This window comes from Myxococcus sp. CA023 (assembly GCF_010998615.1).
Lineage (GTDB): Bacteria > Myxococcota > Myxococcia > Myxococcales > Myxococcaceae > Myxococcus.
In genome coordinates this window covers 1-54,334 of record NZ_JAAEAH010000024.1, presented here as the reverse complement: position 1 = coordinate 54,334, position 54,334 = coordinate 1, and the positions used below count along the sequence as shown (strand labels likewise).

General features: G+C 69.1%; 58 protein-coding genes (1 of these 58 cut by a window edge). 27 read left to right on the top strand and 31 right to left on the bottom strand.

Annotated features, from left to right (window positions below; all coding sequences use genetic code 11):
* Positions 1–486 carry the 3' portion of an endonuclease V gene (locus F8M74_RS12915; protein WP_140800352.1) on the top strand. It extends 9 nt beyond the left edge of the window, so the window shows 486 of its 495 coding nt (coding positions 10–495); its start codon lies beyond the left edge, outside the window; it ends in the stop codon at positions 484–486.
* 118 nt (positions 487–604) lie between these two features.
* On the top strand, positions 605–1,552 hold the full coding sequence (locus tag F8M74_RS12910; protein WP_141255653.1) for a hypothetical protein: 948 nt from the start codon (positions 605–607) through the stop codon (positions 1,550–1,552).
* 26 nt (positions 1,553–1,578) lie between these two features.
* On the opposite strand, the gene F8M74_RS38455 is transcribed toward F8M74_RS12910, so the two are convergent.
* Positions 1,579–1,707, bottom strand: a complete 129-nt coding sequence (locus tag F8M74_RS38455; protein WP_255470639.1) for a hypothetical protein — start codon at positions 1,705–1,707, stop codon at positions 1,579–1,581.
* A 390-nt stretch (positions 1,708–2,097) separates the two neighbouring features.
* Between F8M74_RS38455 and F8M74_RS12900 the strand changes: the two genes are divergently transcribed.
* Positions 2,098–2,574 carry a DUF2203 domain-containing protein gene (locus F8M74_RS12900; RefSeq protein WP_141255652.1) on the top strand — a complete coding sequence of 159 codons (477 nt, stop codon included), beginning with the start codon at positions 2,098–2,100 and terminating at the stop codon, positions 2,572–2,574.
* On the opposite strand, the gene F8M74_RS12895 is transcribed toward F8M74_RS12900, so the two are convergent.
* A complete protein-coding gene (locus tag F8M74_RS12895) occupies positions 2,567–3,196 on the bottom strand; it encodes a hypothetical protein (RefSeq protein ID WP_228559445.1) in 630 nt (209 codons plus the stop codon). The two genes, F8M74_RS12900 and F8M74_RS12895, sit on opposite strands and share 8 nt — an antisense overlap.
* Before the next feature lie 213 nt (positions 3,197–3,409).
* Here F8M74_RS12895 and F8M74_RS12890 point away from each other — a divergent pair, with 213 nt between their 5' ends.
* Positions 3,410–4,330, top strand: a complete 921-nt coding sequence (locus F8M74_RS12890) for an NmrA/HSCARG family protein (RefSeq protein ID WP_141255650.1) — start codon at positions 3,410–3,412, stop codon at positions 4,328–4,330.
* Positions 4,331–4,361: 31 nt separating this feature from the next.
* Here the strand turns inward: F8M74_RS12890 and F8M74_RS12885 are convergent, their stop codons facing one another.
* Positions 4,362–4,655, bottom strand: a complete 294-nt coding sequence (locus F8M74_RS12885; RefSeq protein ID WP_228559447.1) for a YgaP-like transmembrane domain — start codon at positions 4,653–4,655, stop codon at positions 4,362–4,364.
* Positions 4,656–4,935: 280 nt separating this feature from the next.
* On the opposite strand from F8M74_RS12885, the gene F8M74_RS12880 reads away from it, so the two are divergent.
* Positions 4,936–5,100: a hypothetical protein gene (locus F8M74_RS12880; RefSeq protein WP_228559449.1), complete on the top strand. Its 165-nt coding sequence runs from the start codon at positions 4,936–4,938 to the stop codon at positions 5,098–5,100.
* 4 nt (positions 5,101–5,104) lie between these two features.
* On the opposite strand, the gene F8M74_RS12875 is transcribed toward F8M74_RS12880, so the two are convergent.
* Together F8M74_RS12875 and F8M74_RS12870 are read right to left on the bottom strand one after the other, a co-directional pair.
* On the bottom strand, positions 5,105–6,493 hold the full coding sequence (locus F8M74_RS12875; protein ID WP_216619667.1) for an MFS transporter: 1,389 nt from the start codon (positions 6,491–6,493) through the stop codon (positions 5,105–5,107).
* Positions 6,490–7,452 carry an ornithine cyclodeaminase family protein gene (locus tag F8M74_RS12870; protein WP_141255649.1) on the bottom strand — a complete coding sequence of 321 codons (963 nt, stop codon included), beginning with the start codon at positions 7,450–7,452 and terminating at the stop codon, positions 6,490–6,492. Before F8M74_RS12870 ends, F8M74_RS12875 begins: the two co-directional genes overlap by 4 nt.
* 231 nt (positions 7,453–7,683) lie before the next feature.
* Here F8M74_RS12870 and F8M74_RS12865 point away from each other — a divergent pair, with 231 nt between their 5' ends.
* The 3 genes from F8M74_RS12865 (at position 7,684) to F8M74_RS12855 (ending at position 11,655) form a co-directional block, all read left to right on the top strand.
* On the top strand, positions 7,684–9,729 hold the full coding sequence (locus F8M74_RS12865; RefSeq protein ID WP_141255648.1) for an ATP-binding protein: 2,046 nt from the start codon (positions 7,684–7,686) through the stop codon (positions 9,727–9,729).
* Between the two features lie 95 nt (positions 9,730–9,824).
* Positions 9,825–10,481 (top strand): peptide-methionine (S)-S-oxide reductase MsrA, encoded by a 657-nt coding sequence (msrA, locus tag F8M74_RS12860; protein WP_141255647.1) that lies wholly within the window; start codon positions 9,825–9,827, stop codon positions 10,479–10,481.
* Between the two features lie 370 nt (positions 10,482–10,851).
* The gene (locus F8M74_RS12855; RefSeq protein WP_141255646.1) at positions 10,852–11,655 is read left to right on the top strand and encodes a lectin ESA-2; all 804 of its coding nucleotides are present in this window, start codon (positions 10,852–10,854) and stop codon (positions 11,653–11,655) included.
* A 60-nt stretch (positions 11,656–11,715) separates the two neighbouring features.
* Here F8M74_RS12855 and F8M74_RS12850 read toward each other — a convergent pair whose 3' ends face one another.
* Positions 11,716–12,438: a YebC/PmpR family DNA-binding transcriptional regulator gene (locus F8M74_RS12850; protein ID WP_141255645.1), complete on the bottom strand. Its 723-nt coding sequence runs from the start codon at positions 12,436–12,438 to the stop codon at positions 11,716–11,718.
* A gap of 424 nt (positions 12,439–12,862) precedes the next feature.
* On the opposite strand from F8M74_RS12850, the gene F8M74_RS12845 reads away from it, so the two are divergent.
* Positions 12,863–13,318 carry an HNH endonuclease gene (locus tag F8M74_RS12845; RefSeq protein ID WP_163884416.1) on the top strand — a complete coding sequence of 152 codons (456 nt, stop codon included), beginning with the start codon at positions 12,863–12,865 and terminating at the stop codon, positions 13,316–13,318.
* Positions 13,315–13,764 carry a DUF4265 domain-containing protein gene (locus F8M74_RS12840; protein ID WP_141255643.1) on the top strand — a complete coding sequence of 150 codons (450 nt, stop codon included), beginning with the start codon at positions 13,315–13,317 and terminating at the stop codon, positions 13,762–13,764. Before F8M74_RS12845 ends, F8M74_RS12840 begins: the two co-directional genes overlap by 4 nt.
* Here F8M74_RS12840 and F8M74_RS12835 read toward each other — a convergent pair.
* Entirely contained in the window at positions 13,761–14,144 is a 384-nt protein-coding gene (locus F8M74_RS12835; RefSeq protein ID WP_141255642.1) for a DUF962 domain-containing protein, read from the bottom strand. The two genes, F8M74_RS12840 and F8M74_RS12835, sit on opposite strands and share 4 nt — an antisense overlap.
* Positions 14,145–14,344: 200 nt before the next feature.
* Between F8M74_RS12835 and F8M74_RS12830 the strand changes: the two genes are divergently transcribed.
* Positions 14,345–15,472 carry a hypothetical protein gene (locus tag F8M74_RS12830; RefSeq protein WP_194858736.1) on the top strand — a complete coding sequence of 376 codons (1,128 nt, stop codon included), beginning with the start codon at positions 14,345–14,347 and terminating at the stop codon, positions 15,470–15,472.
* Positions 15,473–15,475: 3 nt separating this feature from the next.
* Here F8M74_RS12830 and F8M74_RS12825 read toward each other — a convergent pair whose 3' ends face one another.
* Positions 15,476–15,829, bottom strand: coding sequence for a helix-turn-helix domain-containing protein (locus F8M74_RS12825; RefSeq protein WP_141257064.1), 354 nt, complete (start codon positions 15,827–15,829; stop codon positions 15,476–15,478).
* A 171-nt stretch (positions 15,830–16,000) separates the two neighbouring features.
* Between F8M74_RS12825 and F8M74_RS12820 the strand changes: the two genes are divergently transcribed.
* Positions 16,001–16,603, top strand: a complete 603-nt coding sequence (locus F8M74_RS12820; RefSeq protein WP_141257063.1) for a malonic semialdehyde reductase — start codon at positions 16,001–16,003, stop codon at positions 16,601–16,603.
* Positions 16,604–16,624: 21 nt separating this feature from the next.
* Here the strand turns inward: F8M74_RS12820 and F8M74_RS12815 are convergent, their stop codons facing one another.
* Together F8M74_RS12815 and F8M74_RS12810 are read right to left on the bottom strand one after the other, a co-directional pair.
* Positions 16,625–17,395: a methyltransferase domain-containing protein gene (locus tag F8M74_RS12815; RefSeq protein WP_171410095.1), complete on the bottom strand. Its 771-nt coding sequence runs from the start codon at positions 17,393–17,395 to the stop codon at positions 16,625–16,627.
* 32 nt (positions 17,396–17,427) lie between these two features.
* A complete protein-coding gene (locus F8M74_RS12810; protein ID WP_140869255.1) occupies positions 17,428–17,892 on the bottom strand; it encodes a thioesterase family protein in 465 nt (154 codons plus the stop codon).
* Between the two features lie 185 nt (positions 17,893–18,077).
* Here F8M74_RS12810 and F8M74_RS12805 point away from each other — a divergent pair, with 185 nt between their 5' ends.
* On the top strand, positions 18,078–19,913 hold the full coding sequence (locus F8M74_RS12805) for a metallophosphoesterase (protein ID WP_141257060.1): 1,836 nt from the start codon (positions 18,078–18,080) through the stop codon (positions 19,911–19,913).
* An 81-nt stretch (positions 19,914–19,994) separates the two neighbouring features.
* Positions 19,995–20,711, top strand: a complete 717-nt coding sequence (locus tag F8M74_RS12800; RefSeq protein WP_141257059.1) for a hypothetical protein — start codon at positions 19,995–19,997, stop codon at positions 20,709–20,711.
* 8 nt (positions 20,712–20,719) lie between these two features.
* Here F8M74_RS12800 and F8M74_RS12795 read toward each other — a convergent pair whose 3' ends face one another.
* Positions 20,720–22,156 (bottom strand): PLP-dependent aminotransferase family protein, encoded by a 1,437-nt coding sequence (locus F8M74_RS12795; RefSeq protein WP_228559452.1) that lies wholly within the window; start codon positions 22,154–22,156, stop codon positions 20,720–20,722.
* Between the two features lie 196 nt (positions 22,157–22,352).
* On the opposite strand from F8M74_RS12795, the gene F8M74_RS12790 reads away from it, so the two are divergent.
* Together F8M74_RS12790 and F8M74_RS12785 are read left to right on the top strand one after the other, a co-directional pair.
* Complete coding sequence (locus F8M74_RS12790; RefSeq protein WP_216619666.1) at positions 22,353–22,694, top strand: DUF2917 domain-containing protein; 342 nt, start codon at positions 22,353–22,355, stop codon at positions 22,692–22,694.
* 134 nt (positions 22,695–22,828) lie between these two features.
* Positions 22,829–23,506, top strand: coding sequence for a hypothetical protein (locus F8M74_RS12785; RefSeq protein WP_228559456.1), 678 nt, complete (start codon positions 22,829–22,831; stop codon positions 23,504–23,506).
* Between the two features lie 290 nt (positions 23,507–23,796).
* On the opposite strand, the gene F8M74_RS12780 is transcribed toward F8M74_RS12785, so the two are convergent.
* Positions 23,797–24,786: a PD40 domain-containing protein gene (locus F8M74_RS12780; RefSeq protein ID WP_141257055.1), complete on the bottom strand. Its 990-nt coding sequence runs from the start codon at positions 24,784–24,786 to the stop codon at positions 23,797–23,799.
* A 57-nt stretch (positions 24,787–24,843) separates the two neighbouring features.
* Between F8M74_RS12780 and F8M74_RS12775 the strand changes: the two genes are divergently transcribed.
* Positions 24,844–25,719 (top strand): AraC family transcriptional regulator, encoded by an 876-nt coding sequence (locus F8M74_RS12775; protein ID WP_171410094.1) that lies wholly within the window; start codon positions 24,844–24,846, stop codon positions 25,717–25,719.
* 197 nt (positions 25,720–25,916) lie between these two features.
* Positions 25,917–26,633: a class I SAM-dependent methyltransferase gene (locus F8M74_RS12770; RefSeq protein WP_171410093.1), complete on the top strand. Its 717-nt coding sequence runs from the start codon at positions 25,917–25,919 to the stop codon at positions 26,631–26,633.
* 102 nt (positions 26,634–26,735) lie between these two features.
* Here the strand turns inward: F8M74_RS12770 and F8M74_RS12765 are convergent, their stop codons facing one another.
* The 9 genes from F8M74_RS12765 to F8M74_RS12725 all read right to left on the bottom strand — a co-directional run bounded on the left by F8M74_RS12765 (position 26,736) and on the right by F8M74_RS12725 (position 34,947).
* A complete protein-coding gene (locus F8M74_RS12765) occupies positions 26,736–27,338 on the bottom strand; it encodes a hypothetical protein (protein WP_141257053.1) in 603 nt (200 codons plus the stop codon).
* Between the two features lie 85 nt (positions 27,339–27,423).
* A complete protein-coding gene (locus F8M74_RS12760; RefSeq protein ID WP_141257052.1) occupies positions 27,424–30,489 on the bottom strand; it encodes a serine/threonine-protein kinase in 3,066 nt (1,021 codons plus the stop codon).
* On the bottom strand, positions 30,486–31,391 hold the full coding sequence (locus tag F8M74_RS12755) for a transcriptional regulator (RefSeq protein WP_228559458.1): 906 nt from the start codon (positions 31,389–31,391) through the stop codon (positions 30,486–30,488). The genes F8M74_RS12760 and F8M74_RS12755 overlap by 4 nt, the downstream gene beginning before the upstream one ends.
* Positions 31,392–31,523: 132 nt before the next feature.
* Positions 31,524–32,519: a type I methionyl aminopeptidase gene (gene map / locus F8M74_RS12750; protein WP_141257051.1), complete on the bottom strand. Its 996-nt coding sequence runs from the start codon at positions 32,517–32,519 to the stop codon at positions 31,524–31,526.
* Positions 32,516–32,737 (bottom strand): hypothetical protein, encoded by a 222-nt coding sequence (locus F8M74_RS12745; protein ID WP_171410092.1) that lies wholly within the window; start codon positions 32,735–32,737, stop codon positions 32,516–32,518. Before F8M74_RS12745 ends, map begins: the two co-directional genes overlap by 4 nt.
* A 120-nt stretch (positions 32,738–32,857) precedes the next feature.
* Positions 32,858–33,121, bottom strand: a complete 264-nt coding sequence (locus F8M74_RS12740; RefSeq protein ID WP_141257050.1) for a TraR/DksA C4-type zinc finger protein — start codon at positions 33,119–33,121, stop codon at positions 32,858–32,860.
* Positions 33,122–33,285: 164 nt separating this feature from the next.
* On the bottom strand, positions 33,286–33,933 hold the full coding sequence (locus F8M74_RS12735) for an START domain-containing protein (protein ID WP_228559460.1): 648 nt from the start codon (positions 33,931–33,933) through the stop codon (positions 33,286–33,288).
* A gap of 157 nt (positions 33,934–34,090) precedes the next feature.
* Positions 34,091–34,330, bottom strand: coding sequence for a hypothetical protein (locus F8M74_RS12730; protein ID WP_141257048.1), 240 nt, complete (start codon positions 34,328–34,330; stop codon positions 34,091–34,093).
* On the bottom strand, positions 34,327–34,947 hold the full coding sequence (locus tag F8M74_RS12725) for a hypothetical protein (protein ID WP_141257047.1): 621 nt from the start codon (positions 34,945–34,947) through the stop codon (positions 34,327–34,329). The genes F8M74_RS12730 and F8M74_RS12725 overlap by 4 nt, the downstream gene beginning before the upstream one ends.
* A gap of 131 nt (positions 34,948–35,078) precedes the next feature.
* Here F8M74_RS12725 and F8M74_RS12720 point away from each other — a divergent pair, with 131 nt between their 5' ends.
* The 3 genes from F8M74_RS12720 to F8M74_RS12710 all read left to right on the top strand — a co-directional run bounded on the left by F8M74_RS12720 (position 35,079) and on the right by F8M74_RS12710 (position 37,882).
* A complete protein-coding gene (locus F8M74_RS12720) occupies positions 35,079–35,630 on the top strand; it encodes a glutathione peroxidase (RefSeq protein WP_141257046.1) in 552 nt (183 codons plus the stop codon).
* 95 nt (positions 35,631–35,725) lie between these two features.
* Positions 35,726–37,234: an HAD-IG family 5'-nucleotidase gene (locus tag F8M74_RS12715; RefSeq protein WP_141257045.1), complete on the top strand. Its 1,509-nt coding sequence runs from the start codon at positions 35,726–35,728 to the stop codon at positions 37,232–37,234.
* Between the two features lie 150 nt (positions 37,235–37,384).
* Entirely contained in the window at positions 37,385–37,882 is a 498-nt protein-coding gene (locus tag F8M74_RS12710; RefSeq protein ID WP_141257044.1) for a hypothetical protein, read from the top strand.
* Between the two features lie 61 nt (positions 37,883–37,943).
* Here F8M74_RS12710 and fghA read toward each other — a convergent pair whose 3' ends face one another.
* The 5 genes from fghA to F8M74_RS12685 all read right to left on the bottom strand — a co-directional run bounded on the left by fghA (position 37,944) and on the right by F8M74_RS12685 (position 42,625).
* Positions 37,944–38,795: an S-formylglutathione hydrolase gene (gene fghA, locus F8M74_RS12705; RefSeq protein WP_141257043.1), complete on the bottom strand. Its 852-nt coding sequence runs from the start codon at positions 38,793–38,795 to the stop codon at positions 37,944–37,946.
* A 2-nt stretch (positions 38,796–38,797) separates the two neighbouring features.
* Positions 38,798–39,907, bottom strand: a complete 1,110-nt coding sequence (locus tag F8M74_RS12700; protein WP_140869303.1) for an S-(hydroxymethyl)glutathione dehydrogenase/class III alcohol dehydrogenase — start codon at positions 39,905–39,907, stop codon at positions 38,798–38,800.
* A 43-nt stretch (positions 39,908–39,950) separates the two neighbouring features.
* Positions 39,951–40,226: a formaldehyde-responsive transcriptional repressor FrmR gene (gene frmR, locus F8M74_RS12695; RefSeq protein ID WP_141257042.1), complete on the bottom strand. Its 276-nt coding sequence runs from the start codon at positions 40,224–40,226 to the stop codon at positions 39,951–39,953.
* A 201-nt stretch (positions 40,227–40,427) separates the two neighbouring features.
* Positions 40,428–41,957, bottom strand: coding sequence for a hypothetical protein (locus F8M74_RS12690; protein ID WP_228565728.1), 1,530 nt, complete (start codon positions 41,955–41,957; stop codon positions 40,428–40,430).
* A gap of 158 nt (positions 41,958–42,115) precedes the next feature.
* On the bottom strand, positions 42,116–42,625 hold the full coding sequence (locus tag F8M74_RS12685; RefSeq protein WP_141257041.1) for a hypothetical protein: 510 nt from the start codon (positions 42,623–42,625) through the stop codon (positions 42,116–42,118).
* A gap of 635 nt (positions 42,626–43,260) precedes the next feature.
* On the opposite strand from F8M74_RS12685, the gene F8M74_RS12680 reads away from it, so the two are divergent.
* The gene (locus tag F8M74_RS12680) at positions 43,261–43,488 is read left to right on the top strand and encodes a hypothetical protein (RefSeq protein ID WP_141257040.1); all 228 of its coding nucleotides are present in this window, start codon (positions 43,261–43,263) and stop codon (positions 43,486–43,488) included.
* A gap of 60 nt (positions 43,489–43,548) precedes the next feature.
* Here F8M74_RS12680 and F8M74_RS12675 read toward each other — a convergent pair whose 3' ends face one another.
* Positions 43,549–44,208 carry a hypothetical protein gene (locus F8M74_RS12675; RefSeq protein ID WP_228560931.1) on the bottom strand — a complete coding sequence of 220 codons (660 nt, stop codon included), beginning with the start codon at positions 44,206–44,208 and terminating at the stop codon, positions 43,549–43,551.
* A 163-nt stretch (positions 44,209–44,371) separates the two neighbouring features.
* Between F8M74_RS12675 and F8M74_RS12670 the strand changes: the two genes are divergently transcribed.
* Positions 44,372–44,773 carry a hypothetical protein gene (locus F8M74_RS12670; protein ID WP_141257038.1) on the top strand — a complete coding sequence of 134 codons (402 nt, stop codon included), beginning with the start codon at positions 44,372–44,374 and terminating at the stop codon, positions 44,771–44,773.
* Between the two features lie 420 nt (positions 44,774–45,193).
* Here the strand turns inward: F8M74_RS12670 and F8M74_RS12665 are convergent, their stop codons facing one another.
* From F8M74_RS12665 to F8M74_RS12650, 4 genes are all read right to left on the bottom strand, one after another.
* A complete protein-coding gene (locus tag F8M74_RS12665; RefSeq protein WP_228560933.1) occupies positions 45,194–45,748 on the bottom strand; it encodes a hypothetical protein in 555 nt (184 codons plus the stop codon).
* A 23-nt stretch (positions 45,749–45,771) separates the two neighbouring features.
* Entirely contained in the window at positions 45,772–46,149 is a 378-nt protein-coding gene (locus tag F8M74_RS12660) for a hypothetical protein (protein ID WP_141257037.1), read from the bottom strand.
* 3 nt (positions 46,150–46,152) lie between these two features.
* Entirely contained in the window at positions 46,153–47,049 is an 897-nt protein-coding gene (locus tag F8M74_RS12655; protein WP_141257036.1) for a hypothetical protein, read from the bottom strand.
* A gap of 121 nt (positions 47,050–47,170) precedes the next feature.
* Positions 47,171–47,992, bottom strand: a complete 822-nt coding sequence (locus tag F8M74_RS12650; protein ID WP_141279447.1) for a protein-glutamate O-methyltransferase CheR — start codon at positions 47,990–47,992, stop codon at positions 47,171–47,173.
* A gap of 133 nt (positions 47,993–48,125) precedes the next feature.
* Here F8M74_RS12650 and F8M74_RS12645 point away from each other — a divergent pair, with 133 nt between their 5' ends.
* From F8M74_RS12645 to F8M74_RS12630, 4 genes are all read left to right on the top strand, one after another.
* On the top strand, positions 48,126–50,183 hold the full coding sequence (locus F8M74_RS12645) for a M3 family metallopeptidase (RefSeq protein WP_163884412.1): 2,058 nt from the start codon (positions 48,126–48,128) through the stop codon (positions 50,181–50,183).
* Positions 50,184–50,588: 405 nt separating this feature from the next.
* On the top strand, positions 50,589–52,130 hold the full coding sequence (locus tag F8M74_RS12640) for a DUF1592 domain-containing protein (RefSeq protein WP_228560941.1): 1,542 nt from the start codon (positions 50,589–50,591) through the stop codon (positions 52,128–52,130).
* Positions 52,127–53,467, top strand: coding sequence for a DUF1552 domain-containing protein (locus F8M74_RS12635; protein ID WP_140795964.1), 1,341 nt, complete (start codon positions 52,127–52,129; stop codon positions 53,465–53,467). Before F8M74_RS12640 ends, F8M74_RS12635 begins: the two co-directional genes overlap by 4 nt.
* 78 nt (positions 53,468–53,545) lie before the next feature.
* On the top strand, positions 53,546–54,220 hold the full coding sequence (locus F8M74_RS12630; RefSeq protein ID WP_141258995.1) for a CAP domain-containing protein: 675 nt from the start codon (positions 53,546–53,548) through the stop codon (positions 54,218–54,220).
* Positions 54,221–54,334: the final 114 nt, after the last annotated feature.

Below are 54,334 nucleotides of genomic sequence, written 5' to 3'. Positions count from 1 at the left end.
TGCGTGGACGTGGACTACCGCCCCGAACTCACCGTGGCTGCGTGCGTGCTGTTCCGAAATTGGGCGGATGCGAACGAGGCCTCGCACCTGGTGGAGCATGGGCCCGCCGCCGAGCCCTACGAGCCCGGGCAGTTCTACCGCCGTGAGCTGCCGCACCTACTCCGGGTGCTGGCGCGGGTGGAGGTGCCACTGGAGGCCATCATCGTGGATGGCTATGTGTGGCTCGGCGAGGACCGGCCCGGCCTGGGGGCGCACCTGTACGAAGCGCTCAACCGAGAGGTGCCCGTCATTGGCGTGGCGAAGACGGCCTATGTCACCACGGGGCCCTCTGTGCCCGTGCTGAGGGGGAAGAGCCTGCGGCCGCTGTTCGTCGGAGCGGCGGGCATGGACGCGGCCACGGCGGCGGAGCACATCCGGCGAATGCATGGGGCATCTCGCACGCCCACGATGCTGAACCGGGTGGACCGGCTCTGCCGCATGTCCTGAGCGGGGCGGCGGCGAAGCTAAACCCCCGACATTTTCGAACAGCGACCTCCGCCTCTCCGCCCGGGGAGCGACCATCCTCCTGGAATCCTCGCGCCGGGAGGCTTACCTTTGGCGGTGGATGCCCTCGCCCCCGACCTCACAGCTGGGCTTGTTCGACACGGCGGCGCCCGAGCGCGCGGACGTGGAGACGGAGTCGCGCGCCAGCACCAGCGTGCAGCGCAGGCTTCCGGCGCGTGAGGAAGCGCGGCCACTGGCGGCGGAGCGGCCTGTAAGCACTGGCGTGGAGGACCGGCGTCCCGTGCATGAGCGTGAGGAAGCGTTGCCACTGGCGACGGAGCAGCGCGCGAGCAGCGTGCCGGAAAGCCGACTCCCCGCGCGCGAGGAAGCCCTGCCGCTGGCGGCGGACCTGGCACGGCGGTTGTCTTCGATTCTTGGCTTGCCGGTTCACCTACGGCTCACGGACAACCGAGCCACTCTGGTGAGCTTCCGCCGGGGTGAGGAGGGGCTGCGGCTGCGCATCCACCACCTCTTCCTGGAAGCGCCGGACGCGGTGGTGCAGGCCATGGCGGCGTATGCGGGCCGAGCGGATGCGCAGGCAGGCGAGGTGCTGGAGTCCTACGCGCACGAGCGCAACGAGCGGGTCCGCCGGGAGCGGCGGCCGGGGAAGCCGCTGCGCACTCGGGGCCGCTGCTTCGACTTGCAAGCCGTCTTCGCCCGGCTCAACGCGAGTTGGTTCGATGGCCGGGTGCAAGTGGACGTGGGGTGGGCGCGCAAGCCGGCCGGCACGAAGCGGCGCAGCATCCACGTGGGCGGCTACGACGCGCGGTTGAGGGAGATTCGAATCCATCCAGCGCTGGACCGGCCGCATGTGCCCGCGTTCGTGGTGGACTACCTCGTCTTCCACGCGATGTTGCACGCGGACCTCGACGACGGCACGAGCAACGAGGGGCGCTGTGCGCCCGAGCACACGCCGGCCTTCCGCGAGCGCGAAGCCCTGTTCCCGTTGCGTGACACAGCCCAGCGCTGGCTGGGCGACAATCACGCATCCCTGCTGCGCGGCCGATAGCGAGGAGGCGGCTCGCGCGGGCCACGCTACTTCTGCACGGAGAGGATGAGCCACGTGGTCGTATCCACCGCGTAGACGATGGGAACGTCCGACAGGGGCGGTCCTTCCATGTCGCGGCAGGCGTCCGGCCGGGCTGAGAAGCTGACGAAGACCACGGCATTCGCCCCAGGAACAGTTGTCACGTCGTAAGACTGGCGCTGGGAGGCACAAACCTCCGTGGGAGTAGCGCCTCGACGCGGCTGTGCGCCCAGCGGGAGAAAGTCTTCCATGGCGAACGCGACGGCAGCGGCAATCGCTCCTGGCAAGACGTGCTGCCCATCGGTGGGAAGCACAACGGGAAATCGGTAGCGAGCCGCTTCTTCGGGCGGCGCCTTCGCGGGCCGAGGCGTCCGCGACAACACACAGCCCGAAAGCAACATCAGGCAGAGCGGAACGAATAGCCAACATCCAATCTGCGACCCTACGAACCTTGACCGCATTCCCATACACATATGACACCCATAGATAGCGCCAGTTTGTCCACGCGTGACACAACCCAGCGCTGAATGGGCGACACGCTGACGTCCCCCGCGCGCCGGGACAGTAGCGGGCGCATGCCCTATCGATGCATGCTCGGGGGAATGCGTTACTTCAGCGTGGAAGAAGCCAATCGGCTGGTGCCGCTGTTGACGCGCACCTTCGAGCGGGTCCGCCCGTGGGTGGAGCGTGCCCAGCAGCTCGCGGATGAGCTGGGCGCCGCGCCCAGCCCCAACGACCCGAGCCTGGCCTCCCTGCGCGACGAGCGCGACACCCTCCTCGAGCGCATCCGCGGCGAGCTCCTCCAACTCCAGGAGATGGGCCTGGAAATCAAGGGCGCGGACGGCCTCGTGGACTTCCGCGCGCACCGGAGCGGCGAGCAGGTCTACCTGTGCTGGCGCTTCGGAGACCCCGCCGTCTCCCACTGGCACGCCCTGCTCGACGGCTTCTCGGGACGGCGCCCCATCGAAAGCCCGGACGACTTCGCCCCCACGTACCTCAGCTAGCCGCCCCGCCGCCGAAGCTCTTCTGCAACAGCGACATCTTGTTCCGCGCCGACAACAACTGCTGACGCAGTGAGTCCGCCTGCCGGGCCACGTCGAGGAACGCCTGTTCCTCCGCGGCCTGTGCCAGAGAATGGGCCTCGTCCGCGACCAGGGACATTCGCTCCTGAAGCGCCTGGAAGGTCCCCGCCAGCGCGGCGTTCTCCTCCGGCGTCTTCGCCGCCTGCCGCTGCTGCGCGAACTGCTGCATCTGCACGTTCAGCTCGCCCGCGTTCTGTCCCAGGGCGCCGTAGCGCACGAGCAGGTCCTTGAAGACCTCGGTGCGCCGCTGGAGCTCCTGCGCACGCAGGTGGATGGCCTCAGCTTGCGCCTGCTGCCGATCTCTCACCTTCGAGATGGCCCCCACCAGCGCTGTCACCCGCCCCCGGAGCTGCTCATCCAGGTCCGCCAGCCCCTGCAGCATCGCCGACGCGCGCTCCAGGTGCTTCTCGGATTGAAGTGGCGCCTTCTCGAGCTGCTCGGCCTGGGACTCGAAGCGCGCCAACTCCGCGCCGAGTTCCCGGGCGGCCGCCACCAGCTCGGAGTCCTGAAGCTTGTCACGCTTGCTCATCGTGGGCAGGACCATGACATTTCCAAAAAGAAGGCGCCGCCCCCAAGCAGGCACCGAGCGCCCCAAAGCGTCTTCGGAACGACGCGGTAGCGCGGCAGACGCCCAGGCCGCCTGCTGGCCCGGCCGCCCGGCAACCCCTGTCCGTGAGGCTCGATGCCCCCACGGTGTGCTCGCCAGCGGCGTCCGTCATCCCCAACTTCCGAACATCTGACGTCACGAGGTGCACACATGCCCATGGGTTTCTCACGCTCCGTGCTCGTTACCGGCGCCACTGGCCAGCAGGGGGGTGCCGTCGCGCGGAAGCTCTTGCAGCGCGGCCACCGCGTCACCGCCTTCATCCACCACCCGGACTCCCCCACCGCCCGCGAGCTCGAGTCGCTCGGCGCCGAGCTGGTCGTCGGGGACTACGACGACCTGGACTCCATCGCCCAAGCGGCCCAGGACATGGACACCATGTTCGCCACCGCCACGCCCTTTGGCCCGGGCGGCGTGCAGGCGGAGGTCCGCCACGGGAAGAACCTGGCGGATGCGGCCCGGCTCGCGCGCGTACAGCACTACGTCTACTCGTCGGTGGCCGGAGCGGACCGCCTGACGGGCATCCCCCACTTCGACAGCAAGCACCGCATCGAGATGCACGTGCGCAGCAGCGGCCTGCCCTACACCATCCTCGGGCCCACCTTCTTCATGGAGAACTTCACCAGCGGCATGTTCGAAGAGGGGTTGAAGGCGGGCGTGCTCGCCATGGGCCTGTCGCCCACGCGCGGCCTGCAGATGGTGGCCCTGGAGAACCTCGCTGCCTTCTCCGTCCGCGTCATGGAGGAGCCGGAGCGCTTCGAGGAACAACGCATCGAGGTGGCCTCCGACGAGGTGACGGGCCAGCAGGCCGCCGGGCTGCTGTCCATGGTGAGCGGCCACCGCATCCACTACGAGCAGCTTCCGCTGGACTACATCCGCGAGCGCAGCGAGGACCTGGCCGCCATGTACGAGTGGCTGGACCGCAAGGGCTACCAGGCGGACGTCCTCACGCTGCGGCACCGCTTCCCGGAGGTCCGTTGGCACACCTTCGAGGACTGGGCGCGCGGACAGGACTGGAGCGCCCTGACTTCTCCCGCGTGGCCCCATGCCGCCGCGGAGCCCGTCTCCCCATGAGCCCCCAAGGCCCGACGCCGCGGGCCTTTGCTCAGTGAAGCGTCGGCGAGACGTCCCGCATGGACGCGCGAGGGAAGCCCTCCAACAACGACGCCTCGTCGGACACACCCAGCTCGCGCCGCAGCGTCGGGCCGTCCATGGGCAGACCGAAGAGCGCCGCCGTGGGCACCCAGTCCAGGGCCGCGGCCACCAGGGGACCCAGGCCCACGAGCGCCACCGCCGCGCCTCGCGACGTCCCTGCCGCCAGTCCGCCCACCACCATCCCAGCGCCCGTCACGATGCGGAGCCACCGCCCCGGCCGCGACGCCAAGAAACCAACGACCATATGCACCTCCCAGGGGCGAAGATGGCCACATCCTGGCGGGCGGCCACCCGGGCCAGAGCCCCGCACGGGTGGAACGCCGGGCAGCCAGGCAGGCACCCACGGGCGCCCTGACCGGGCGCCTGCTCGCCGTGCGTCTCACGCGGGCTTCACCGGTGCGGCGCCCCGCCTGTCCGCTGCCGGCTTGCGGGGTGAAAGCCAGCTTTCGCGCACGGGGCTCCACGGACCGCCCTGGGGGAGGCAACCATGTTCAGTCGTTCGGAAATCCGGACGCATCGTCGAGATGACGGGGGATGAACTCATCGTGGAGAAGGGCCTCATCCGCCGGCAGGACTTCGCGGTGTCCCTGGCGGACGTGCGTGAAGTCGTGGGCGGAGAAGTCGTGCTCAACCACGGGCGGGACAGCCTCTTCTCCGCGCCCCGGGAAATCCCGCCCACGAAGCACTGACGGCTCAGACGCCGCGGCTCGCGTCCGGCGCGCCCTCCGGGGCAGCGGCGGCCTCCGGTGCACCGTCGCCGCGCCATCCGGCACGCGCCTCCGCCTCGCGGGCCGCGCGTCGCCCCGCGGCCACGTCCACGCGGGACAGCACCGCCGCGCCCGACACGAAGAAGAAGAGCAGGGACAGCACCGCCTGCCGGCTGGAGCCCGTCAGCTCCACCGTGGCCGCGAACACCAGCGGGCCCGCCACCGCGGTGACCTTCTCGAAGACGCTGAAGAGGCCGAAGAACTCCGCCGCCCTGTCCCGGGGCACCATCTGCGCGAAGAGCGAACGGCTCAAGGCCTGACTGCCGCCCTGCACCATGCCCACCAGCAACGCGAGCGCGAAGAAGTGCACCGGCGTGCGCATGAAGTAGCCCAGGAACGTCACCCCCACGTACACCGACAGGGCGAACATCAGCGCGCGCTTCACCCCCACCCGCCCCGCGGCCCGGCCGAACAGCACCGCGCACGGCACACCCACCACCTGCGTCATCAGCAACGCACCAATCAGCGCGCCCCGGCCAATGCCCAACTCCGTCCCGTACAGCGTGGACAAGCGGATGATGGTGCCGATGCCGTCGCTGTAGAGCAGATAGGCCACCAGCAGCAGGAAGGCCTGACGGTGCTGGCGCAGCCCGCCCAGCGTGCCCGCCAGTTGCGTGAAGATGCCGCGCAGGGACAGCGGGGGACGTTGGATGGACACGTCCGGTTTCGGCTCGGGGATGCGCCGGAAGAGGGGCACCGAGAAGAGGGCCCACCACACCGCCACGGAGGCGAAGGCCACGCGCGAGGCGGCCCCCGCGTCCGCCAGTCCGAACCACTGGGGCTTCATCAGCAGCACCAGTTGCGCGGCCAGCAGCAGACCGCCGCCCAGGTAGCCCAGCGCGTAGCCCGCGGTGGACACACGGTCCAGTTCGTCGTCCCGGGCGATGTGCCGCAAGAGCGCGTCCGCGAAGACGATGCTGCCCGTCACGCCCACGTTGCCCAGACCGAAGAGCAGCAGGCCCCATTCCCAGTCACCCGGGCCCACCGTGGCCAGCGCCAGCGTGGACACCATGCCCAGGCCCGCGAAGATGCCCAGCATGTGCTTGATGCGTCCGGCCCGGTCGCTCAGCGCCCCCAGGACCGGTGACAGCACCGCCACCACGCTCAGCGCCACCGCGGTGGCGGTGGCGAAGCGGCTGGTGGCGACCTCTCGCGGCAGTCCCTGCGCCGCCACGGAGGCGTAGTAGAGCGGGAACACCACCGTGACGACGGTGGTGATGAAGGCTGAGTTCGCCCAGTCGTACATCGCCCACGCGCGCAGCGTAGGCCGCGTCAGGCCGATGCGCGACAGGAGCCCCAGCACCCTGTGCCTCATGCGTCGAAGTCCACCCCGCTCACGGCGTCGTCGCCCTGGGCCGACTGGTAGACGTGCCAGGCCGCCGCCAGGTCCTGGAAGGGCAGTCCCACCGCCGCGAAGACGGTGACGTCCTCCTCGGACGTGCGCCCGGACTTCAGGCCGGCCAGCACCTCGCCCAGATCCGCGTGGATGGACTCCTCACCCAGCCCCACCGCGCCCGCGGCGCCGGTGGACACCGCCAGGCCCCGGTGGTCGACGACGAACCGGGACTGACGGAGCAGCTCCGCGGACAGCTCGGCCTTGCCCGGCTCGTCCGCGCCCAGCGCGATGATGTGCGTGCCCGGCCGCACCATGCCGGGGTGCAGGAAGGGGTGACGGCTCCACGTCGCCGTCACGATGATGTCCGCGTCGGAGACGGCCTCCTCCATGGACTCCGCCATCCGCACCGGCAGGTTCAACTCCTGGTACATGCGCGTGGCGAAGGCGAGCGAGCGCTCCGGCGCCGTGTCGAACACCCGCACATGCGTCAGCGAGCGCACCAGCCGCAACGACTTGAGCTGCAACACCGCCTGCCGGCCCGCGCCGATGAGCGCCACCCGGCTCGCGTCCGGCCGCGCCAGCACGTCCGCCGACAGCGCGCCCACCACGCCCGTGCGCACCGCCGTCAGGTGGCCGGCGTCCATCACCGCCATCACCTCGCCGGTAGCAACGTCGTGCAGGTGCACCACGCCTCGAATCGCCGGCGACTGGCCGGGGAACTTCGCGTGCACCTTCACGGAGTAGGCGGGGATGGAGGGCAGGCTGCCGGGGAACAGCACCAGGGCGGTGCCCTCGGCATGGAGGGGGGCCCGGGCGCGCTGCGGTGCCACGGTGCGTGCCAGGGCGTCGGTGCGGAAGGCCTCTCGCATGTCCTCCAGCAAGAGAGGAGCCTGCAGGTTGCGGGAGACGTCGGAGCGGGTCAGCAGGAGCGTGCGCATCTTGCAGACACCCTAACCGAGCCCGTGCGGGCCCACAGCTCCACAGCGCACGGACACGGTGGCAAGCGCCCGAAGTTGGACGTCCGAGCGGACAGTGCGCCGCCGTGCCGCCCGGGGTGGCGTCCACCGGGCCCCCATCCAGCGACGGTGGGACGAGGCACGCAGGCGCCATCGTCCCCAGAATGGAAGTGAACGGCGGAGTGGGCGGCCCAGGGCCTCGGGAGGCCGGTGATGCTGGAGACAGAGTCACGCACAGCGGGCGACAAGGAGGCCTCCGGGGCTCGGACGCTCAAGACGGCGGAGTTCCTGCGCGCCCACCAGGCGGAGGTGCTGGAGGACTGGCAGCGGGCCATGCGAACGTTTCACGTGGGGCACGTGGCGCAGCCTTCGTGGCTGCTGGACCACATGCCCCAGTTGCTCAACATGCTCGCGGACCTCATCGACCACGGCCCGGACGAAATCCTCACCACGGTGCCGGACGAGCACGCGATGTCCCGGCTGGACGCCGGCTTCGACCTGGGCCAGGTGGCGTCCGAGTACGCGCTCCTGCGCAAGTGCATCCTCCACAGGATGGAAGCCGAAGCGGCCTACCCCGCGCCGGGCGAGTTGGAGCGGATGGAGGACTCGCTGGACCGGATTGTCACCCGGACGGTGACGTCCTTCTCCCAGGGGCGGCAGCGCATCCTCCAGGCACTGGACCGGATGACGCAGGCCACGCTGGACAGCCCTTCCATGGCCAGCCTCCCCTCGCGACTGCTCACCGTCCTGGTGGAGTCCGCGCTCTCGGTCGACTCGGCGGCGTTGGTGCTGGTGGAAGGCGACGCGCTGGTGGTGCGCGCCGCGGTGGGCCTGGGCGCGGACGAGGCGCTCGGCGTGTCGCTGGAGCGGGAGGAAGGATTCGTGGGCGAGGTGCTCCGCCAGCGACAGCCCCTGACGCTGCGCTCAGCGTCCACGGACCCTCGCGTGGCGCTGCCCACGCTGAAGCAGGAAGGGTTGCGCGCCGTGTACGGCGTGCCCCTGCTGGATGGCGACCAACTCCTGGGCATGGCGTACATGAGCTCGCGCACCGCCTTCGTCTTCTCCGAGCCGGACACCCTCTTGTTCCGGACCATGGCGCAGCGAGCCACCGCTCACCTGGTGCAGGCCCGGCTCCGGACCCGCGAGCGCCAGGCCCACGCGGACGCCCAGCGCTCGCTGGCGCAACTGGACGCGCTGCTGGCCTCCACCCCGATGGGCATCGCCCTGCTGGACCGGGAGTTGCGCTTCGTGCGCATCAACCAGGCCATGGCGGACATCGATGGCCACTCGCCGGAAGCCCACCTGGGCCGCCGCTTCCAGGAGATGGCCCCCGTGACGGCCGTGGGCACGTTCGAGCCCATGTTCCGCCGCATGATTGAGACAGGTGAACCCGTGGACGCCGTCGAGTTCACCATCCCTGGAGATGCCCGGACCTTCCAGGCCAGCTTCCACCCGGTCCGCACGCCCGACCAAGGGGTGCTGGGCTTGAGCTGCACGGTGGTGGATGTCTCCCACCACAAGCGGGCCGAGGCCGTGCTCCAGCGGGCGGTGGACTTCCGGGAACAACTCATGGCGGTGTTGGGACACGACCTGCGCAACCCGCTCAACGCCATCAGCGCCTCGGCCTTCCAATTGACGCGGGCCGAGGACCTGGCGCCACCCGAGCGCCGCGCCGTGGACCGCATCCGCAAGGCCACCGCGCGCATGGGGCGCATGATTACGGACATCCTCGACTTCGCCCGCACCCGCCTGGGCGGGGGGCTTCCAGTGGCCCGCCAGCCCATGGACTTCGTGGAGGTATGCCAGGCGACGCTGGAAGAGCTCCGGGTCAGCGCCCCGGAGCGCTCGCTGGTGTTCGAGGCGAGCGGAGACACCCGAGGGAACTGGGACCCGGACCGCGTGTCACAGGTGCTGGGCAACCTGGTGGCCAACGCCCTCCAGCATGGCCAGGAAGACAGACCGGTGTGTGTCACGGTGCGCGGAGAGGCGAGTGAGGTGGTGCTGAAGGTCCACAACACCGGCGAGCCGATTGCGTCCGAGCTGATGCCGCGCCTGTTCGACCCGTTCAAGAACATGCCCGCAACCGCGCCACTACAGGACGCCGCGAGGAAGAAACGCAGCCTGGGCCTGGGGCTCTACATCGTCAGCCAGATTGTCGGCGCACACGGGGGGCACGTGGAGGTCCGCTCCAACCGGGACCAGGGCACCACCTTCACCGTCCACTGGCCCCGCACCGTCACGACGCACGGGGGCGCATGAAGCAGCGCGGCAGGCGGGACGGCCTGCCACCCTCTGCCTGCACGCCTGCCCCTTCTGGGGGTGAATCGCGCACGCCAGGCCGCTATGCCTGGGGCATGTTCTTCAATCCGACCAAGAAGCTGAGGATTCCGACCCCGGAGGAAGCACTGCCGGGCCGCTCGGACGTGATGCCCGTCCCGGAGAAGCACGAGGTGCTGGGCACGCCCATCAAGGGCGCCGTGCCGGAAGGCCTGGAGGAGGTCTACTTCGGCCTGGGATGTTTCTGGGGCGCGGAGCGGAAGTTCTACCAGACGCCTGGCGTGCACAGCACGGCGGTGGGATACGCCGGAGGCCTGACGCCCAACCCTACCTACCGCGAGGTGTGCAGCGGTCTCACCGGACACAACGAGGTCGTCCGCGTCGTCTTCGACCCGAAGAAGGTGTCCTTCGAGCAGCTCCTGCGCGTCTTCTGGGAGAGCCATGACCCGACGCAGGGCATGCGCCAGGGCAACGATGTGGGCACGCAGTACCGCTCCGGCATCTACTTCACCAACGAAGCCCAGCAGCGCGCCGCCGTGGCGAGCCGTGACGCGTACCAGAAGGCGCTGGCGGCCCGGGGCTTCGACGCCATCACCACCGAGTTACTCCCCGCTCCGCCCTTCTATTTCGCCGAGGACTACCACCAGCAGTACCTGGAGAAGAACCCGGGTGGCTACTGCGGACTGGGCGGCACCGGCGTGAGCTGCCCGGTGGGCGTGGGCGTCAACGCCTGAAGCCGGACGCCGACGGGCGCGGGCGCGTGTGGGGACTCCATGCGCCCGCCTTTCCGGCTCACCAAGGTGTCAAATGACACCCCGGTGTCTGCCGTGACATGGGCAGTGGCCACCCAGCCCTGCGAGGCATCGCCCAAGAGTCCTAGCAGCCAATACATACACAGCCCGCGCCCTACCCAACGCGTCTGCGTCTGCGCTGAACGCAAACAAAGACAAACACTCCAACCCCGCAAGCACCTCACAGAGGAGGAATTCCCTCTCGCGACGAATGGCACGCCATCTGCTCCGAGGCCGCGCGGAGCCGCCGACCCCCGTCCAGGCTCCAGCCCGCAGTTGCGTCAGTCCAACCTCGACTCAAAGGACGTCACGAATGGCTGCGTATCTCGTTCAGAATCAGTGGGGTGGTTCGCAAGCGACCTGGAACCCTGGTGGGCTCTGGCTCATCGGTGCCCGGGACAAGCAGAACGTGGTGGCCCTCGACATCAAGTCCGACGACGGCGGTAAGACTCTGAAGGGCACCATGACGTACAACGGCGAAGGCCCCATTGGCTTCCGCGGCACGCTGTCCAGCGCCAACAACTACACGGTGGAGAACCAGTGGGGTGGCACCTCCGCGCCCTGGCAGCCCGGCGGCATGTGGGTGCTCGGCGCCCGGGACAAGCAGAACATCGTGGCCGTCAGCATCAAGTCCAACGACGGAGGCAAGACACTCACCGGAACCACGACCTACAACGGAGAGGGCCCCATCGGATTCAAGAGCGAGGCGACTGACGGCGACAGCTACTCGGTGGAGAACCAGTGGGGCGGAAGCGCCGCGCCCTGGCATTCCGGCGGGGTCTGGGTGCTGGGCACTCGCGGCAAACAGAACGTCATCAACGTCGACGCGAAGTCCAACGACGGAGGCAAGACGCTCTCGGGCACCATGACGTACAACGGCGAGGGCCCCATTGGCTTCCGGGGCACGTTGACCTCGCCGGACACCTACACCGTGGAGAACCAGTGGGGCGGCAGCACCGCGCCCTGGAACCCGGGTGGCTTCTGGATGATTGGCGCCCGCAACGGCCAGAACGTCGTCGCCCTCAACGTCGCGTCCAGCGACGGCGGCAAGACGCTGGCCGGCACCATGGTCTACAACGGCGAGGGGCCCATCGGCTTCCGCGCCAGGCTCGGCTGACGCCCGCCTGAGACCACGGCTGGACCGGCCCTGATTCGAGGGCCGGCCCGGCCTCCTGCCTCACGCCAGGTTGTGGAACACGCGCTGGACGTCGTCGTCCTGCTCCAGCGCGTCCACGAGCTCCAGCACCTCGGTGGCCTTGTCCTCGGGCAGCTCGATGGGGTTCAGCGCCACGTACTCGGAGTCAGCCGAGACGGGCACCAGGCCCTTGGCCTCGATGGCGGCCTGGAGCTGGCCGAAATCGGCGAAGGCGGAACGGATGATGATCTGCTTCTCGCCCTTCTCCCCCACGCCCTCGCCCATCTCCTGGAGGCCGTGGTCGATGAGCTCCAGCTCCAGCGAGTCCTGGTCCAACCCCTCCGGGTTCAATCGGAACACGCCCATGCGCTGGAACATGAAGGCCACGCTGCCCGTGGTGCCCAGGTTCCCGCTGTGCTTGTTGAAGTGCATGCGCACGTTGGCCACGGTGCGCACGACGTTGTCCGTCGCCGTCTCCACCAGCAGCGCGATGCCATGAGGCGCGTAGCCTTCGTAGAGCACGATTTCGTAGTCGGTCGCCGACTGGCCGCTCGCGCGTTTGATGGCCGCGTCGACCTTGTCCTTCGGCATGTTCGCGGCGCGGGCGTTCTGGAGCACCCGGCGCAGCGTGGAGTTCGAATCGGGATTGGGCCCACCCGCCTTCACCGCGATGGCGATGTCCTTGCTGATCCGCGTGAACACCTTCGCCATCTTGTTCCAGCGGGCCATCATCGTGGCCTTGCGTGTCTCGAAAATGCGTCCCATGGCAGGGATGTATAGGTCGGCCACGTTCCGCGTGGCTACTCCCTGTAGCCCCCCGGGGCGCGGATGTTGACCAGGACAAGCCGCCCGGGCGCCGGCCTGCCCCCCCCCAGCGCCCCGCGCGTCACACCTTCGCGGGCTTCTCCAGGACGAGCCCGAAGTGCGTGTAACAGGTCGGGTGCAGGTCCATGATGTTCTCGAAGTGGAAGACGCGAGACTGAAGTCCCGCCGCATGCGCGGGCGCCAGGACGCGCTCCTTCAGGGTGACGGCGTCGTAGAAGCGGCCGTTCCGCGCTCCCCGGGGCGGGGCACTCCGGGGTCATCACCACCCACTCGCGCGAGTGGCCGCGAGAGACAGAGGCGGTGCGCGCAACTGCCTTGGGCCCATGCATTGAAACCAAAGCCTTGCACATGGGATTGTCTTTCAATGCACAATCTCTATCTACTCCTTCTCGCGATCGCCGTCGCCACTCCATCCACGATGGATGTCCCCACGGCCCCGTCGCCCTTTCAATCCGCTCCCCTCCTCGAGTCCGTCATTCCTGACGGGCAGACGGGGCTCGCGGGCAAGGAGAAAGACAAAGACAAGGACAAGAAGGACCGGTCCGGAAAGGCCTTCACGAAGCGGCAGAAAGAAGTCGTGAAGGAACGGAACGCCAAGGAGAATGACGGCAAGATCCGCTGTGTGAATTGCGACGTCGAGACGGTCCCTGGCAAGCGGCACCAGAAGGGCGTGACGCCTCCGTCGAACGAGGCCCATGTCGACCACAAGCGCGCCAAGTCGAAGGGCGGCGCAGGCGATGTGGACAATGGACAGGTTCTCTGCCGGAAGTGCAACCTCAAGAAGGGCAACAAGCACTCTTGCGACGGGAAGTCGAAATGAGCACCGCGAAGCGTGATGACCGGGTCAAGGTCATCTTCGAGCTGGAGAAGGACGAGGACGACTACCCCCCCGCGGACTCCGAGGGACTCTGGGCGCGTCCCCTGGGGAAGGGGTTGTTCCAGCTCGACAACGTCCCCTTCTTCGCGAAGGGCGTTGCCTGCGAAGACGTCGTCTCGGCCAAGGACGTGGATGGAGAGCTTCGGTTCCAGAAGGTCGTCCGTCCTTCGGGCCATGCCACCCTGCGCCTCATCGTCTACGACGAGGACGAGGTGCCCTCCGTCAAGGCGCTCCTGGAGAAGCACGGCTGCGCTGTCGAGCGGAGCCATGTCCCCGGGCTCATCTCCGTGGACGTTCCGCCCACGGTCCCTCTCGACTCCTTGAAGCCGCTCCTCGACGAAGGTGAAGACGAAGAGCGTTGGGGCTACGAGGAGGCGTGTCTGCCCTAGCGGGCCTGCTGCGTCGCGGGCACCGCGCGGGCCACTTCACCCGAGCCCACGCCGCCCTCCCGGGCACGCTCCAGGTGGGGGGCCAGCCGTCCAATGGCCATCAGCCCCGCCATGCGGAAGTCGGAGATGAACGACCAGAGCGGGTACTTGAACGACGCCGGCTTGTTCCGCTCGATGACGAAGTGGCTGAACCACGCGAAGCCGTAGGCGGCGACGAGCGCGGCCGGAACCAGCGCGCCGCGGCCCGTGGCGACGGCCGTCACGCCCAGTCCCAGTCCCAGGGAGGTGCCCGTGAAGTGAAGCCAGCGCGTGGACGGCAGCGCGTGCTCCCGCAGGTAGAACGGCCAGAACTCGGCATAGGTCTCGATGCGGTCGGACATGGTGGGAAGTTAGGGCCCCAGGGCGCCCTCCCGTCAACCCGGCTCGACGCAGAGCGTGTAGGCATGGACAGGCAAGGGTACTCCCCGCACACCCACCAGCCGGGCAGGCCGTCCAGCATCCGTCATGTTTTCCAGTCCGGTGCCGCCCTCCTGGGCCCGGGCCTGCCGGAGTCCTCCAGGTCATGAAAGACTCTGGAGCCATGACGGAGTGGATGCCCAAGCCGAACCCCTCGGTCGACCTGCGGACGCTGGCCCTCAGCCCAGAGGAGGGCTTCGTGCTCTCCCGCCTGGACGGCGCCACCCCGGCCCGGAACCTGCCCGCACTGACGGGCCTGCCCCCCGAGCGGCTGCGGACCATCCTCTCCCGGCTCGTCACCCAAGGCGCGCTGCTGCCCACGCCCACCGCGAGCCCGGCGGCACCTGTCGCCGCTCCGCCAGTGGCCTTCGAGCCCCAGCGACAGACGTCCCCCGCGCCCCCCGAGCCCGAAGCAGACCTCCCCGTGCTCGACCTGACGCCGCTGGACGCCGCGCCCGAAGCAGACCTCCCCGTGCTCGACCTGACGCCGTTGGACGCCGAGCCCACCCCCGACACCGCTCCGGACGCCGAGGACGAGCCCGAAGCCGCCCTGGGCAACTACCGCCAGCTCTTCGAACTGCGGCTGCACCCGCTCCCCGAGGACCAGCGCATCGCCCATGCCCACGCGGCGGAGGACCCCATCCTCTCCGCGCTGTGCTTCGACCCGATTCCCGCCGTCATCAAGGCCGTGTTCGAAAACGCGCGCACGGGTCTGCCCCATGCGCGGCTCGTAGCGCGCTACCACCGCAACCCCGTCGGCCTGGAGGCACTGTGCGCCCGGGCGGCCTTCGCGGCGGACACAGGGGTGCGCCGCTGGCTCGTGCGCAACCCGCAGCTCCCCGCCAGCCTCTTCCGGCGGCTGTGGAGCGCACGCCGGCTCATGGAGCTGCACAAGGTGGGCAATGACCGCGACGTGCCGGAGTCCACACGGCGCGCGGCGCGCGAGGTGCTCCGTCAGCGCTTCGCCAGCGGTCCCGCGGAGGAGAAGGTGGAGCTCATCCTCAACACGGAAGGCCGCGCCCTGGCGGCGCTCATCGGCCTGCCGGTGGATGGCAAGACGGCGTCGCTGCTGTGCGGACGCACCTACCGCTCGCCCATGCTCATCCAGAACATCGCCCGCTGGAGCGCGGCCCCGCCGGCCCTCATCGCGCACTTGCTGAAGCAGGAAGCGGTGCGGCGTCAGCCTCAATTGCGCATGCTGCTGGCCCGCCACCCCAACGCCCCAGCGGACGCGAAGCGCGGCGGCGCCTGAACCTCACGCGGACTTGCGCTTGCGAGCGGCGGAGGCGGGCTTCACGTCCACCCAGCGCTCCGCCCACCGCCCCAGCTCATCCACGACCTTCCACAGCGCCTGTCCCTTCTCCGTGAGCTGGTACGCCACGCGGATGGGAGGCCCCGCGTCCACGTGACGCGACACCACACCCTCCGCCTCCAGTTCCTTGAGCCGCTCCGACAGGACGCGCTCGCTGATGCTGCCAATCTCGTCCGTCAGCTCGCCGAAGCGCCGGGGCCCCGCGAGAAGGATGCGCAGGATGAGGCCCGTCCAGCGCTTCCCCATCAGCTCGCTGGCCTTCTCGAATCGCGCACACCGTGTCAGCGGATGCTCCATTGGCGCCTCCTCCCCTGAATATAGCGAGCCGCCCTGCCACCGGCACGGAAACCCCAAGTTACTTACTTTTTGGAAGCAACTTGCACATTGGAAGTTAGCCCATTACCTGAAGAACCGTGGCGGTGGCCCATGAAGGTCACGCGCCGGATCACTCCAGGAAGGGACGCACCCATGGCAACGCAGCAGGCCGGCCTCGACGCCAACGCCCTCAACCAGCTCTTTCTCGACGCCCGCACCCACAACGCGTGGCTCGACAAGCCGGTGGCGGACGACGTCCTCCAGCAGCTCTACGCGCTCACTCGGATGGCGCCCACGGCGGCCAACTCGCAGCCGGTGCGCATCCTCTTCGTGAAGAGCCGCGAGGCGAAGGAGCGGCTCAAGCCCACCCTGTCCCCGGGCAACGTGGACAAGACGATGAACGCGCCGGTGACGGCCATCATCGCGTACGACACCGAGTTCTACGAGAAGATGCCCCAGCTCTTCCCCGCACGCGACATGAAGACGGGCTTCCTCGCCATTCCCGCAGAGGCCCGCGAGAAGACGGCCTACATGAACAGCTCGCTGCAGGGCGGCTACTTCATCCTCGCCGCGCGGGCGCTGGGCCTGGACTGCGGCCCCATGGCGGGCTTCGACAACGCGAAGGTGGACGCGGCGTTCTTCCCGGAGGGGAAGTGGAAGTCCAACTTCCTCATCAACCTCGGCTACGGTGACGCGGAGAAGCTCTTCCCGCGCAACCCGCGCCTGGACTTCAGCGAGGCGTGCCGCATCGAGTAGCGGCCCGCCTTCCCGCGGAACTCAGGCCCGCCGCGCCGTGAGGATGGGCTGATGGAAGCCCGTCTCCTCCGGCGTGTGCCAGCGCGTATCCATCAGCCCCGCACGTGTGAGCGCCCGCTCCAGGTCCACGCGCTGAAGCGCGCGGTACACGCCGGTGTGCTCGGTGGCCTGCCAGCCTTTGCCTTCGGGGCGGAGGATGAACTGGTGCACCGTGTACGTCCGTCCGTCCGCGGCCCAGTCCCAGATTTGAAAGAGGATGCGGCGGCCCTCGGGCGCCTCCAGTAGCCGCTCCGAGGTGAAGCGGGGCTGGCTCTGCACCAGCGCGTCGGCGTCGCGCACGCTCAACACCGCCAGCCCACCGGGAGCCAGCTTCGACGCCATGGCGCGCGCCGCCGCGTCCAGGTCCTCGTCCGTCAGCAGGTGCGTCACCGCGTTGTCCAGCGCCAGCACCACCGGGAAGGTGCCCTCCACCTGCGCGTCCAGCGTGCGCATGTCCGCCACGCCCGTGGTGAGGTGCACGTTCATCGCGCGAGCCTCGCGCTCGGCACGTGCCACGGCGGCCGGGCTCAAATCGGTGGCGTGGACGGTGTAGCCACGGCCCGCCAGTCCCAGCGCCTGGGTGCCGATGCCACACGCGCAGTCCAGCACACGCCGGGGCGGCGGCGCCTCGCAGCGGCGCAGCAGCGCGTCCAGCATGGCGCCCTGCCGCTCCACCACCTGCGGCCAGTTGGCGAAGAGCAGGTGGTACTCCTCGGCCATGCCCTCGTAGAACCCCAGCGCCAGGTCGCTCATGGACGGCGCGCCGTTCGAAAACCGCCGTTCACTCACGAGCTGAAGGAGCGCCCCTCGAGCGCCTCAATCGCCGCGCGGAGCTCCGCTGGCACGGGGACCTTCTCGTGGGTGGCGTAGCGCAGGGTGACGATGACACAGCTACCCCGGGTGTAGAGGACGCCGTCGTCTTCTCCGGCCACCGCGTGCTCCAGGGTGATGGACGACGTTCCGATGCGGGTGGCGCGGCAACCGGCCACCAGGCGCGTGGGGAAGAGGACGGGACGCAGGTACTCCGCGTTGGTGGCCTTCAGGATGGGCCCCACGCCGTCGCGGTTCGTCCGCTCGTCCCCTGCGCCGGACGGCCCCGTCAGGCCGATGCGCGCGAAGTAGTGGATGCGGGCGGTCTCGAACCAGGTGAACGTGCGCGTGTTGTTGGCGTGGCCGAAGGCGTCCATCTCCCCCCAGTGGAGAGGGAAGGAGACAACCACCGGGAAATCCTTGAGCGGCGAGTCCGGCATGTCCCCAGGGTGCCCCACCCGGCGGCCCCAGGGAACCTTGAACCGTGCCCGCCTGGCCTCCAGGCGAGGGCCATGGCCGTGGTAATCCAGGACAGCCATGCGTTCACGATTCCACACGTCCTCGCCCGCGGCCCCCGGGCTCGGCTTCACCGTCCTTTCCGGCCTCTTCCTGGAGCAGCCCGCTCATGGCCGCTGAACGCGAGCCGTTGGAGCCGCTGAAGCCGCCACGAGAGGACCTCCCCGCCGAGGACCTGCGTCCCTACGCTTTGTCCCCGCGCGAGGGCCTGCCGGTGTCGGACCAGAGCATGGCGGTGCATCCCCGGAAGCGGGCGGACATGGTGCGCTGGCTTCATCCCGCGCAGTTGCTGCGCACGGGCCTGGACGCGCTGGTGGCTGCAGTCTTCGGCGCGCGCGCGGACCAACGGCTCATCGAAGCGGTGGTGCGGCCGCAGGTGCCCTACTTCGACTATTCGCAGGAGCCGATGCCGGAGGGCGGATTCTGGCTGGACTACGTGTCGGACACCGGCGACGGCTGGAACTCCACCTACGCGGTGGCTCGGCTGCTGGCGCTGCCGGAGCTGACGCTGTCCGTGCAGGGCCAGTCCCACGCGGAGTCCCACGCCACACAGCGAGGACGGCTGCTCGTCCATGGCGGTGACGGCGTGTACCCCGGCGCCAGCCGCGAGGTGTACGACGAGCGGCTCGTCCAGCCCTATGAGGCGGCCATGCGGCGCTCGCATGCGCCCAACCCGGACCTGTTCGTGATTCCGGGCAACCATGACTGGTACGACGGGCTCGGCGCCTTCCTGCGGCTGTTCTGCGCGAACCGGTGGATTGCCGGCCGGCGCACGCGGCAGAGCCGCAGCTACTTCGCGCTGAAGCTGCCCCAGCGCTGGTGGCTCATCGGCACGGACGTGCAGCTCAACAGCGACATCGACGTGCCGCAGGTGGAGTACTTCCGCGAAGTGGCCAGCCACATGGGCCCCGACGACCGCATCATCCTCTGCAACGCGGAGCCCGCGTGGATTCTGGCCGCCACCGAGCGGCGCAAGGGCAGCTACCTGGAGAACAACCTGGAGTACCTCCAGGAGAAGGTGTTCGGCCGGCGCATCAACGTCTTCCTCGCCGGGGACCTGCACCACTACCGGCGGCACGAGGACGCCGGCGGGCGGCAGAAAATCACCGCGGGCGGTGGCGGCGCGTTCCTCCACCCCACGCACGCGCCCTCCGCCCACGTCCTGCGGGACGGCTACACCTTGCAGAAGAGCTTCCCGGACGAACGGACGTCCCGGAAGCTGGCCCGGCAGAACCTGCTCCTCATCCGCCACAGTCCGCTGTTCGGGTTGATGACCGGCATGCTGTACCTGCTGCTGGCGCTGGCGGCCTACGCGGAGGTGGGCTCGTTCGGGATGTCGCAGCTTTCCGAGGTCATCCTGGCGGTGGCCAACAGCATGGTGGCCCGGCCGTGGACGCTGGTGCTGGGCATGGCCACCATCGGCGGGCTCATCGGACTGGCAGACTCGGCCTTCGGCAAGTGGCGCACGCTTGCGGGCACGCTCCACGGGATTGGACACATCGCCGCGGCCTTCTTCGTGGCCTGGGGCGCCACCTACTTCACGGTGAGCGGCCTGGGCGTGTGCCCCGAGCTCGCCGCGGACGGCATCCACTGCGAGGCGGGCTGGTGGCACCTGGCGGGCAAGTTCCTGCTGTCCTCGGGCTTCACCTTCCTGGGCGGCTTCCTGGTGGGGCCCTTCGTCATGGGCCTGTACCTGTGGCTGAGCGTGAATCGCTTCGGCGCGCACTCCAACGAGGCCTTCATCTCGCTGGCGCTTCCGGACTGGAAGAACTTCCTCCGCATGCGCATCGGTGAAGACGGACGGCTCACCGTCTTCCCGGTGGGCATCGAGCGCGTGCCCCGCAAGTGGAAGGAGACCCACGCCGGTCCCTACGCGCCCGCGTTCGACCCGAATGACCCGAAGGCCACCGAGCCCGTCCTCATCGAACCCCCCATCCGTGTGTGAGCCGGGCCACCACCGGGCCCCCACCATCCCGGAAGCACCACAGCCATCCCCAGGCGTCCAAGTCCAGAGTAGACAGGGCTCATGAGCGCCCCTGTCTTCATCTACCTGACCCCGCCCGACGGACTCGTCCCCCTGTTGACGCCGGCGCGGCTCGCGGACTTCCGCGACTGGCTCTGGCGGGAGAACACGGAGCACCTGAACGCGGAGGACCTGGCCGACATTGAGTCGGACGAGGAGCTGATGGCCATCCTCGGCCTCGTGGACCACCTGCTCCAGCAGGGCGCCGAGTCCCTGAGCAAGCCCCCCACCCGCCACGCGGACGCGATGCAGGACCTGCTCGATGAGCTGTCCGACTACTTCACCCGCGAGGAACTGGGCATTCCAGAGGGAATGGAGCTGGCGACGAACCTCAAGCCCACCGACAAGCAAGTCCGCGCCTCGGACGTCGTCATCGGAGAGAACTGTCCCAAGCGGACGTTCGAGCTGTGGCGCCACCTCGTCTGGGGCCGGGCGCCGGACCGGACAGTGGCGGAGGGCATTGGCCTGCGACGCAACTTCCCCTCCATGGGCTACTGGACGGCCGCGGAGGTGCGGCAAGTGCGCGAAGACCTGCGCCAGCACCTGAGCGGGGCCCCTGACTACATGCCCATGCACGGCTGGGCCCGCTTCATGACGTCGCTCCGCCTGAAGCTGACACGGACCGGCCGGGCAGCAGCCCCCGCACCGGCGATTGAGGCCATCTCCCGCGCCGTGGACCGGGCGGTCCGAGAAGGCGCGGGGCTGCTGTTCGCGCGCTGAGCCCGACGTCAGGTCAGGCTGCGCGCCAGCGCCCCCAGCGTGGACATGGCCGCCTCGATGCGCGGCGTCCACGGGTGGCCACAGTTCAGCCGGAAGCAGTGGCGATATGAATCCATCCGCGCGGAGAAGATGGGCCCCGGGGCGATGCTGATGCCCGCCTCCAGGGCCTTCGCATTCAACGCCAGCGAGTCCACCTGCCGCGGCAGCTCCACCCAGAGCAGCGCGCCGCCCGAGGGCCGCGTCACGCGCGTGCCTTCGGGGAAGAACTCCGCCACGGCCTCGGCCATGCGCTCCACCTGCGCGGCGAGCCGGCGGCGCAAGGAACGCAGGTGCCTGTCATAGCCTCCATTTTGAAGGAAGCGCGCAATCGCATACTGGGGCACCGTGGCGGTCGTCACGGAGGTGGAGAACTTGAGCAGCTCCACCCGCTCCCGGAAGCGGCCCGGCGCCACGTAGCCCACGCGGAAGCCCGGCGCGAGCGTCTTCGAGAACGAGCTGCACAGCAGCACGTTGCCGCGCGTGTCGAATGCTTTGCATGAGCGCGGACGCTCGGCGCCGAAGTGCAGGTCGCCATAGATGTCGTCCTCGATGAGCGGCACGTCGTGAGCATCCAGCAGATTCACCAGCCGCTGGCGCCGCACGTCGGGCATGCAGCTGCCCACCGGGTTGCTGAAGCTGGGCACCGCCAGCACCGCGGCGATGCGCCGCCGCGTCAGCGCCGCCTCCAGCGCCTCCATCTGCATCCCGTTGCGTGGGCAGCTGGGAATCTCCAGCGCGCGCAGGCCCAGCGCCTCGATGGACTGCAGCGTTCCGTAGTACGCGGGGGACTCGATGGCGATGGCGTCTCCCGGGCGGGCCACCGCGAGCAGGCACAGGTGGATGGCCTCGGACGCGCCGAAGGTGGTGATGAAGTCGTCCGCGGACAGCGAGCAGCCCCAGTCCATGGAGCGGCGCGCGAGCTGCTGGCGCAGCTCCGGACACCCGGGCAGCGCGTCGTACTGGATGCTCCGGTCGCGCGATTCGCGACTGAGCGCGCTCAGCTCGCGGTACAGCCTGCGGACGGGCAGCAGCTCCGGCGCAGGCGAGGCGGCACCCAGCTTGACCATGCGGTCATCCCCCATGGACCGGTAGACGCTCGCGACGAGCCCGCTGACGGTGACAGCGGTGGCGCTGGACGCGGGCCGCGACACCTGGGGCTCCGCCAGCCGGGGCCGCTCACGGCGGCGCACGTAGTGGCCGGACTGGGGGCGTGTCTCGATGAGCCCCAGGGACTCCAGGTGCAGGTAGGCTTGGAGGACCGTGGAGATGCTTACCCGCTCGCGCAGGCTGAGCTGCCGCACGGACGGCAGTCTGTCTCCAGGCTGCAAGGTGCCCGCGGAAATGGCCTCCGCGAGCCGCTCGGCCACCTGCTCGTAGAGCTTTGCTTTGTGTGCCACCGCGCCCATGGCTCCTCCCAAGGTGAGCCGCATCCACCACGGCCGGTATCGGAGACGAGAGCGGGCCCGTTGCCCAGATACAGCTCCCATCGACGGCGACCGGCACAGTTCGTTGGAGTAGAACTGTACCGGTCACAATCTCACCCGACTGAATCTGTTCCGCAACCGCTCGGGGGCGCATGTTGGTGCCCTGGAGGACGCGGTGATGTGGGACTGGATGAGGACTGTGGTGAGCGGGCTGCGGTTCGAAGCAGCGCCAGCGCGGAACGTGGGCCCGGTTCACCTGGCCCAGGGCGCCTTGTGGAGCGAGCGCACCCGGAGCGGACATCCCCTGACGCTGACGTGTCGCGAAGGAATGCTGTGGCTCACCTGCGCAGGCGATGCGAAAGACTACGTGCTGCACCCCGGCGACACGCTGCGCATGGAGCGCTCCGGGCACGTGGTGGTGCAGGCACTGAAGCCCTCGCGCCTCTGCCTGATGCAGCGCACTCCGGTCCATACGCCGTGCACGCCTCCAGTGAGGAAGCATGAGGCGCCTGTCCGATAGTCGGTGCCATGCCCGGCCTTGCTATCGTCCGCGCCATGCCCAGCCTCCCTGACTGTCGCCGCCTCGCCTCGGTCCTCACGCTCGTGTCTTCGCTCCTCACCGCCCAGGCCGCGGAGGTCTCCCCGGCGGAACGGGTGGAGACCTCGCCGGGCCTGTCACCTGATGCCGTGCGACGCGCCTTCGACAGCCAACGCCAGACGCTCGCGTCCTGCATGCGCCTGGTCTCCATCCAGCACGGGAAGGACAAGGCCCCTCATTCGTTTGAGTTCGTTCCCTGGAAGGCCGGACCCGACACGGATGATCGCATCCGGGTGCGACTCACCCTGGCGCCAGATGGCAAGGTCCAGACAGAAGAAAGGCAGACAGAGGCCTTGAGCGTGCGGTCGATGTTCCTCGATACCGGCTGCGTGGAAGAGAGGGTGAAGACCTGGTCCTTCCCGACCTTTCCAGGGAACCATGACGAGCGGGTGCAGGTGGAACTGTGGGCGCGATTCCGGACCACAGAGGCGGAACGGACGGCGGCAGCCACCCGGTTGCGTGAGTTCTACGGCGACTTCTGCAAGGCCCTTTCCGCATTGAAAGTCACTCAGCAGCCTCAGGCAGGCAAGGAGTGGCGCGCCACCATCAAACGCTTCCTCGCCGAGCACGGCGCGCGCGTCGACCCACGCATCGGCACGGCCATGCAGGCGGTCGGAGACATCGCGGGCCACGATGTGCCAGTCGCCATCTCGATTTATGAGAGCAGCATGGAAGAGTCGCTCGCCACGACCATTGCATGCCCGAAGCTCCGCGCCTGGGTGAAGGAGGGGTGAGCCCAGGCCGGCCCCCTCCTCGCCGGCTCGCTCAGAGCACTTCGCGCAGATTGCCCTCCACGATGCGCGTCAACTGCGTCACGCGCTTGTGGAGCCAGAACCCGAAGGGCTGGATGCGCTCGGGCTTCGTCATCCTGGGCAGCTTCTGCGTCGCCGCCGTTGAGCTCCTGTAGGCGCTTCCAGTCGAACATGCGCACCCTCTCGCATGGGCGGATGAGGGTCAACGGAAGCACCGTCTCAACGGCCCGAGCCGCGCGCGCAGCCGACCAGGGCGTGTTCCGCTGCCGGATTCACAACCCCAGCGCGCTCATGGGGATGCGGTACATGTCCCCCGTGCCGCGGCCGATGCCCTGGACGGCGCTGTCATCCCTTGGCGCATCGAAACGTGCCCCCACGTCGCCCGTGAAGGGGCGCGTACTGCTGAAGTAGAGCCACTTTCCATCAGGGGAGACGCTGTGGTTGTAGTCGCTCGCGGGCGTGTTGATGCCCTCGCAGAGCCGGCGTGCAGGCGTCCATGCGCCATCCACATTGCGGCTGAGGAACAAGTCGTATCCGCCCAGTCCGTCTTCCCGCCGCAGTGCGCTGAAGATGAGGTAGCTCTCATCAGGCGCAATCCATGGCTCGAGCTCATGGACCGACGAGTTGATGCTGGGCCCCAGGTTCTCTGGCGGCTGGTAGGCGCCGTCGACCCAGCGGGAGACCCAGAGGTCGCTGCCACCCAGTGTGCCGTCTCGCTCACCCCCGAAGTAGAGATTGCCATTGGCGGCCACGGCCGGTGACCACTCGTCGCGGTGCTTGTCGTTGACGGGGGCTGGAAGGCGTCGCGCGTCCTCCCATGCTCCGTCGGCGTCCAGCGACGCGGCCCAGATGTCATACGAGCTTCGGGGGCCTTGCTCCCCAGGCTCGGGACGGTTCGAGATGAAGTACACCGTGCGCCCGTCGGGCGAAAGGTGTGGGTCCGCGTTGCTCCACTCGGTGGCGAAGCGCGGGAGCACCGGACGGGACCAGTGCCCTTCATCAGTCAGTTGCGTTTCGTAGAGCGTATATTGCTGGAACTGGTCATCTGCCCTTCCAAAGAGCACGCGTCGCTGGTCTGGAGAGAAGGCCATGAAGAAGTCCCAGGCCCCGGTGGTGAAGAGCCCCGCGCCGTAGAGTTCGGGCGTGCAGGTGCCCCCGTGATTCTCCAGTGCCTCCGCGGGCCGTCCACCGTGTGCGCCACAACCCAGCTCCCAGAGCGTCATCATCAAGAGCACGCCTCGCATCGACGACATCCCCGCCATGTACGGCTCCTCCTGGACATTGCTTCAGCACCACGGCGGTCGGGATAGCATCGGCCCATGAGGCGAAACTTTGGGAATGTTGCGGTGCTTCCCGAGCGGGCTCCCGGCTATCACGCGCTCAGCACGGGCGAGGCCTTCGACATCAGTGACTGTGTCTGTCGAGCAGGCACCCGCAGCCCCATCTTCGGCGGCGAGCACGCTCGGGTCTGCATCAGTGTCGTGCTGTCCGGCGTGTTCCATGTCCGGAGCCCCGAGGGGGCCGCGGTAGTGGGGCCGGGCGCGCTGCTGCTCGGGAACCGGTCGGCGCCCTATGAGTTCAGGCACGTCGATGATGGAGGAGACCGCTCGCTCGTCATCGAGTGCTCCGACGCGCTGCTGGACGATGCCCTCCGCTCGCTGGGGCGTTCCAATCGAGGAACGCGCCCCTTCGCGCGCGTCTGCGCTCCGGCGTCGCTCACGTCGGTGAACGCCGTCCTCCTGGCGCGACAAGCACTCGAGAGTGGCCAGGTGGAGGACCTGCGAGAGGCGGCACTGGCGGTCGTGGACGCAGGGGTGACGCTGGGAGGCGACGCGCCGGAGACACGGGTGGAGGTCTCCGACGTTCAGGCGCGCAGAGTGGCCCGGGTCCTGCGGTATCTCGAATCAAAGTTCATGGAGGACTGCTCGCTGGACACGCTCGCGGACATCGCGGGGCTCACGAGCTTTCACTTCCTGCGCATGTTCCGAGCCGTGACAGGACAGACGCCCCGCCAGTTCGTCATCGCCACGCGACTGGGCATGGCGGCCTCGGCGCTGCGCGGCAGCCGTGCGCGCATCACCGATGTCGCCCTGGATGCCGGCTTCGGGGACCTGTCCCACTTCACGACGAGCTTCACGCGCGCATTCGGTCTCTCACCTCGCGCCTACCGCGCTCGCGCGCGCCAACACGCCTGACCGCAGTGGTATGCGCGGCTCACGTTCACCATGGGGGAACCCCTTGCGAAGCGAAACGCGCCGCCGCCCTCACTCACTTGGATAGCAGCCGTGGGACGGACCTGTGCTTCCGCCGATCCCACCTGAATCCCCGCCCTCCCATTCACCCGAGCCAGAACGCATTCTCGAAGCCGACTACGACTTTCCGAGGACCTCTCATGGCTCACGACCACCACCATCCCGCCCACCACATCGTTCCAGGATTTGGCGCGGACCGCGCCGCTCACTACGACGCCCAGGCGTCCGTCGCGCTCGCGGGCACCCAGGCCCTGTATGAACTCGGCGTCAGCACGCTGACGGCCCAGCTCGACGGCCAGGACGCGGCCTCGCTGCTCTTCGTGGGAGTGGGCACGGGTGCGGAGTTGATGCCCTACACCCGCTTCGACGTCCCCGGCTGGCGCTTCACGGGCGTGGACCCCTCCGACGCCATGCTCGACGTCGCGCGAAAGCGCCTGGAAGCGGAAGGCCTGCTCTCGCGCACGCACCTGCACCATGGCGAGCTACACACGCTCCCCTCCGGCCCCCTCTTCGATGGCGCGCAGATGATGGGCGTCCTCCACCACGTGGAGGGTGAAGCAGCCCGCCTCGATTTGCTCCGCGAAGTCGCCCGGCGGCTCAAGCCCGGAGCCCCCCTGGTCGTGGGCTGCCGCATCGGCATGGACCCCGAGCTGTTGAACGTGGAGCTCCGGCGATGGCGGGCCTATGGCACCCCACGGGAGGAACTGGAGCGCCGGCGCGAGCGCTTCATGGCGCTGCGGCCCATCGAATCCGATGCCGGCCTGTTCGCGATGCTCGCCAAAGCAGGACTGGTCGCGCCGAAGCCGATCTTCGTGTCGCTTCAGTTCAAGGTGTTCCTGGCGCGATACGCGCCCTGAGAGCGACCGCCGAACCCGGAGCGCACAGCCGGAGGAGTCCGACCGCGCGCGTCCACGGACTCACGCCACGGAGGAGGAGCTCTTGAGAATGAGCCCCGGTGCTCACCCGCTGCAGCTCTGCTGCCCCGTCATGGGCCTGTTCGTCGTCGTGGCACAGGAGCAGAGGCCACCCCGGCACTTGAACGAGGCGCTCTCCTCACACAGGTCATTCACCCGCTTCCAGCGGAGGATGGTCCCCCGCGAGTCGTCCTGGTCCTGGGTAAAGAGCTCGTCGCCCCGGACCGCGAAGGCATGGACCTCGGTGACGAGGTTGTCCAGCGGCCCCTCGCTGTAGTCATCGCATGAGGAGGCCCGGGTCAGCTCCAGCTTCCCGTTGCTCACCTTCCAGGTGCCCAGGTAGTTGTTCCAGCTTCCCCCCAGGAGGATGACGGAGCTGCCACGGAGGACCATCGCCGCGTCGTAGCCGTTGCCCTGCTCGACGCGGTAGGTGCCCTCCCGGAGGGTGCCCCCCGTCAGCTGCGGTGCGTTCGTCACCTCGTTGGGGTCCGCGCTCCACGTCGTGCACCACCCCACCGCGGAGCACTGGAGCGCATTGCCTCCGCCGCCGCCTCCTCCTTCACCGTCTTTGTCGTCTTCCTTGGAGTCACCACACGCCACAGCGAGGAGTGAGAGCGACAGCACCAACGCACGCGTCAGGTTCTTCATCGGAACTTCCCGGAAAATGGTTCATGGGGATTTGCCCCCCACAAAGAGACATCCCGGGAGCCATCGTTGCGTCGAAATCGGACGGCTAGCGCGGACAGCGGTCCTTTTCGGCGCGAGCCTCGGCGACTTCACCGGGGTAGGCCTTGCGCCAGGGCTCCCACTCCAGCCACGCCCTGCGCGCCTCCTGACACGCCTCGTCAGACGCCCCGGACAGACGCAAGGCTTGGGCGAGCCGCCGCCGCGCCAGGGGAACCCGCGCGGACGCCACCTGTTCGCTCGCGAGCGCCGCCAGCGCCGTCCTCAAGGGCGCCACCGCTTCCGCTGGCGCGCGCCCCGCCAGATGGATGTCGCCCAGCAGCACCAGCGCCTTGATGCGCTCCGGCGCCACCGGCCCCCAGTCCCGCTCCAGCCTCGCGAGCGCCCGCTCCGCGTGGCCCCGAGCCTCCTCGACGCGACCCAGGAACAGCAGGGCATCCGCGAGCCAGCGCAGCCCCTCCCCCTCCAGCTCACCGCGCGCCAGCAACGACTCCTGGAGCACGACGCCACGCGCATGGAAGCCCTGGGCCTCCTTCGTGCGCCCCAGCAACCGCAACAGCCGCCCCACCTCGTGCAGGTCCAGCGCGACCTCCGGATGCGTGGCGCCGTACACGCGCTCACGGTGGGCCAGGCTGCGCCGGGCCTGCTCCAGCTCGGCCTCGCGCTCGCCCAGTTCGCCCAGCACCCCCGTCCGGTTCGACGTCATGCCCATGAGCACCGCGTCCGCGCCTTCCGGCGGCACGCTCTTGCGAGCGACCGCGAGGCTCTGCTCGGCCGCGCGCAGCGCCTCCGGCCCCCGCCCCCACTCGAAATAGATGACGGCCAGGTTGGACAACGTGCGCGCCACCACGAGGTGTTCCTCGCCCAGGCTGCGGCGGAGGCTGGCCAGCGCCCGCTGCAGGACGGCCTCCGCGCGGGCCAGCTCCCCCGCGTGTGCCAGCGTGCCGCCCAGGTTCACCAGGGCCCGGGCGGTGTCGCGGTGGTCGGGGCCATGCAAGTCCTCCTGAAGCCGCAGCGCCTCTTCCTGCCAGCGCTTCGCCTCCAGGAGCCGGCCCTGATGACGGGCCAGCAAACCCAGACGCCCATTGAGTTCCGCGCGGGCAGCGGCATGGGAGACGCCCTTCGCCGTGACACGGTCCAGCGCCTCGCGCAGCAGTGGCTCCGCCTCGGAGAAACGTCCCTCCTGCTCGAACAACTCGGCGCGCACATAGTTCAACAGCGCGTCGAACTCGGGGTCGCGCAGCGGCTCAGCCACCGCCTGAGCGCGGTTCAGATAGGCCCAGGCCTCCTGTGTCCGTCCCAGGTCATGGCCGCTCAACCACGCCTGGGCATAGAGCACCCGGGCCAGCACGGCATGATGGCGCCCCGCCTCCGCGGCGAGGCCGGCCTGGACGAGCGAGGCTCGCGCGTCCTCGAACGCACTGGCGTCTTCCTGGAGCGTGGCGCACAGCAGATAGGCCTCCGCCTCCAGCGGACGGTAGCGCGTGCGCACGGCCCGCTCCCGTGCCGCCAGCGCCACCTTCAACGCCTCCGGCGTATGGCCCGCGAACAGCCCCGCGTTCGCCCGGGCCAACTCCGCCCGGACCGCCGTTACCTCCACCAGCACGGCGGGGTCCTCCGGAGGCGCCACGGCCTCCAGCAACGTCCTCACGTCCGAGCAGCGCCGCAGGCTCGCCAGCGAGCCCCCCAGCCCGAAGCCGCGCGCCACGGTGCGGGCATCCGCCTCCTGGAGCGCCGCCACCACGCGGGTCACCTCTTCCAGCCGCTCGTCGAGGCAGGCCATGCGCAGGCCCAGGACCTGGTCTGGCTGCTCGCCCCAGACCCGCGTGGCCTCGCAGGCCTCCTGGTGCGCGTGCGTCCAGTCCAGCTTCCAGCGCTCCAGCGCCGCCGCCACCGCAGAGAAGGACGCTTCCGCGTCCGGGGCGCTCGTGGCCAGGAAGGCCCGCCGGGTGGCCTCCCGCGTCTCCGCATCCCAGACGCCCGCGAAGTGCCGCTCACTGCCCTGGCACAGCGCTTGAGGCGGCTGCCTGGAGAGCAGCCCGAACACAGCCAGCCCCGTCAGGACCGCGCCCAGCATCACCAGGGACACCGTGCGCCATCGCGCCCCCGGGTCCCGGGACAACCGCGCACGCAGCGCCTCCATGGAGGAGAACCGCTCCGCGGGGTCGGCGGAGAGCCCGCGCCGGACGACGGCCCGCAGCCACGCGGGGACACCGGCGCGTTCCGGCCGCACGGCCTTCCGCGCCACCTGCTCCAGCAAGGCCTCACGCGTCTTTCCCTCGAAGGGACGCTGGCCGTTGAGTGCCTCATAGAGCGCGACACAGAAGGAGAACTGGTCCGAACGGGCATCACCGCGCTCGCCACGGAGTTGCTCGGGCGCGCTGTAGGCCAGCGTGCCCAGCAAGGTCCCCGTGACGGTGAGGGACGCCGGAGACACCGGGCCGGGAGCCGCCGTTCCAGGCACCAGGGTCGCGTTGGCCAGACCGAAGTCGGTGATGCGGACGAGGCCGCCCTTCGTCAGCAAGACATTGTCCGGCTTGAAGTCCCGGTGGACGATGCCCAGCGCGTGCGACGCGGCGAGTCCATCCGCCGCCTGCCGGAAGCGCTCGAGCACCTCCCTCAGCGGGCGCGGTTGCTCCGTCAGCCAGCGCCGCAGCGTGCCGCCCTCCAGGAACTCCATCACCAGGAAGAGCTGTCCCTGGTACTCGCCCACGTCATGAAGGCTGGCGATGTGCGGGTGGGACAGCTTCGCCATGGTGCGGGCCTCGCGCTCCAGACGTTGCCGCGCCAGGGCCAGTGAGTCCTCATGGAAACGCTCCGGCTTGAGCAGCTTCAGCGCCACCTTGCGGTCCAGCTCGGGGTCATACGCGACATGAACCCGGCCCATGCCGCCCTCGCCTAGCAGCCCCAGCACCACGTAGCGCCCCACCCGCGTGCCCGTGGCGAGCGGCCCCACCTCCGCGAAGGAGGTCCGCGCCTCATTCGGGCTCAGCGCGGCGAGCACGCTCCGGCACTCGGCGCAGCCGGCGACGTGGGACCGCACCTGTTGCTCACGCTCGGAGGAGAGCTGGCCTTCCAGGTGACGCGCGAGGTCGTTCTCGTCTGGGCAGCTCATTCCTTCGCCGCCAGGAGTCCGGACAGGCTCACGTCGAGACGGCCATGAACGGCCCGCATCATGCTGTCCAACTCCTCCTGGGAGAGCGACAGCCGCTCCGTCAGCCCCTCGTGCGTGCGCGTCTCCAGCAGCGCCTTCACCCCGGACAGCCGCCGGGACAGGGTGGACTTGTGCACGCCGTAGAGTTCCCCCATGCGAGCCAGCGACAGATGCTCGACGAAGTGGAGACGAAGCAACTCCCGGTCCTCGTCATCCAGGGAGGCCACCGCCTGGACGAAGGCGGCGCGCACGTGCGAGCGGGCCTCCTCGCGAACCAGCCCCAGCTCCAGCCCGCCTTGCGCGGGGTCCGCGGCCAGCATCTCCGCGTCCACCCGTGCCTCCTGCCCCTGGGCCTTTCGCATCCGGAGCGCGAGGCGCACCGCGGAGATGTTGACCCAGTGCAACAACGACCCCACGCCCGCATAGCCAAGGAGCCGGGGCGGCGAGTCGGGGCGAGGCATCAGCAGATTTCCCCGGAGCGCCTGAAGCACTTCATCCACGAACGTGGGCGAGGAATGAAGCCGTGCGAGCGAGCCATGCAGCTTGCGCAGGACCTGCGCTTCGAAGAGGTCCGCCGCCCCCGGCGTCCCTTGAGCGCAGGCGAGCGCAAGGGCAAGGTCCCTTGCGTGCAAACGTTCCAGCGCGACGACAGGGTCCTCCGCCTCGGAGAGCCGTGCCCCCAGGTGCCGCGCGAACACCAGGGGCTCGGGGGCCGCGCACTGAAGGGAGGCCGCCTCACGCAGGGCCAGGGCGAGCGCCCGCGGTGCCTCCGGCGCGGCGCGCAAGCGGCCCGCGGCGGCGGTGCCCATCGAACGAAGAACCGTCTCGAGAATCTCCTCGGGAAGAGCGCTGTCCGTACGCATGAGATGGTGATTTCCGTGGCGATGAGGCCACATCCCCCTCCCCGGAATCTCTAGCACGAATGCCTGAGCGGACTCCCGGTCCTCTGAGCGGCGCGCACGGCCGGAGGAGTCCGGCCGCGCGCGTCCACGGGCTCACGCCACGGTGAGGATTTCCGCGCCCTGCTCGGTGACGAGCAGGGTGTGCTCGAACTGGGCGCTGCGGGTGCCGTCGGCGGTGACGGCGGTCCACTCGTCATCCCAGGTGCGGTGACCCCAGCCGCCCAGGTTGATCATCGGCTCGACGGTGAAAATCATGCCGGGCTGCATGACGGTGTCGGCCTCGGCCTCGTAGTAGTGCGGCACCTGGAGCGAGGTGTGGAACGTCTCGCCGATGCCGTGGCCGCAGTAGGCGCGCACCACGCTCATGCCGTGCTGGGTGGCATGCGTCTCAATCGCGCGGCCGATGTCACTGATGGGCCGGCCCGGCTTCACCGCGGCGATGCCCTGCTCCAGGCACTCGCGCGTCACGCGCACCAACCGCTGGCTCTCCTCGTCCACGTTGCCCACGAAGTACGTCGCCGAGCAGTCACCGTGCACACCATCCAGGTAGATGGTGACGTCCAGGTTGATGATGTCGCCGTCCTCCAGCGCCCGGCTGTCCGGGATGCCGTGGCAGATGACCTCGTTGACGGACGTGCAGAGCGACTTCGGATAGCGGTGGTAGTTGAGCGTACTGGGGTACCCGCCCCGCTTGATGTAGGCCTCGTGGGTAATCGCATCCAGTTCGTCCGTGGTGATGCCCGGACGCACGTGGGAGGCCACCTCCTGCAGCACCTCGGCGGCGGCCTTGCACGCCTTGCGCATGCGGGCGATGACGTCCGGCGTCTTGATGTCGGAGCCCGCGTCCTTGCGCGACGGACGCCCCGTCAGCGCGTAGTCCGGACGGGGGATGTGGAGCGGCACCTCGCGGCGCGGGCTGATGACGCCCGGGCGGATGCCCTTGCGGAGCACGTCCGGGCCCTTCTTGCGCGCCTCGGCGGCGTCCGCGCCGCGGTGGCACTTCTTGTACTTGGTGCCACTGCCACACCAGCAGGTGTCGTTGGGGCCCGGAAGCACGGCGGGCGGGGTACGGGGAACAGCGGTAGTCATGACTCACCTCCAGCGCGGAGCTGCTCGGGCTTACGGGCGCGCATCCAGCGCACCACCTGGGGACGAAGCCAAAGCCGGGGCCGCCCCGTGCCCAGGTCCAGGACGGGCCGGGGCATGTCGGGATAGCGGCGCAGGTAGGTGCTGACGCTGTTGGCGTGGCGCAGGCGCAGCAACCCGGCCACCGCCTGAGCGTCAATCAGGTCTTCGGTCTTCACCATGGGACACATTTCGGGCGTGTCTATACCCCTAGACATGCACCCATGCACGGCTTCTTTCCCAGACGGGACGGCGGCACTGCTCGCCAGGCGACGCCGCCCGCCCGGGCAGGGAGCGGGCCTTCAGCGCGCCAGCGCGGCGCACGTCAAACAGTGCCGGGCCTCTGGAACGGCGCGCAGCCGGTGCCGGCCAATGGCCCCACCGCAGCGCGCGCACCGGCCGAACTCACCATGAGCGATGCGCGCCAGCGCCTCCTCGATGTCCCGCAACTCCTGCTCCTCCGCCTGGGTGAAGGACAGCCCCCCCACCCCTGACGAGGCCCGAGCGCGCAGCCGGTGGCTGCGTTGCCGCAATGCTTCCTGGGCCTCCCGAGCCAGCAGCTCCATGTTCGTCTCCCACTTCGGCCACCCCGGCCACTCCGGACCCGCGGCCCAGCAGGAGATTATGCTTTCAGGAAGCGTGCCTTGCGGTGCGCGGCGCTACAGCCCTGAAAACGCGCAAGGCTTGCGCACCCCGGCCAGAGCCCTGCATCGGTTGCGGCGCACCGGCGTCACTCCGCTCGTGCCCGGGATTCGGCGCGTTCCCGGGCGCGCTTCTCCACCGCGCGGAACGTGTCCTCCACGGCGTCCTTCTGCCCCATGCGCGCCAGGAAGCCAGGAATGGAGCCGGCCGGGTCCACGGTGAAGCGGTACACGGCATGGGACTTCCCTTCGCCTCGTGGCTCCACGCGCCAGCTCCCCTCGTTGAGCCGGATGCGCACCGTGCCGCGCCGCTGGGGAATGGCATCCGGCGTCGCCTGCCAGCGCTGCGAGAACACACCCGAGCCGTCCTCCGCCAGCTTGGACTCCAACACCACGTTGCAGATGTAGTCGCGCGAGGACACCACCGGCAGGTCCAGCTTCGTGTACGTGAGCTGCCCCTCGTCCGGCAGGTCCTTCAGGATGCGGGACTCCTTCACATACGGCATCCAGCGCCGGTAGGCGTCCACGTCCCGCAGCACCGCCTGGACATCCGCGGCGCTCGCGGCCAGCTCGCCCTCCGCCCACACGTCCTTGGCCTCGGAGCCCGGACGCGCGCGGACCTTCACCACGTAAGGCTTCTCCGCCACCGTCTTCCACGCCTCTTCCGCGTGGGCCGCTCCGGCGGCGAGCCCCAGCACACAGGCGGACAGGGCCGCACCACTCCACGACATCTTCATGCAAGCATCCTTCGCGGCTCGGGCCGGATGTGACGTCACGTCAGCATCCGACACCCAGGCGCGGCGGCGCATTCACGAATGCGCAACGGGCCCACGCCCGCACCGCCCCCGAGCCACCTTCCGAAGGTGGCCCGGGGCGGCAATCCCACGCCGCGCCCTACGGCACGCGGACGGCCCGCCCACCGAACGCCGGGCTGGCCATGACATCCATCGCCAGACGGTCCGCGTAGGGGCGGCCCAGCCGGCCGTAGGCCTCGACTTCCTGCGCGGTGAGCACCACCCGCACCGTGAACTGGGCGATGCCCCCCACCACCACGTCGAGGAAGAGCACCCCCTCCGCCGAGCGCACCAACCGGTACATCAGCGGGCTCTGGATGAGGACCTGCTCCTCGCTCACGGAATCTCCGTCACCGCCGCCTGGGAGACGGGCGCGTCGATGACCATCAGCTCCGGCACGCCGCCAGAGGTGTAGCCACCGAACTTGAAGCAGTCCGTGTCCTCCTCGCTGGTGCACTTCCACACGCCCGGGTCGCTGTCCACGGGCAGGCGCACGCACACGCCGGTGGCCGCCAGGTCCAGCGTCATCATCCGCAGCGGGCCTTCGAAGTTCTTCGCCGGCAGGCCCAGCGCCTGGCCAATCACCGCCGGGTCATGCGCGCCGTTCACCATCGACTTCTCGACGGCGCCCTGGATGGTCTCCGACGGCGCGGCGAACAGGTAACAACCACTGTCATTGCAGCGGCCAAAGTTCTGCGCGTTCGGCTTCACCACGAAGTTCTGGTACGCGGCGTCCGTCATCAGCCACGACACCTTCTTGCCAGGGAAGTTCTTCGCCAGGTGCTGCTCCACGCTCCACGGGCTGGCGCGCTCATCGGCCTCGCGGGAGATTTGCGCCTGCTGCGCATCACAAGCCTGCGGCTGCGTCGGGGTGGGGGTGACGCTGCCGCCTCCCGTGTGCTTGCAGCCGGACAGCAGGAAGACACCAAGGAGCAGGCTCCGAATCGTCCACGTCATGGGTAGACCTCCAGATAGGGAAGGAGTGAAAGAGGTGGCGGAACCTACCTCCTGTCGGCCCATGGATAGTTGTCATTTCTGGATTTTATAATCTCCCCGGCCTGCCCCCCCGAGCGGTTATAGGGTGCGGCATGAGCCAGAACCTCTACGACATTCCCCTCAAGTCCATCGACGGTGCCCCGCAGTCGCTCGGCCAGTTCAAGGGCAAGGTGCTGCTGGTGGTCAACGTGGCCTCCAAGTGCGGCCTGACGCCGCAGTACGAAGGCCTGGAGAAGCTCTACGAGCGCAAGCGCGCCGAGGGCTTCGAGGTGCTGGGCTTCCCGGCCAACAACTTCCTGGGCCAGGAGCCGGGCAGCGAGTCGGAAATCAAGGCGTTCTGCTCGCTGACCTACGACGTGAAGTTCCCGCTGTTCTCCAAGATTTCGGTGGTGGGCGAGGACAAGCACCCGCTCTATCACGCGCTGACGGGCGCCATCCCGGACGCCGTGGGCGAAGGCCCCATGCGCAGCCGGCTCCAGGGCTACGGCATCACCGCCAACCCCGTGCCGGAGGTGCAGTGGAACTTCGAGAAGTTCCTCGTCGGGCGTGACGGCCGCGTCGCCGCGCGTTTCGCGCCGGACGTCGCCGCGGACGATGCGCGTCTGCTGTCCGCCATCGACGCGGAGCTCGCGAAGCAGGCCTGACCCGGCCGGGGTGCCGCTGGACTTCTGCCGTCCAGCGGACGGGCCCTGACGAAAGCAGTGACTTTTCGCGCGCTCCGGGGCAAGCCAGGGGTGCCATGAGCACGTTCATTCCTGGTCCCCCGCCCGAGCGCGGACTGTTCTGCAACCGCACCCTCAACCTGCGCGCCATCAAGGCGGTGGGTTACGACATGGATTACACGCTCATCCACTACCATGTGGAGGCGTGGGAGCGCCGCGCCTACGAGCACATCCGCGACCGGCTCGTGGAGCAGGGCTGGCCGGTGGCGGACCTGTCGTTCGACCCCGAGCTGCCGATGCGCGGCCTCATCATCGACACGGAGAAGGGCAACCTCCTCAAGGCCAACCGCTTCGGCTTCGTGAAGAAGGCGCTGCATGGCACGCAGGCCATGAGCTTCGAGACCCAGCGCGACGAATACGCGCGCACCATCATCGACCTGCATGAGCAGCGCTGGGTGTTCCTCAACACGCTCTTCTCGCTATCGGAGGCGTGCATCTACGCGCAGCTCGTGGACCGGCTGGACGCCGGCCAGCTCCCGGGCCCCATGGGCTATTCGGACCTCTACGAGCACGTGCGGAAGAACCTGGACGCCACGCACATGCAGGGGCGGTTGAAGGCGGAAATCATCGCCGACCCGGAGCGCTACGTCATCGACGACCCGGAGACGCCGCTGGCCCTGCTGGACCAGCGCAACGCCGGCAAGAAGCTGCTGCTCATCACCAACAGCGAGTGGGCCTACACCGAGCCCATGATGCACTTCGCCTTCGACCGGCACCTGCCCGAAGGCATGACGTGGCGGCAGCTCTTCGACGTGGTGATTGTCTCCGCGCGCAAGCCGGAGTTCTTCACCACGCGCTCGTCGCTCTTCGAGGTGGTGGAGTCCAGCGGCGAGGCGCTGCTGCGTCCGCACTCGGGCCCCTTCAAGCCCGGCACGCCGTACTTCGGGGGCAGCGCGGTGGAGCTGGAGCGCCACCTGGGCCTGAGCGGTGACCAGATTCTCTACGTGGGCGACCACATGTTCGGCGACGTGCACGTGACGAAGAATGTGCTGCGCTGGCGCACGGCGCTCATCCTGCGCGAGCTGGAGGACGAGGTGCGCTCCATCGCCTCATTCCGCGCCACGGAGTCCCGGCTGGCCGAGCGCATGGTGGTGAAGGAGCGGCTGGAGGCGGAGAACTGCCAGATTCGCCTGGAGCTCCAGCGGCGGCGCTTCCAGTACGGCCCGCGCACGGACACGCCGTCGGAGGCGGAGCTGGTGGCGCGGCAGGCCACGCTGCGCACGGAGTTGGAGGCGCTGGACGCGGAGCTGGGGCCCCTGGCACGCGCGGCCACCGAGCTGTCCAATCCCATCTGGGGTCTGCTGACGCGCGCGGGCAATGACAAGAGCCACCTGGCTCGGCAGGTGGAGCGGTACGCGGACATCTACACGTCGCGCGTGTCCAACTTCCTGTTCGCCACGCCCTTCGTCTACCTGCGCAGCCCACGCGGCAGCCTCCCGCATGATCCCAGCCTGCCCGGCGGCACGCCCGTCTTCGGCGCCAGCGAGGCCGGCGGCGGCATGTCCGGCATGGACGGAGGGGAGTAACCACCCCCCTTTGGGACTCGGCGGCATGGGGCCTCCCCGTGCCGCTGGCGTCCTACCAATCGGGGTGGCAGTGTAGATCCTCGGATTCATTGAACTTTCGTTCAGTGCCCCTCCGAGGAGAGAGCAGGCAGGCATCCCCCTCCACAGGGCATGTCAGACCGCCCCGGTATGAGTGCTCTTGTGAGCCACTCGACCACGAACAGCTCTTCGACGCGCGTCCTCGAGCAGCGCAACCTGCTTGGGGGCATGGACCTGCTACCGGTGCTGGGCGGCAAGGGCCGCAAGCGCGCCCGGCGCTTCCACGTCGCCTCGGAACGGCGGGTGGGGTTCGCCGCGGCGCTGGCGCTGGTGGTGGAGCATGGCAAGCAGAAGGCGAAGGAGACGGGCGTCACGTCCCTGAGCCGCTGCCCGCGCTGCGGCCACATGGGCCCCACGGCGCAGGACTTCGGCTACCGCACCATGCGCGGTGAGCGCCGGCCCCAGTCCTGGTGCCGCGGCTGCCGTGGCCTGCACCTGGAGCCCACGGAGACGGCGCGGACCAGCAACACCGCCCCGCGCAGCGCGGACGGCTGGCTGTTCCCGCCCGAGAGCACCACCAGCACCCGCCCGCCCCGGCGTGGCAAAGGGTCGTCGACACAGTCCCGCTGAGACACGGCCAGCCCCGACATGTCACGTCGGGGCTGACCGGAACCCGGGATGACCGTCGCGACTACGAACGCGCCTTCTCGGAACCGACAAGGGCCTTCGCGTGGTGCGCGAAGTGGTCCGCGAGGAAGGTGGCGATGAAGTAGTAGCTGTGGTCGTACCCCGCGTGCCGCCGCAGCGTGAGCGGGTGGCCCGTGGCCTCACAGGCGGCGGCCAGCAGCTCCGGGCGCAGCTGGGTGGCGAGGAACTCGTCGGCCTCTCCCTGGTCCACCAGGAGGGCCAGGCGCTCCTTCGCCGTCTTCACCAACTCGACGGCGTCCCAGGCCGCCCACGCGTCACGGTTGTCGCCCAGGTAGGCGGTGAAGGCCTTCTGGCCCCACGGCACCTGTGAGGGCGCGACGATGGGGGAGAAGGCGGACACGCTGCGGTAGCGACCCGGGTGGCGCAGGGCGGTGACGAGCGCGCCATGACCGCCCATCGAATGGCCGAAGATGCCTCGCGCGTCCGTGGCCGGGAAGTGCTGCTCCACCAGCGCGGGGAGCTCCCGGGCCACGTAGTCCTGCATGCGGAAGTGCGGCGCCCAGGGGGCCTGCGTGGCGTCGAGGTAGAAGCCCGCCCCCTGCCCCAAATCGTAGGCAGCGTCATTGGCCACCGCGTCGCCGCGAGGACTGGTGTCAGGCGCGACGACGATGAAGCCGTGGCGCGCCGCGTGCTCCTGCGCGCCCGCCTTGGTGATGAAGTTCTGCTCGGTGCAGGTCAGGCCGGAGAGCCAGTACAGCACCGGGCAGCGCTCGCCGCGCAGCGCGGCCTCCGGCAGGTAGATGCCGAACCGCGTCTCGCCGCCCAGCGCGGAGGAGGTGTGCTTCCACACCTCCTGCCGGCCGCCAAAACTCGTGTGGTGTTCGATGCGTTCCATGGTCAGTAGCGGACGACGGTGCGGATGGACTTGCCCTCGTGCATCAGGTCGAAGGCCTCGTTGATGTCGGTCAGCGGACGCGTGTGGGTCACGAACGGCGCGAGCTGAATCTTCCCGGCCATCGCGTCCTCCACCATGCCGGGGAGCTCCGAGCGGCCCTTCACGCCACCAAAGGCGGTGCCCTTCCAGGTCCGGCCCGTGACGAGCTGGAACGGACGGGTGGAGATCTCCTGTCCCGCGCCGGCCACGCCGATGATGATGGACTGGCCCCAGCCGCGGTGCGCGCACTCGAGCGCGGCGCGCATCACGCCCACGTTGCCGATGCACTCGAAGGAGTGGTCCACGCCCCAGCCCGTCATCTCCACGATGACCTGCTGGATGGGACGGTCATGGTCCTTGGGGTTGACGAAGTCGGTGGCGCCGAAGGCCTTCGCCAGCTCGAACTTCGCGGGGTTCGTGTCGATGGCGATGATGCGACCCGCCTTCGCCATCTGGGCGCCCTGGATGACCGCCAGGCCGATGCCGCCCAGACCGAACACCGCCACCGAATCCCCTTCCTGCACGCGGGCCGTGTTCTTCACCGCGCCCAGGCCCGTCGTCACGCCGCAGCCCAGCAGGCAGACCTGCTCGGGGTTGGCGTTCGGATTGATGCGGGCCAGCGACACCTCCGCCACCACGGTGTACTCGCTGAAGGTGGAGCACCCCATGTAGTGGTAGACGGGCTTGCCGTTGTACGAGAAGCGCGTGGTGCCGTCTGGCATCACACCCTTGCCCTGGGTGGCACGCACCGCCACGCACAGGTTCGTCTTGCCGGACTTACAGAACAGACACTGACCGCACTCCGCGGTGTAGAGCGGGATGACGTGGTCGCCGGGCTTGACGGACGTCACGCCCTCGCCCACCGCCTCCACCACGCCGGCCCCCTCGTGGCCGAGCACCACGGGGAAGAGGCCTTCTGGATCATCCCCGGAGAGGGTGAACGCGTCGGTGTGACAGACGCCCGTGTGGGTGATGCGGACCAGGACCTCGCCCTTCTGCGGAGGCGCGACGTCGAGTTCGACGATGCTCAAGGGCTTTCCGGCTTCGAAGGCGACAGCGGCACGGGACTTCATGAGGATGCTCCTGGGGCTAGGGGATGAAGGCAGGGACTCCCGCTCACTTGAGATAGGTGCGGACCAGCGTCGTCATGTCCCGCACGCGCTGGGCGTGGCGCGGATCCTCGTCGGACTCCGGGCCGAACTCCTCTCGGATGTGTGACTCCAGCACCTCGGACATCAGTCCGTTGATGGCGCCCCGGATGGCAGCGAGTTGCTGGAGGACCGTGCCGCATTCGGCTCCGGACTCCAACGCACGCTCCAGGGCTTCGGTCTGACCGCGGATGCGGCGGACGCGGAGCAGCGCCTTCTTCTTCTCTTCCGGCGAGTGGGGCATGGCGGTGACGGCATACTGGATGGGAGTATCCTGCCGCGGCGGATATATACCCCCGGGGGGTATTCGACAAGGAAGGAATGAAGGCGTCCTCGGTGAACGGCGCGGAGACTGCGTCGGCCTTCTTGAAGGTTGCCCGCGGAGCCCCACTGACCATCCCCTGGGGAGAGGCCACTCGTGTCGAATGGCCTCTTCGGGGTCCAGTTACTGAATCTGCTTGATGAGCAGCGAAGCGGAGACGGCGCGCGTTCCGCCAGCGAGGGGCGTAATCGTCAGTGCCGGTGAGTTCCCCGCGGGATTGCGGACGGTGAGAATCGAGTTCGCCGAGGTCGTCGTGATCAAGACGTGGTTCATGATTTGAGATGTTCCGGTAGCGCGTCCAGCCACGGTGCTGATCTGCTCCACGACCCCCGAACCGCTGTCGAGCCCGAGGATGAGTTGTCCGGCCTCGCTGACGCTCACCTGCCAGGAGATTTCGTAGACACCAATCGCGGGCAGGATGAACTCGTTGGCGCTGGCCCGACTGATTCCGTTCGTGGCGCCATCGCGAGGGAAGTCCACCGCGGACGCGGCCGCAACGGTCGCCGCGTTGTCGGGCGGCATCAGGGCATAGAAGTACCCGAAGGCCAGGGCGTCACCGGCAGGTCCCGGAGCCCCATTGCAGACATAATTGACACCCGACGCGGAGGTGTACTGGATGCCCCCATATGTGCAGTTCGCCCCGGGGGGCTCGGACGCACCGACCACGGACTGCCCCGCGGGCCCCGCCGGTCCGGTGGCGCCCGTCTCACCAGCAGGCCCCGCGGGCCCAGCGGGCCCCGCCGGTCCGGTGGCGCCCGGAGGCCCCGTCGGGCCGGTGGCGCCCGTCTCACCAGCAGGCCCAGCAGGCCCCGCAGGCCCCGCCGGTCCGGTGGCGCCCGGAGGCCCCACTGGGCCGGTGGCGCCCGTCTCTCCGGGAGGCCCCGCCGGCCCCGCCGGCCCCGCCGGCCCCACCGGGCCCTGGGGTCCAACGGCGCCAGCGGGTCCCGTTTCACCGTCACAGACGTAATTGATTCCAGACGCGGACGTGTACTGGATGCCACCATTGGGGCAATTCGCCCCGGGCGGCTCGGGCACCCCCACCACGGACTGCCCCGCCGGACCTGCTGGGCCCGTGGCGCCCGTCTCTCCGGGAGGACCCGCCGGACCTGCTGGGCCGGTGGCACCCGTCGCTCCGGGAGGACCCGCCGGACCTGCTGGACCCACCGGACCGGCGACGCCGGGCACCCCCTGCGGACCAGCGACGCCTGGCACACCTTGAGGCCCCACGGGCCCTAGCGGCCCTTCCTCGCCCGCCGGTCCCTGGGGCCCCGGGGGGCCCTGCTCGCCGATGCAGGTCTGGGGCGGACAGAGCGGCAGGCAGACGACGCGAGCCCGGCATTGCGTCTCACCATCGTCCCAGGACGCGGAGAACACGTTGTCGATGAGCTCATCGTTCGAGCCGTCAGCCAGCGCGAGCTGCTGGCACTCCTCGAACGAGTTCACCGTGACCGTGTAGCGCTCTGTATAGGATTCTCCGACGGCCAGAGTGTAAGGCGGCGTCCGCGTGGGTACCCAACCGAATGCATCGGTGAGCAGTCGATCCTCCACCGCATCGACCTTCGACGCACCCGTTTGGTGCACATTGCGCACCTTCATCGTCCATTCGAGTGTCGCCGGGTACGACTGAATCTCGTAGATGAGCTCACCATTCACTCGCTTGTCGCATGCCAATTCGTGCGCAAGCGCGACATTGCCCGTGAGCAGGCCCGCTGTTGCCAACAACCATCCCAAACGCATACTTCCCCCCATCTGCCTTCCTTTGCCGCTTCAATTCGAATTCACAGCACGTGGTCGTGATGCTTGAGGTCTTGTCAGTAGCGAACGATGAACTCCGGAAGCATGAAGACCTGTTCGCCGCGGTCGACCAACGAGCGCGCGATGTCGATCTCGAGCACGACCTTGCCGCGCTTCCGGATCTGCGCGGCGTCCGCGATCAATGAGACCGGTGGCCCACTCAGGTCGAGCAATTGCGACTTCCCGTTGCGCTCCACAATGCCTTCCGATTGAAATTTCAACCTGAGCCCGACCTTGCGCGCGTCGACAGGGAGGTCAAACGTTGTCACGGCCCACGCATTCTGATCGTTGCCGAGATCAATCTCACTGCCACCGATCCGAGACGGGAGCGCGTTGCCATCGACCGTCAACTCGAGCGCGGCGACCTGCACGCGCACCGGCCCCGAGGCACGGACGCCAAGCACCCGCACCGCGACGGTCTGCGCCGTATTCTCCTCCACGGGGTCGAGCGGCGGCGTTTCATCATCCTGGGCCTTGCCGCAGGCAATGATTGTCAAAGCGAGCGCAAGGCCGATGCACTTCTTCATTGGGTCCCTCTCCTGTCGACCGAACAAGCGGTCGTGCGCATGGCGAGAGCACCCCTTGTGCCAGTGGATTTCATGGTCCGGCTGAATGGCGAGTATCGGGGCGAGGACGGTTGCCGACTCCCGCCGGACAGGTGACGCCGGTCGTGAAGGGAAACCGCATGCTACTCAGGGGGCCAAAGCTTCACATTCCTAGTAATGATTTCCACAGACCACGAAGTGGCACATCCCTTGCGGTGGACTTGAGTACAGCGCTGGGCTGCGAAACAGGTTGTCTCAAGCGAACGTTCAAGTCCGACCCGGGGTGACGGACGGAGGGCGCGGGGCCCTCATGAAGCACCGCAGAAGGCGGTACGGCTCGTGCGCTGACGTGAGCCTCCCGGGGTGGCCATCAACCCGTCGGCCCACACACCCCTCAACGAGAGTGCGCGGCAACACGCGTCCGGAAGACGGAGGGGTCCAGTGCACCTCCGCCTCCCGACAGGGGAGGCAATGACCTCCGCCGTCCCACGGAGGGGGATGGAAAAGCCGTGGCGCCGTCCTTACCTCACCCGCAGGGAGGCAACATGGCCGTTCGGACGATAGTGGCAGGCATCAAGAACAGGCGGCGGGTCGGCGCGCACGGAGCCCAACCGAGCGTGCAGGCCAGCAAGGGGCGCAAGACGCTGCCCCACGATGACGCGGCCGTGCTGCGGCGGCAGAAGACGCTGGAGCGCGTGACGCTGGGCCCCGCCGCCGAGGCACATGAGCCCAAGAGCCATCGGCGACGCGCGACGACGCTCAAGGGCCGCAAAAAGTCCCCCAGCGAGATGAACGTGAAGCACCTTGGCGGGCCGAAGAAGCGCCTGCCTCTTCATGGCGGCTAGCACGTACACGTCGTGACGCGGCCCCTGCCCCGCAACCTCCGGGCAGGGGCCGTGCCCGTTTCAGGGGCCCGGTGGCCACAGCGCGCTGGCGCCAGGGTCCTCCGCCACATAGACGGCCCACACGCGCTCTCCTGGGCGCCGCAGCAGGTCCAACGCGTGCGGTGAAGGCAAGCCCCCTTCGACGCGCTGGCCATGCACCGTGAAGACGTAATCGAGCTGCACCAGGCGGCCGGCATGCAGCGTGGGCGCCACCTGACGCTCCACCCGCGTGATTTCAGCCGCCGCCGGCAGTCCCCAGACCAACGCCTTCAACTGGCGCTGCTGCTCGCGCCGCAGCGCCACCGGCCAACTTGTGCGCCGGAACAACAGCCCCATGCCGATGAAGATGACGGACTGAAGGAGCAGGGGTCGCAGGAAGAACAGCCCCACCGGGAGCAGCATCACCCCCGCCCACAGGGCCAACGTCCCCAGCATGTAATGCTTGTGCAGCTTGGGCCGCGAGACGGCCGCGCGCTGGGCCCGGGTCAACCGACGCGGTGGCAACGGAGGCGGCGGACCTCGCGCGGCGCTCAAGGCCGCCTCCAGGCTCGCGCCACACCTCATACAGCGTGCCTCGGCGCCCACCGTGACGGCGTGCCCGCATCCAGGACAGACGATGCGGAACTCGCTCGACTCAGGCGAGAGGTACGGCACGTCCAGGACGATTCCACCGCGGCGCATGGCGCCACCATCGGAGCACCTCGCCCCGCGCCGCCGCAACCCGTCCCGGGATGCCATGACGGACGTTCCACGACACCACCAGACTTGGGCACCGGGGCCCGGCTGCTCCACTGCTCCCTGGCATCCCTCACCCGGCATTCCTACCTGTGTCGCTGGAGGTCGCATGCCAGAGAAGAGTCAGACGGAGCGCGTGAAGCGCGCGAAGCGGCAGGGAACGACGTTGGAGCTCAAGCCCTCCGACATGCATCTCGCCAGCGCGGACAGCGCGCACAAGGCGAAGAAGAGCGGCCGGCGGGCCCTGGGGAAAAGGACCTTCACGGACCGCAGCGTCAGTCCCCGCCACGCGCCGGGAACGGGCCTCACGGCTAAAAGCCGCAAGCTGCCCGAGCCGGAGCCGGGCCAGAGCAGCACCTCGCGGCGCAAGACGCTGCCGTCGGCGGCCGCCGTGGCCTACCGCAAGGAGGGCCGGCCCAAGAAGACGACGGGGAGAGGCGACACCCCTCCGCTGAAGGCGGGCAAGGTCTACAAACGCGCGGGCGCGCGGAAGACGAGCATCCGCGCCTGAGGCCCTTCCAAGCCTGGAGCCATGCGCGATGAGTCATGACTCCAGGCCGAGGAAGGCGCCGCCAGGGCCTACGCGGCGTCCAGTCCTACGGGGGGCAGCGCGGCGGCCCTCCGTGGCCTCGACATGCTCGTTGCCACGCGCACAGTGACGGCGCGAGGCGCGGCACGTTGGCCTGGAACCAGTTCCGCCAACCCGCGACCAACGAGGACCGCCCCTTCTCCCTGCATCAGGGCCGTCGCCGACCGGCACGACTCTCTCACCAACGCGGTGTTCATCGACGAGCTCCGCGCCCTGCTGATGCGCTACCTCCAGCCCCCGACTCAAGACATTGGGCGAGGAAAACCCGCCCGTTCACGAGCCCGTGGCCGGACCTCCGCGCGAGCGGTGTAGCCCACCCGCGGCGTCCGTTCTCCCTGCCGCTCATTCCGTGGGGGCGACGCCGTTCACCACCGTGGCCAGCCTGCGAACCTCGTCGTGCAGCTCGCGCAACTGCTCCAGGTTGCGCTGAAGGAGCACGTCGAGCTGCTCGCCCCGCCGCACGTCGCCTTGTGCCGCGGCGGCCTCGCGCTCGCGCGCCAACCGCACCACGTCTCGCTCCACCAGCGCCGCCAGCCGCGCCGTCTTCTCCAGCTCCCACTGGGCGGTCTGTGGCAGCTCAGGCTCGATGTCGTCGTTGTCCTCAGGCGGAGGAAAGGACACCTCTGGCTCGGGCACCATGGGCTCGGGCGCCATCCGTGCCACCGTGACCTGGGGCGTCTCTTGCCGAGGCGCGGGAGCGGGAGGCGCCACCGTGTGGGCCTTCACCGGCACCATACGAGGGGGCTGCGCGGGTGGAGGAGGAGGAGGAGGCACGGCCATGGCGAGCAGCGCGGCGGGCAGCGGCTCCGGCTCGGGCTGGGGCCAGAACTCCACGGCACCCAGTGCCACGGCGAGCACGCCCGCACCGGTCAGAATCAAACGGTAACGAATCCGCATGGCCCCCCTCCCCGCCCCGGCGCTCAGAAGCGCACCCGCCAGTCGCCGTCCTGGCGCTCCACCCGTAGCAACCACGGTGCCGGACGCTCGCGCCCACCATGGGCCACCCGGGCCTGCACGAGGACGGCCTCGGCGTCGCGCCCGTCCACCGTCGATTCGACAATCCCCACCAGCGTGAGGCCATGCCCCCGCAGCTCACGCACCGTCTCCAAACAGGGGCGCGCGCTTCCCCCCGTGGCCAGCAGCGGTGCCAGGACCTCGCAGTCGCCCGCGGGCAGCGCCGAGAAGAAGTGGCGCACCACCGCCTCCGCGGCCCGCGTCTTCGACGCGTCGGAGGAACACCCGAGCGCGGCCAGCATCAGCCACCCCATCCACCTCACTGGCGCGGACCGTCGCGACATGGCTCAGTAGCAGTTGGGGGCGAACAGCTCGTCATCCACGGCGGCGGCGAATTGGTCATTGCACCAGCCGCTCACCAGGATGTGGCCATTGCGCACGCAGCTGTCGTGGTTGGTGGCGTCCACCGTGTACTGGGTGTCCCCGCCGCACGTGCTGCCGCAGCGCCCGAAGCAATTACCCACCACCTTCGGCCGGTGCCAGTGGTTGGGCGAACCGCAGTGCCAGGTATCGCCGGCCAGAAAGAACTCGTCCCCGTTGCAGGAGTAGTGGTCACCGAGCTGGGCCAACTGCTGATTGCCGGGCCAGTCGAAGCCGCCCCGGTCGCAGTCGTGCGTCGCGTGGGCGTACCAGTTGTAGCGCCCCTCGCAGCTGCCCGAGTTGCGCCCGTTGCACTGCGCATAGCTGCACAACATCGTGTAGCCACGCCCCTTCTCGCCCATCACCGCGCGCCGTAGCCCCACGGTGTCCGGATACTGGGACCACACGCTCACCGCGCGGCGCAGGTACATGGCCGCGGGGGCCGCCGCGTCTCCGGTGGGCAACGCCTCATCGAGCTCGCGATAGAGGGCGGTAAGCAGCGCGCGGTCCGCGACGCCCATCTGCGCGTCCGCGGCATTCGCCTCCGCGAAACCATCCAGCGTGGAGACGCCGCTGGCCGGCTCCATCAACCCGGTGAGCGTCAGCCCGCGCAGCCGGACCTCCAGCCGGTACACCCCTGGCTCCACCTCGTGAGAGGAGAACGTCACCGTCTCGTCCTCATGGACGAAGGTGCCCCGGGTGCCTCCTGGCGTGGCAGAGAGCAACAGTCCCGCCTGCCGCGAGCGGAGCTCGTCGCCCGTCTTCGCGGCGCCGCCACACGCACACGCCGCCAGCACCACGATCCACCACAGCTTCGTGCGCATCCTCGGATTCCTCCGGCCAGGAGCAGGCCCCAGTCCTCCTTCCCGCTCACGTCAGGGGAGCACGGCCCAGCGAAGCCGGAATGCTGGCACCAGACAGATTCGTGGACAAAGCCCGGCGGTCTCAGACATCTGTCCGCGCGAAGACAGGCAGCGGGCCGGCGGCGCGCGTCAGGCCGAAGTCTCCTTCGGGCAGGGACTCATGGCCGCCAATCACCAGCAGCCCGCCAGGGACCAGCCGCGCCACCAGCCGTGACAGGACCTCGCGTTGAAGCGGCGGCGCGAAGTAGGTGAAGGCGACGTTGCGGCACAGCACCAGGTGGAAGGGCCCGTCGGGCATCTGGGAGCGCAAGTCCTGCTGGAGGAAGTCCACCGCCCGCCGGTACTCCGGCGCCAGGCACGGTTCGTCGCCTGGCCCCGGAAAGGCACGCTCCGCCCACGCACGAGGCAGCTCGCGCAACGCCCCGCGCGGATAGCAGCCCCGCGCCGCCCGCGCGAGCAGCCCCGCGTCCGCATCGGAGGCCACCAACGCCAGTCGCGCTCCCGGGAATCGAGGCTCGAGCCCCAGTTGGAAGAGCACCGACAGCGTGTAGGGCTCCTCGCCGGAAGCACAGCCCGCGCTCCACGCCCGCAACGTGGCCTCGCCCCGGGAGCGCAGGGACTCCAGCCGGGCGGGGAGCAAGTCATGGCGCAGCACCTCGAAGACGTGCGCGTCCCGGTAGAAGCGGGAGATGGTGACGCGGCACAGCGCGTCGAGCACGTCCCACTCCGAGGGCTCTGCCTCCAGCCGGGCGCGGTAGGCCCCGACGTCTGGCAGGCCCAGCGCCTTCAGCCTGCGGCCAATGCGCTTGCACACCTGCCCCCGGACGCGCCGAAAGCCCTCCCAGCGAAGGCGCAGGCGGGGCGCGGCCCACTGCAACAGCTCCACGCATTCACGGTCCGTCATCGGGTCGGCCTCCTCCTGGATGTCGGCACGGCCGCCGCGTCCGGGCAAGGGAAGGCCGCCTGCACCGAGCGGAGGCGGACGGGATGTGGCATGACGCTCCGGCGTTTTCCTTGGACCCCGGAGGAACCCACCCTTGAAGAGACTGAGCGCCCTCACCCTCTCCGCGGCACTGGCGTCGGCCGGCTGCACGCACACCCCCGCCGCGGCCCCCGAGCCCACCGCGCAGCAGGCCCCGGCCCCCGCCGCGCCCAAGCCCGTGCCGCCTCCCGTAGGCGCCAGCGTCCTCTCCGGCACCCTGGCCGACTTCACCGCCGCGTGTGACGCGGACCTCGAGCGCACCCGCGCGCAGGTGTCCGCCATCAAGGCGCTGGATGCGCGCAAGGACGGCCAGGCCGTGCTCGCCGCCTATGACGAGGCCCTGGGCTCGCTGCTCGCCGCGGCCAACCGCTCCAGCCTCGCGCGCGAGGTGCATCCGGAGGCGGCCTTCCGCGACGCCGCGCGCGAGTGCGAGCAGCGCGTGGACTCCGCCAACGTGGCGCTGTCCCAGGACCGAGGCGTCTATGACGTGCTGGCCGCAGTGGACCTGTCCAGCGCGGACGCGGCGACCCGGTACTGGATGGACCGCGCGCTGCTCGACTTCCGCCGCGCCGGCGTGGACCGCGACGATGCCACCCGCGCCAAGGTGAAGTCGCTCAACGAGGAGCTGCTCAAACTGGGGCAGCAGTTCAGCAAGAACATCGCCGAGGACGTCCGCAAGGCGACCTTCAAGCCCTCCGAGCTGGACGGCCTGCCGGAGGACTACCGCAAGGCGCACCCGCCGGGCGCGGACGGGCTGGTGGTCATCACCACCAACTACCCGGACTACTTCCCCTTCATGACGTACGCGAAGAACGCGAAGGCGCGCGAGAAGCTGTGGCGCACCTACCGCCAGCGCGCGTACCCCGCCAACCAGGACGTGCTGGCGCAGCTCATCGCCAAGCGCCACGAACTGGCCACGCTGCTGGGCTACGCCAACTGGGCCGCGTACACCACCGAAACGAAGATGACGCGCACGCAGCAGGCGGCCGCGGACTTCATCGACCGGCTGGGCGTGGCCACCGAGGCCCGCGCGAAGCAGGAGTACGCGCAGCTCCTGGCCCGCAAGCAGAAGGACGTCAAGGGAGCCAAGGTGCTGGAGCCCTGGGACCAGGACTTCTACGAGGACCGGCTGCGCGCGGAGCGCTTCAGCTTCGACTCGCAGGCGGTCCGGCCCTACTTCGAGTACGGCCGGGTGAAGGCGGGGGTGATGGACATCACCTCGCGCATCTGGGGCATCACCTACAAGCCGGTGAAGGACGCCCGGGTGTGGCAGCAGGAGGTGGAGACCTACGACGTGTTCGACGGCGACACGCTGCTGGGCCGCATCTACCTGGACATGCATCCGCGTGACGACAAGTACAAGCACGCGGCGCAGTTCGACCTCGTCGCGGGCCAGGCCGGCAAGCGCTACCCGGAGGCCTCGCTGGTGTGCAACTTCGCGCGCCCCGGCGAGCTGATGACGCACGACGAGGTGGAGACCTTCTTCCACGAGTTCGGCCACCTGCTGCACGCCATCTTCGGCGGGCACCTGAAGTGGGCGGGCATCGCGGGCACCCGCGTGGAGTGGGACTTCGTGGAGACGCCGTCCATGCTGCTCCAGCAGTGGGCGGGCAACCCGGAGGTGCTGAAGGAGTTCGCGAAGCACCACGAGACGAACCAGCCCATCCCCGCGGAGATGGTGGAGCAACTCCGCGCGTCGAAGGAGTTCGGCCAGGGCCTGTGGGCGCGGCGGCAGCTGTTCCTGTCCGCGGTGAGCCTGGACTACTACTCGCGTGAGCCGGGCTTCGACACGACCGAGGCCTTGGTTGCCCTGCAGACCAGGCTCAGCCCCTTCAAGCACGAGCACCGTGACGGCACGCACTTCGAGGTGGCCTTCGGGCACCTGGATGGCTACTCGGCGGCGTACTACACGTACCTCTGGTCCTCCGTCATCGCGAAGGACCTGGAGACCGAGTTCCAGAAGAAGGGCTTCCTCGACCGGGAGACGGCGATGAAGTACCGCCGCACCGTGCTGGAGCCCGGCGGCTCCAAGCCCGCCGCCGAGCTGGTGAAGGACTTCCTCGGGCGCGAGTACGGCTTCGACGCGTACCGCGCGTACCTCGACGCGAAGTAAAGAGCCCGCGGCATCCACGCGAACGCAGCTTGCACGCCGCAGGCTGCGTTCGTCCGCGGTTCTCTCGCCGGGAACTTCGCTACCCAGTCGCGCCAATCTCTTCCCAGCGCGCTTCCGGGTAGCCAACGCTGTCCTGCCCCCTGAAACAATAGAGAGGTCCAACAGGCGACGTGCCTGGGTGGAGAGCACATTGCTACGGCTTCAGCTGTCCCGGCTTCGGATGGGGCAGTGTGGAGGGGGGTAGCCGACGTGACACCCATGCATCGACGAAGAGGGGGCTGGCTCTTCCTTGCGGGCGCAAGTCTCGCCCTGCTGGCGACCAGCTGCACCGATGACGGCCCAATAGCTCGGATCAAACCCGACGAGGAGGTACCAGGAGAACCGGGTCCACCGGGGCAGCCCCCGGTGGCAGGCGAGTGCGAGAACGCGCCCCAGAATCCGGGACGCGTCACGCTCCACCGTCTCAACCGCGCGGAATACAACGCCACCGTGCGGGACCTGCTGGGAGATACCACCCAGCCGGCCAAGGACTTCCCTATCGACGACCACGGCTACGGCTTCGACAACATCGCCGACGTGCTCTCGCTGTCGCCGCTGTTGATGGAGAAGTACTCCACCGCGGCGGAGCGGCTGGTGAATGACGCCTGGACGCGCGGCGCCTTCAACTCCTGCGCGCTGGACCCGCTCAACCCTGCGCCGTGCGCGCACGAAATCCTCTCCAACTTCGCCCGCCGCGCCTGGCGCCGGCCGGTGCAGCAGGAAGAGGTCGACAAGCTGATGACCTTCGTCAACCTGGCGAGCCAGCACGCGGACCCGCCCGAGGTGGGCGTGAGGCTGGCCCTGCGCTCGGTGCTCGTCTCACCGCACTTCCTCTTCCGGGTGGAGAAGAACGCGCCGCCAGGAAGCACCGAACCGTACACGCTCGACAACTTCGAGCTGGCCAGCAGGCTCTCCTACTTCCTGTGGAGCAGCATGCCGGACGACGCGCTGTTCGCCGCCGCCGAAGCGGGGAAGCTGAGCGACCCCGCGGAGGTGGAGGCCCAGGTGCGGCGCATGCTCGCGGACCCGAAGGCACGCGCGCTGGTGGAGAACTTCGCCGGCCAGTGGCTCTTCACCCGCGCGCTGGGTACCGCCGTTCCGGACGGCACGCTCTATGGCGCGTTCAACGAGGAGCTGCGCGCCGCCATGCGCACGGAGACGGAGCTCTTCTTCGCGGAGTTCATCTCCGGCGACCACAAGCTGAAGGACCTCATCGACGCGCCGTTCACCTACGTGAACGACCAACTGGCCGCCTACTACGGCCTGCCATTGCCCGGCAGCCCCACGCACAAACGCGTGGAGCTCACGGGCCACCCGGAGCGCAGCGGCATCTTCGGCAAGGGCTCGCTGCTCATCGTCACGTCCAACCCGGACCGCACCTCACCGGTGCAGCGCGGCGTCTGGGTGTTGGAACAGCTGCTGTGCTCGGCGCCGCCGCCACCGCCGCCGGACGTGGAGAACCTGCCGCCGCCCATCACGCCGGACATGACGATGAAGGAGCGCATGGCGCTCCACCGCAGCGCGCCGGCGTGCCAGGGCTGCCACCGGCTGATGGACCCGCTGGGGCTGGCGATGGAGAACTTCGACCCCATTGGCCGCTGGCGCCTCCAGGAGGTGAGCGGCGCGCCCGTGGACGCCACGGGGGACCTGCCCGACGGCGCCATCCTCGCCGGTGTGCGCGACATGCAGAGCTACCTGAAGAAGGACCCGAAGCTGACCAACTGCATCACCGAGCACATGCTCACCTATGCCACGGGCCGTGGCCTGAGTGAGGCCGACCACTGCGCGGTGAAGGATGTCGCCGACAAGGCCGAGGCCCGCGGTGGGCGACTCGTCGACTACATCCTCAGCATCGTCTCGAGCAGCCACTTCACGCAGCGTGGCGCCGAGGAGGAGCAGACGCCATGAGCAAGAAATTCAGACTCTCGCGACGGACCGTCTTGCGGGGGACGGGAGCGCTGATGGCGCTGCCCCTGTTGGAGCAGATGCTTCCCCGCAACGCGCATGGCGCGCCGGGCACCGTGCCCCGCAGACTGGCCGTCTTCTACACGCCCAACGGCATCCACATGCAGAAGTGGACGCCCACGATAGAGGGCCCCGCGTGGGAGCTGACGCCCACGCTGGAACCCCTGGCGGCGGTGAAGAACGACCTGCTGGTCGTCACCGGCCTGGCGAACCAGCCCGCCTTCCCGGATGGTGACGGGCACCATGCCGCCGCCACCGGCGCGTTCCTGTCCTGCGCCAAGGTGTACAAGACGGAGGGCAACAACCTCCGCGTGGGCATCTCCATGGACCAGGTCATCGCCAACCACATGACGGCGACGCGAGCCACCCGCTATGGGTCCATGGAGCTGGGCATCGACGCGGGCCGCGGCATCGGCAACTGCGACTCCGGCTACGCGTGCCCGTATGCCAACAATATCGCGTGGTCGGGGCCTCGAACACCGGTGGCCAAGGAGACCAACGCGCAGGCCGCGTTCAACCGGCTCTTCGCGGGCGGCATCCCCGGAGAGACGCAGGCACAAATCGAGAAGCGGCGCGCGTACGGCAAGAGCATCATCGACGTCGTGCGCGATGACGCCACCGCGCTGAAGGGCCAGCTGGGCACCTCGGACCTGCAGAAGCTGGATGAGTACTTCACCAGCGTGCGGGAGTTGGAGAAGCAGGTGGAGGACGTGTCCGTCCCATCCATGACCTGCGCTTCGGGAGCCGCGCCCATCGTGTCCGAGGACCCGACGGCGAAGACCAAGGCGATGATGGACCTCATCATCCTCGCCTTCCAGTGTGACCTCACCCGGGTGGCCACCTTCATGCTGGCCAATGCGCGTGCCAACAAGGTCTACCCCTTCCTGGGGCTCAGCGGCGCACACCACACGTACTCACACCACCAGAAGTCGCAGTCCAACTACAAGGCGCTCGCCACCATCGACAAGTGGGAGGTGACGCTCCTCCAGTACCTGCTGGAGCGCATGAAGTCGGTCATCGAGGTCAACGGCCTGTCGCTGCTCGACAACTCGATGGTCTACTTCTCCAGCGAAATCGGCGACGGGGACTCTCACAACCACGTCAACCTGCCCATCATCCTGGCGGGCAGGGGCGGCGGCGCGCTCACGCCGGGCCGGCACATCGTCTACCAGCAGGACCCGCTGGCCAACCTGTACATCTACCTGATGCAGGCCATGGGCGTGCCCAACGTCACCACCTTCGGTGACGACGGGACGGGCCCGCTGCCGGGCCTTGTGTAGCCCCGGCAGTCCCGTGCGCGGCGGAGCATGCGAGGCGGGCGGCCCACCGCACGCAATGCCCCGCCGCGCACGCTTCACATGCATGAGCGGGCGTCCTGGCGCATCATCCCCCTCATGCCTTCCTTCTCCCGCGCCTCCCGCTGGTCCGCCTTGCTCCTGCTGCCGCTGCTCGGCTGCGGGAGCGGTGGCACCCAACAGGGGCGGCGACAGAACGCCACTTCCCGGCAGGCCGTGGCCTCCAGGCAGCCCGCCGCGTCCGCGAAGCCGAAGGAGCCACGCGCGGCCCCTCCTGATGCGCAGGACTTCTCCCGCGACATGGTGGCCGCGCACAACCTGGCGCGCTCCCGGGCCCAGCCCGCACCCAAGCCCGCGCTGCCGCCGCTGGCCTGGTCCACCCAGGCCGAGCGCAAGGCCGCGTCCTGGGCGAAGGCCTGCAAGTTCGAGCACAACCCGAACCGGGGCGACTTCGGAGAGAACCTCGCCGCCGCCACGCCCGGCGCGTGGACCACGTCCCAGGTAGTGAAGAGCTGGGCGGACGAATCCGCAGACTACGACTACCGGCGCAACACCTGCCAGAAGGGCAAGGTGTGCGGGCACTACACGCAGGTGGTGTGGCGCAAGACGACAGCCGTGGGGTGCGCCACGGTGATGTGCAACAAGAACTCACCGTTCGGCGCGAAGTTCCCTACCTGGCAGCTCTGGGTGTGCAACTACGCGCCGCCGGGCAACTGGGTGGGTCAGCGGCCCTACTGACCGCGTCTCACGGGGCCGGTGTGTCCCGGGTGCCGGACACTCACGCGGCGGGAGGTGACGGCCCTCCGCCTGGCGGCGGATAATCCCCCCACTGGCTCTTATACACATCTGACG

Excerpts from the sequence above, each read along its gene's own strand:
- F8M74_RS12910 (WP_141255653.1), top strand. The coding sequence starts at position 605 with ATGCCCTCGCCCCCGACCTCACAGCTGGGCTTGTTCGACACGGCGGCG.
- F8M74_RS12900 (WP_141255652.1), top strand. The coding sequence starts at position 2,098 with ATGGGCGACACGCTGACGTCCCCCGCGCGCCGGGACAGTAGCGGGCGC.
- F8M74_RS12895 (WP_228559445.1), bottom strand. The coding sequence starts at position 3,196 with ATGGTCCTGCCCACGATGAGCAAGCGTGACAAGCTTCAGGACTCCGAG.
- F8M74_RS12890 (WP_141255650.1), top strand. The coding sequence starts at position 3,410 with ATGCCCATGGGTTTCTCACGCTCCGTGCTCGTTACCGGCGCCACTGGC.
- F8M74_RS12885 (WP_228559447.1), bottom strand. The coding sequence starts at position 4,655 with ATGGTCGTTGGTTTCTTGGCGTCGCGGCCGGGGCGGTGGCTCCGCATC.
- F8M74_RS12880 (WP_228559449.1), top strand. The coding sequence starts at position 4,936 with ATGACGGGGGATGAACTCATCGTGGAGAAGGGCCTCATCCGCCGGCAG.
- F8M74_RS12875 (WP_216619667.1), bottom strand. The coding sequence starts at position 6,493 with ATGAGGCACAGGGTGCTGGGGCTCCTGTCGCGCATCGGCCTGACGCGG.
- F8M74_RS12870 (WP_141255649.1), bottom strand. The coding sequence starts at position 7,452 with ATGCGCACGCTCCTGCTGACCCGCTCCGACGTCTCCCGCAACCTGCAG.
- F8M74_RS12865 (WP_141255648.1), top strand. The coding sequence starts at position 7,684 with ATGCTGGAGACAGAGTCACGCACAGCGGGCGACAAGGAGGCCTCCGGG.
- msrA (WP_141255647.1), top strand. The coding sequence starts at position 9,825 with ATGTTCTTCAATCCGACCAAGAAGCTGAGGATTCCGACCCCGGAGGAA.
- F8M74_RS12855 (WP_141255646.1), top strand. The coding sequence starts at position 10,852 with ATGGCTGCGTATCTCGTTCAGAATCAGTGGGGTGGTTCGCAAGCGACC.
- F8M74_RS12850 (WP_141255645.1), bottom strand. The coding sequence starts at position 12,438 with ATGGGACGCATTTTCGAGACACGCAAGGCCACGATGATGGCCCGCTGG.
- F8M74_RS12845 (WP_163884416.1), top strand. The coding sequence starts at position 12,863 with ATGCACAATCTCTATCTACTCCTTCTCGCGATCGCCGTCGCCACTCCA.
- F8M74_RS12840 (WP_141255643.1), top strand. The coding sequence starts at position 13,315 with ATGAGCACCGCGAAGCGTGATGACCGGGTCAAGGTCATCTTCGAGCTG.
- F8M74_RS12835 (WP_141255642.1), bottom strand. The coding sequence starts at position 14,144 with ATGTCCGACCGCATCGAGACCTATGCCGAGTTCTGGCCGTTCTACCTG.
- F8M74_RS12830 (WP_194858736.1), top strand. The coding sequence starts at position 14,345 with ATGACGGAGTGGATGCCCAAGCCGAACCCCTCGGTCGACCTGCGGACG.
- F8M74_RS12825 (WP_141257064.1), bottom strand. The coding sequence starts at position 15,829 with ATGGAGCATCCGCTGACACGGTGTGCGCGATTCGAGAAGGCCAGCGAG.
- F8M74_RS12820 (WP_141257063.1), top strand. The coding sequence starts at position 16,001 with ATGGCAACGCAGCAGGCCGGCCTCGACGCCAACGCCCTCAACCAGCTC.
- F8M74_RS12815 (WP_171410095.1), bottom strand. The coding sequence starts at position 17,395 with ATGAGCGACCTGGCGCTGGGGTTCTACGAGGGCATGGCCGAGGAGTAC.
- F8M74_RS12810 (WP_140869255.1), bottom strand. The coding sequence starts at position 17,892 with ATGCCGGACTCGCCGCTCAAGGATTTCCCGGTGGTTGTCTCCTTCCCT.
- F8M74_RS12805 (WP_141257060.1), top strand. The coding sequence starts at position 18,078 with ATGGCCGCTGAACGCGAGCCGTTGGAGCCGCTGAAGCCGCCACGAGAG.
- F8M74_RS12800 (WP_141257059.1), top strand. The coding sequence starts at position 19,995 with ATGAGCGCCCCTGTCTTCATCTACCTGACCCCGCCCGACGGACTCGTC.
- F8M74_RS12795 (WP_228559452.1), bottom strand. The coding sequence starts at position 22,156 with ATGGGCGCGGTGGCACACAAAGCAAAGCTCTACGAGCAGGTGGCCGAG.
- F8M74_RS12790 (WP_216619666.1), top strand. The coding sequence starts at position 22,353 with ATGTGGGACTGGATGAGGACTGTGGTGAGCGGGCTGCGGTTCGAAGCA.
- F8M74_RS12780 (WP_141257055.1), bottom strand. The coding sequence starts at position 24,786 with ATGGCGGGGATGTCGTCGATGCGAGGCGTGCTCTTGATGATGACGCTC.
- F8M74_RS12775 (WP_171410094.1), top strand. The coding sequence starts at position 24,844 with ATGAGGCGAAACTTTGGGAATGTTGCGGTGCTTCCCGAGCGGGCTCCC.
- F8M74_RS12770 (WP_171410093.1), top strand. The coding sequence starts at position 25,917 with ATGGCTCACGACCACCACCATCCCGCCCACCACATCGTTCCAGGATTT.
- F8M74_RS12765 (WP_141257053.1), bottom strand. The coding sequence starts at position 27,338 with ATGAAGAACCTGACGCGTGCGTTGGTGCTGTCGCTCTCACTCCTCGCT.
- F8M74_RS12760 (WP_141257052.1), bottom strand. The coding sequence starts at position 30,489 with ATGAGCTGCCCAGACGAGAACGACCTCGCGCGTCACCTGGAAGGCCAG.
- F8M74_RS12755 (WP_228559458.1), bottom strand. The coding sequence starts at position 31,391 with ATGCGTACGGACAGCGCTCTTCCCGAGGAGATTCTCGAGACGGTTCTT.
- map (WP_141257051.1), bottom strand. The coding sequence starts at position 32,519 with ATGACTACCGCTGTTCCCCGTACCCCGCCCGCCGTGCTTCCGGGCCCC.
- F8M74_RS12745 (WP_171410092.1), bottom strand. The coding sequence starts at position 32,737 with ATGGTGAAGACCGAAGACCTGATTGACGCTCAGGCGGTGGCCGGGTTG.
- F8M74_RS12740 (WP_141257050.1), bottom strand. The coding sequence starts at position 33,121 with ATGGAGCTGCTGGCTCGGGAGGCCCAGGAAGCATTGCGGCAACGCAGC.
- F8M74_RS12735 (WP_228559460.1), bottom strand. The coding sequence starts at position 33,933 with ATGAAGATGTCGTGGAGTGGTGCGGCCCTGTCCGCCTGTGTGCTGGGG.
- F8M74_RS12725 (WP_141257047.1), bottom strand. The coding sequence starts at position 34,947 with ATGACGTGGACGATTCGGAGCCTGCTCCTTGGTGTCTTCCTGCTGTCC.
- F8M74_RS12720 (WP_141257046.1), top strand. The coding sequence starts at position 35,079 with ATGAGCCAGAACCTCTACGACATTCCCCTCAAGTCCATCGACGGTGCC.
- F8M74_RS12715 (WP_141257045.1), top strand. The coding sequence starts at position 35,726 with ATGAGCACGTTCATTCCTGGTCCCCCGCCCGAGCGCGGACTGTTCTGC.
- F8M74_RS12710 (WP_141257044.1), top strand. The coding sequence starts at position 37,385 with ATGTCAGACCGCCCCGGTATGAGTGCTCTTGTGAGCCACTCGACCACG.
- fghA (WP_141257043.1), bottom strand. The coding sequence starts at position 38,795 with ATGGAACGCATCGAACACCACACGAGTTTTGGCGGCCGGCAGGAGGTG.
- F8M74_RS12700 (WP_140869303.1), bottom strand. The coding sequence starts at position 39,907 with ATGAAGTCCCGTGCCGCTGTCGCCTTCGAAGCCGGAAAGCCCTTGAGC.
- frmR (WP_141257042.1), bottom strand. The coding sequence starts at position 40,226 with ATGCCCCACTCGCCGGAAGAGAAGAAGAAGGCGCTGCTCCGCGTCCGC.
- F8M74_RS12685 (WP_141257041.1), bottom strand. The coding sequence starts at position 42,625 with ATGAAGAAGTGCATCGGCCTTGCGCTCGCTTTGACAATCATTGCCTGC.
- F8M74_RS12675 (WP_228560931.1), bottom strand. The coding sequence starts at position 44,208 with ATGCGCCGCGGTGGAATCGTCCTGGACGTGCCGTACCTCTCGCCTGAG.
- F8M74_RS12670 (WP_141257038.1), top strand. The coding sequence starts at position 44,372 with ATGCCAGAGAAGAGTCAGACGGAGCGCGTGAAGCGCGCGAAGCGGCAG.
- F8M74_RS12665 (WP_228560933.1), bottom strand. The coding sequence starts at position 45,748 with ATGCGGATTCGTTACCGTTTGATTCTGACCGGTGCGGGCGTGCTCGCC.
- F8M74_RS12660 (WP_141257037.1), bottom strand. The coding sequence starts at position 46,149 with ATGTCGCGACGGTCCGCGCCAGTGAGGTGGATGGGGTGGCTGATGCTG.
- F8M74_RS12655 (WP_141257036.1), bottom strand. The coding sequence starts at position 47,049 with ATGCGCACGAAGCTGTGGTGGATCGTGGTGCTGGCGGCGTGTGCGTGT.
- F8M74_RS12650 (WP_141279447.1), bottom strand. The coding sequence starts at position 47,992 with ATGACGGACCGTGAATGCGTGGAGCTGTTGCAGTGGGCCGCGCCCCGC.
- F8M74_RS12635 (WP_140795964.1), top strand. The coding sequence starts at position 52,127 with ATGAGCAAGAAATTCAGACTCTCGCGACGGACCGTCTTGCGGGGGACG.
- F8M74_RS12630 (WP_141258995.1), top strand. The coding sequence starts at position 53,546 with ATGCATGAGCGGGCGTCCTGGCGCATCATCCCCCTCATGCCTTCCTTC.